The organism is Massilia timonae CCUG 45783, from assembly GCF_000315425.1.
GTDB lineage: Bacteria > Pseudomonadota > Gammaproteobacteria > Burkholderiales > Burkholderiaceae_D > Telluria > Telluria timonae.
In genome coordinates this window covers 1,003,610-1,060,679 of sequence record NZ_JH992923.1, presented here as the reverse complement: position 1 = coordinate 1,060,679, position 57,070 = coordinate 1,003,610, and the positions used below count along the sequence as shown (strand labels likewise).

The 57,070-nt window shown below is 67.8% G+C and carries 45 protein-coding genes and 2 riboswitches (2 of these 47 cut by a window edge); of the genes, 16 read left to right on the top strand and 29 right to left on the bottom strand.

The genetic code is table 11. The annotated features are described in order from the left end of the window. The 5 genes from uppS to rpsB all read right to left on the bottom strand — a co-directional run. A protein-coding gene (gene uppS, locus HMPREF9710_RS14605) for a polyprenyl diphosphate synthase (RefSeq protein WP_005667514.1) crosses the window boundary here: on the bottom strand, positions 1–462 show its 5' portion. It extends 288 nt beyond the left edge of the window; the window shows 462 of its 750 coding nt (coding positions 1–462); its start codon is at positions 460–462; its stop codon lies beyond the left edge, outside the window. Positions 463–601: 139 nt separating this feature from the next. Further along, a complete protein-coding gene (frr, locus tag HMPREF9710_RS14600; protein ID WP_005667513.1) occupies positions 602–1,162 on the bottom strand; it encodes a ribosome recycling factor in 561 nt (186 codons plus the stop codon). Positions 1,163–1,190: 28 nt separating this feature from the next. Then, positions 1,191–1,907, bottom strand: coding sequence for a UMP kinase (gene pyrH / locus HMPREF9710_RS14595; RefSeq protein WP_005667511.1), 717 nt, complete (start codon positions 1,905–1,907; stop codon positions 1,191–1,193). Between the two features lie 336 nt (positions 1,908–2,243). Further along, positions 2,244–3,152 carry a translation elongation factor Ts gene (tsf, locus tag HMPREF9710_RS14590; protein ID WP_005667510.1) on the bottom strand — a complete coding sequence of 303 codons (909 nt, stop codon included), beginning with the start codon at positions 3,150–3,152 and terminating at the stop codon, positions 2,244–2,246. A gap of 134 nt (positions 3,153–3,286) precedes the next feature. Further along, the gene (rpsB, locus tag HMPREF9710_RS14585) at positions 3,287–4,036 is read right to left on the bottom strand and encodes a 30S ribosomal protein S2 (RefSeq protein ID WP_005667508.1); all 750 of its coding nucleotides are present in this window, start codon (positions 4,034–4,036) and stop codon (positions 3,287–3,289) included. Positions 4,037–4,309: 273 nt separating this feature from the next. On the opposite strand from rpsB, the gene map reads away from it, so the two are divergent. Genes map through HMPREF9710_RS14570 form a run of 3 tightly spaced genes read left to right on the top strand, consistent with a single transcriptional unit; the run spans position 4,310 to position 8,526 of the window. Further along, entirely contained in the window at positions 4,310–5,155 is an 846-nt protein-coding gene (map, locus tag HMPREF9710_RS14580) for a type I methionyl aminopeptidase (RefSeq protein WP_005667507.1), read from the top strand. 11 nt (positions 5,156–5,166) lie between these two features. Then, positions 5,167–7,749: a [protein-PII] uridylyltransferase gene (locus HMPREF9710_RS14575; RefSeq protein ID WP_005667506.1), complete on the top strand. Its 2,583-nt coding sequence runs from the start codon at positions 5,167–5,169 to the stop codon at positions 7,747–7,749. Between the two features lie 30 nt (positions 7,750–7,779). Beyond that, the gene (locus tag HMPREF9710_RS14570) at positions 7,780–8,526 is read left to right on the top strand and encodes a pseudouridine synthase (protein ID WP_005667505.1); all 747 of its coding nucleotides are present in this window, start codon (positions 7,780–7,782) and stop codon (positions 8,524–8,526) included. On the opposite strand, the gene HMPREF9710_RS14565 is transcribed toward HMPREF9710_RS14570, so the two are convergent. The 8 genes from HMPREF9710_RS14565 to HMPREF9710_RS14530 all read right to left on the bottom strand — a co-directional run bounded on the left by HMPREF9710_RS14565 (position 8,523) and on the right by HMPREF9710_RS14530 (position 15,595). Next, complete coding sequence (locus HMPREF9710_RS14565; RefSeq protein WP_005667504.1) at positions 8,523–9,536, bottom strand: aldo/keto reductase; 1,014 nt, start codon at positions 9,534–9,536, stop codon at positions 8,523–8,525. The genes HMPREF9710_RS14570 and HMPREF9710_RS14565 overlap by 4 nt on opposite strands. An 88-nt stretch (positions 9,537–9,624) precedes the next feature. After that, positions 9,625–11,277, bottom strand: a complete 1,653-nt coding sequence (locus HMPREF9710_RS14560; protein WP_051205089.1) for a hybrid sensor histidine kinase/response regulator — start codon at positions 11,275–11,277, stop codon at positions 9,625–9,627. 187 nt (positions 11,278–11,464) lie between these two features. After that, positions 11,465–12,004 carry a hypothetical protein gene (locus HMPREF9710_RS26615; RefSeq protein ID WP_005667502.1) on the bottom strand — a complete coding sequence of 180 codons (540 nt, stop codon included), beginning with the start codon at positions 12,002–12,004 and terminating at the stop codon, positions 11,465–11,467. A 111-nt stretch (positions 12,005–12,115) separates the two neighbouring features. Continuing rightward, the gene (locus HMPREF9710_RS14550; RefSeq protein WP_005667500.1) at positions 12,116–12,532 is read right to left on the bottom strand and encodes a secondary thiamine-phosphate synthase enzyme YjbQ; all 417 of its coding nucleotides are present in this window, start codon (positions 12,530–12,532) and stop codon (positions 12,116–12,118) included. 86 nt (positions 12,533–12,618) lie between these two features. After that, on the bottom strand, positions 12,619–13,347 hold the full coding sequence (locus HMPREF9710_RS14545) for an amino acid ABC transporter ATP-binding protein (protein WP_005667499.1): 729 nt from the start codon (positions 13,345–13,347) through the stop codon (positions 12,619–12,621). Positions 13,348–13,360: 13 nt separating this feature from the next. Next, the gene (locus tag HMPREF9710_RS14540) at positions 13,361–14,053 is read right to left on the bottom strand and encodes an amino acid ABC transporter permease (protein WP_005667498.1); all 693 of its coding nucleotides are present in this window, start codon (positions 14,051–14,053) and stop codon (positions 13,361–13,363) included. Between the two features lie 10 nt (positions 14,054–14,063). Beyond that, positions 14,064–14,756: an amino acid ABC transporter permease gene (locus tag HMPREF9710_RS14535; RefSeq protein WP_005667497.1), complete on the bottom strand. Its 693-nt coding sequence runs from the start codon at positions 14,754–14,756 to the stop codon at positions 14,064–14,066. Between the two features lie 8 nt (positions 14,757–14,764). Continuing rightward, on the bottom strand, positions 14,765–15,595 hold the full coding sequence (locus HMPREF9710_RS14530) for an ABC transporter substrate-binding protein (RefSeq protein ID WP_005667495.1): 831 nt from the start codon (positions 15,593–15,595) through the stop codon (positions 14,765–14,767). A 178-nt stretch (positions 15,596–15,773) separates the two neighbouring features. On the opposite strand from HMPREF9710_RS14530, the gene xth reads away from it, so the two are divergent. From xth to HMPREF9710_RS14515, 3 genes are all read left to right on the top strand, one after another. Further along, a complete protein-coding gene (gene xth, locus HMPREF9710_RS14525) occupies positions 15,774–16,559 on the top strand; it encodes an exodeoxyribonuclease III (RefSeq protein ID WP_005667494.1) in 786 nt (261 codons plus the stop codon). A 76-nt stretch (positions 16,560–16,635) separates the two neighbouring features. Next, positions 16,636–17,211, top strand: a complete 576-nt coding sequence (locus HMPREF9710_RS14520; RefSeq protein WP_005667492.1) for an MliC family protein — start codon at positions 16,636–16,638, stop codon at positions 17,209–17,211. Between the two features lie 82 nt (positions 17,212–17,293). Continuing rightward, positions 17,294–17,920, top strand: a complete 627-nt coding sequence (locus HMPREF9710_RS14515) for a LysE family translocator (protein ID WP_005667491.1) — start codon at positions 17,294–17,296, stop codon at positions 17,918–17,920. Between the two features lie 35 nt (positions 17,921–17,955). Here HMPREF9710_RS14515 and HMPREF9710_RS14510 read toward each other — a convergent pair whose 3' ends face one another. From HMPREF9710_RS14510 to HMPREF9710_RS14500, 3 genes are all read right to left on the bottom strand, one after another. After that, positions 17,956–20,379 carry a glycoside hydrolase family 31 protein gene (locus HMPREF9710_RS14510; RefSeq protein ID WP_051205088.1) on the bottom strand — a complete coding sequence of 808 codons (2,424 nt, stop codon included), beginning with the start codon at positions 20,377–20,379 and terminating at the stop codon, positions 17,956–17,958. A 155-nt stretch (positions 20,380–20,534) separates the two neighbouring features. Then, positions 20,535–21,758: a beta propeller repeat protein gene (locus HMPREF9710_RS14505; protein ID WP_157225573.1), complete on the bottom strand. Its 1,224-nt coding sequence runs from the start codon at positions 21,756–21,758 to the stop codon at positions 20,535–20,537. A gap of 184 nt (positions 21,759–21,942) precedes the next feature. Further along, a complete protein-coding gene (locus HMPREF9710_RS14500) occupies positions 21,943–22,938 on the bottom strand; it encodes an amidohydrolase family protein (protein ID WP_005667487.1) in 996 nt (331 codons plus the stop codon). Positions 22,939–23,076: 138 nt separating this feature from the next. On the opposite strand from HMPREF9710_RS14500, the gene HMPREF9710_RS14495 reads away from it, so the two are divergent. Beyond that, a complete protein-coding gene (locus HMPREF9710_RS14495) occupies positions 23,077–24,609 on the top strand; it encodes a peptide MFS transporter (protein ID WP_005667485.1) in 1,533 nt (510 codons plus the stop codon). A gap of 48 nt (positions 24,610–24,657) precedes the next feature. After that, positions 24,658–25,851 (top strand): pyridoxal phosphate-dependent aminotransferase, encoded by a 1,194-nt coding sequence (locus tag HMPREF9710_RS14490; protein ID WP_005667483.1) that lies wholly within the window; start codon positions 24,658–24,660, stop codon positions 25,849–25,851. A gap of 22 nt (positions 25,852–25,873) precedes the next feature. Here the strand turns inward: HMPREF9710_RS14490 and HMPREF9710_RS14485 are convergent, their stop codons facing one another. Genes HMPREF9710_RS14485 through HMPREF9710_RS28565 form a run of 3 tightly spaced genes read right to left on the bottom strand, consistent with a single transcriptional unit; the run spans position 25,874 to position 29,043 of the window. After that, complete coding sequence (locus tag HMPREF9710_RS14485) at positions 25,874–27,184, bottom strand: hybrid sensor histidine kinase/response regulator (protein WP_229409798.1); 1,311 nt, start codon at positions 27,182–27,184, stop codon at positions 25,874–25,876. Between the two features lie 9 nt (positions 27,185–27,193). After that, entirely contained in the window at positions 27,194–28,660 is a 1,467-nt protein-coding gene (locus HMPREF9710_RS14480) for an ATPase domain-containing protein (protein ID WP_005667480.1), read from the bottom strand. Beyond that, positions 28,660–29,043 carry a hypothetical protein gene (locus tag HMPREF9710_RS28565; protein ID WP_005667478.1) on the bottom strand — a complete coding sequence of 128 codons (384 nt, stop codon included), beginning with the start codon at positions 29,041–29,043 and terminating at the stop codon, positions 28,660–28,662. Before HMPREF9710_RS28565 ends, HMPREF9710_RS14480 begins: the two co-directional genes overlap by 1 nt. A 267-nt stretch (positions 29,044–29,310) precedes the next feature. On the opposite strand from HMPREF9710_RS28565, the gene HMPREF9710_RS14470 reads away from it, so the two are divergent. Further along, entirely contained in the window at positions 29,311–31,104 is a 1,794-nt protein-coding gene (locus HMPREF9710_RS14470) for a DUF885 domain-containing protein (RefSeq protein ID WP_005667476.1), read from the top strand. A gap of 40 nt (positions 31,105–31,144) precedes the next feature. On the opposite strand, the gene HMPREF9710_RS14465 is transcribed toward HMPREF9710_RS14470, so the two are convergent. The 9 genes from HMPREF9710_RS14465 to HMPREF9710_RS14425 all read right to left on the bottom strand — a co-directional run bounded on the left by HMPREF9710_RS14465 (position 31,145) and on the right by HMPREF9710_RS14425 (position 45,368). Further along, positions 31,145–31,645: a hypothetical protein gene (locus HMPREF9710_RS14465; RefSeq protein ID WP_005667474.1), complete on the bottom strand. Its 501-nt coding sequence runs from the start codon at positions 31,643–31,645 to the stop codon at positions 31,145–31,147. Then, positions 31,642–32,178 carry a peptide deformylase gene (def, locus tag HMPREF9710_RS14460; protein ID WP_005667472.1) on the bottom strand — a complete coding sequence of 179 codons (537 nt, stop codon included), beginning with the start codon at positions 32,176–32,178 and terminating at the stop codon, positions 31,642–31,644. Before def ends, HMPREF9710_RS14465 begins: the two co-directional genes overlap by 4 nt. After that, complete coding sequence (galU, locus tag HMPREF9710_RS14455) at positions 32,175–33,068, bottom strand: UTP--glucose-1-phosphate uridylyltransferase GalU (protein ID WP_005667471.1); 894 nt, start codon at positions 33,066–33,068, stop codon at positions 32,175–32,177. Before galU ends, def begins: the two co-directional genes overlap by 4 nt. Positions 33,069–33,100: 32 nt before the next feature. Next, positions 33,101–35,419 (bottom strand): NAD-dependent DNA ligase LigA, encoded by a 2,319-nt coding sequence (gene ligA, locus HMPREF9710_RS14450; RefSeq protein ID WP_051205087.1) that lies wholly within the window; start codon positions 35,417–35,419, stop codon positions 33,101–33,103. Between the two features lie 57 nt (positions 35,420–35,476). Continuing rightward, positions 35,477–36,736, bottom strand: coding sequence for a cell division protein ZipA C-terminal FtsZ-binding domain-containing protein (locus tag HMPREF9710_RS14445; RefSeq protein WP_005667469.1), 1,260 nt, complete (start codon positions 36,734–36,736; stop codon positions 35,477–35,479). A gap of 190 nt (positions 36,737–36,926) precedes the next feature. Then, a complete protein-coding gene (locus HMPREF9710_RS26610; protein ID WP_169331328.1) occupies positions 36,927–38,783 on the bottom strand; it encodes a sensor histidine kinase in 1,857 nt (618 codons plus the stop codon). 79 nt (positions 38,784–38,862) lie between these two features. After that, a complete protein-coding gene (gene smc / locus HMPREF9710_RS14435; protein WP_005667465.1) occupies positions 38,863–42,372 on the bottom strand; it encodes a chromosome segregation protein SMC in 3,510 nt (1,169 codons plus the stop codon). A gap of 35 nt (positions 42,373–42,407) precedes the next feature. After that, the gene (locus HMPREF9710_RS14430; RefSeq protein WP_005667463.1) at positions 42,408–44,684 is read right to left on the bottom strand and encodes a DUF1631 family protein; all 2,277 of its coding nucleotides are present in this window, start codon (positions 44,682–44,684) and stop codon (positions 42,408–42,410) included. A gap of 123 nt (positions 44,685–44,807) precedes the next feature. Then, entirely contained in the window at positions 44,808–45,368 is a 561-nt protein-coding gene (locus HMPREF9710_RS14425) for an ATP-dependent Clp protease proteolytic subunit (RefSeq protein WP_005667461.1), read from the bottom strand. A 434-nt stretch (positions 45,369–45,802) separates the two neighbouring features. Further along, a riboswitch (glycine riboswitch) is annotated at positions 45,803–45,888 on the top strand. 17 nt (positions 45,889–45,905) lie between these two features. Continuing rightward, positions 45,906–46,000, top strand: a riboswitch (glycine riboswitch). A gap of 46 nt (positions 46,001–46,046) precedes the next feature. On the opposite strand from HMPREF9710_RS14425, the gene gcvT reads away from it, so the two are divergent. The 3 genes from gcvT to gcvP all read left to right on the top strand — a co-directional run bounded on the left by gcvT (position 46,047) and on the right by gcvP (position 50,587). Beyond that, a complete protein-coding gene (gcvT, locus tag HMPREF9710_RS14420; RefSeq protein WP_005667460.1) occupies positions 46,047–47,165 on the top strand; it encodes a glycine cleavage system aminomethyltransferase GcvT in 1,119 nt (372 codons plus the stop codon). A gap of 59 nt (positions 47,166–47,224) precedes the next feature. Beyond that, on the top strand, positions 47,225–47,605 hold the full coding sequence (gene gcvH / locus HMPREF9710_RS14415) for a glycine cleavage system protein GcvH (protein WP_005667458.1): 381 nt from the start codon (positions 47,225–47,227) through the stop codon (positions 47,603–47,605). A 99-nt stretch (positions 47,606–47,704) separates the two neighbouring features. Beyond that, positions 47,705–50,587: an aminomethyl-transferring glycine dehydrogenase gene (gcvP, locus tag HMPREF9710_RS14410; protein WP_005667457.1), complete on the top strand. Its 2,883-nt coding sequence runs from the start codon at positions 47,705–47,707 to the stop codon at positions 50,585–50,587. A gap of 25 nt (positions 50,588–50,612) precedes the next feature. On the opposite strand, the gene HMPREF9710_RS14405 is transcribed toward gcvP, so the two are convergent. Further along, positions 50,613–52,361: a methyl-accepting chemotaxis protein gene (locus HMPREF9710_RS14405; protein ID WP_005667455.1), complete on the bottom strand. Its 1,749-nt coding sequence runs from the start codon at positions 52,359–52,361 to the stop codon at positions 50,613–50,615. Between the two features lie 182 nt (positions 52,362–52,543). On the opposite strand from HMPREF9710_RS14405, the gene HMPREF9710_RS14400 reads away from it, so the two are divergent. The 4 genes in view from HMPREF9710_RS14400 to HMPREF9710_RS14385 are tightly spaced (at most 55 nt apart) and all read left to right on the top strand, a layout consistent with a single transcriptional unit that may run on beyond the window. Then, entirely contained in the window at positions 52,544–55,570 is a 3,027-nt protein-coding gene (locus HMPREF9710_RS14400; RefSeq protein WP_081589921.1) for a sensor histidine kinase, read from the top strand. Positions 55,571–55,625: 55 nt separating this feature from the next. Continuing rightward, positions 55,626–56,255 (top strand): outer membrane beta-barrel protein, encoded by a 630-nt coding sequence (locus HMPREF9710_RS14395; protein ID WP_005667452.1) that lies wholly within the window; start codon positions 55,626–55,628, stop codon positions 56,253–56,255. A gap of 11 nt (positions 56,256–56,266) precedes the next feature. After that, positions 56,267–56,911 (top strand): putative outer membrane beta-barrel protein, encoded by a 645-nt coding sequence (locus tag HMPREF9710_RS14390; RefSeq protein ID WP_005667450.1) that lies wholly within the window; start codon positions 56,267–56,269, stop codon positions 56,909–56,911. Positions 56,912–56,948: 37 nt separating this feature from the next. Continuing rightward, positions 56,949–57,070, top strand: partial view of a DUF3108 domain-containing protein gene (locus HMPREF9710_RS14385; protein ID WP_005667448.1) — the 5' portion only. 862 nt of this gene lie beyond the right edge of the window; the window shows 122 of its 984 coding nt (coding positions 1–122); the start codon lies at positions 56,949–56,951; its stop codon lies off the right edge, out of view.

The window sequence follows — 57,070 nt, the reverse complement described above, 5'->3', positions numbered from 1 at the left end:
CCCCGTTGCCTGCATGATATCCCAGCGGCCGCCATAGTTGGCGCACACGGTGACGGTGAGGCGGGTATTGCCGGCGGTGCGGCGCTCGGCATTGGCGATCATCTCTTGCAGCTTCGAATCGAAGCGGCTCAGGTCACCCACGACTTTCAGGCGAATATTATTGGCGTGCATCTTCGAGACTTCGCGCTCGAGCGCCGTCACGAACAGGCGCATCAGCAGCGAGACCTCGTCGGCCGGACGGCGCCAGTTCTCGGACGAGAAGGCGAACAGGGTCAGGTACTCGACCCCGCGCAGCACGCAGGCTTCGACGATGCCGCGCACGGCTTCCACGCCCTTGACGTGGCCGGCGACCCGCGGCAGCAGGCGTTTAGTGGCCCAGCGGCCATTGCCATCCATGATGATGGCGATGTGGCGCGGCACGGCGAGCGTGTCGGGAACGGCGGTGGTCGAACTTTTGAACATCTTGTATCCAGCAGGGCTGCGCCCGGGATGTATCCGCGGTGCGCAAATGGCCAATTTAGAATTGGACAATCATAAGGTAGGCGGACCGGCCGCGGCAAGCTGCCGGGGCCGGTCCGCAAGAAAGCCGTTGAGCTGGACCTTATACCGTCAGGATTTCCTTCTCTTTCTCGGCCAGCAGCTTGTCGATGTCGGCCACGGCCTTGTCGGTCAGCTTCTGGATCTCGTCCGAGGCGCGGCGCTCGTCGTCTTCCGACGCGGTCTTGTCCTTGACCATTTTCTTCAGCGCTTCGTTAGCGTCGCGACGGATATTGCGCACGGCAATTTTCGCGTCTTCGCCTTCCGATTTGGTCAGCTTGACCATTTCCTTGCGGCGCTCTTCGGTCAGCGGCGGGGTCGGCACGCGGATCATGTCGCCCTGGGCCGACGGGTTCAGGCCCAGGTCGGCGTCGCGGATGGCTTTTTCGATGGTCGCGGCCATTTTCTTTTCGAACGGCTGGACACCGATGGTGCGGGCGTCGACCAGGGTCAGGTTGGCGACCATCGGCAGCGCGGTCGGGGTGCCGTAGTACTCGACCATCACGTGGTCGAGGATGCCGGTGTGGGCGCGGCCGGTGCGGACCTTCGCCAGGTCGGCCTTCAGGGTCTCGATGGACTTGGCCATGCGCTCTTGCGCGTTCTTTTTGACGTCAGCCAGGGACATGCTGCTCTCCTTGTTGTTCAGTAATATTTTAAACGTGTACCAGTGTACCCTCGTCTTCGCCCATGATCACGCGGGTGAGCGCGCCGGGTTTGACGATGGAGAACACCTTGATCGGCAGTTTCTGGTCGCGGCACAGCGCGAAGGCGGTGGCGTCCATCACCTGCAGGTGCTTGGCGATGGCTTCGTCGAACGAGATGTTCTCGTAGCGGGTCGCGTGCGGGTCCTTCTTGGGGTCGGCGCTGTAGACGCCGTCGACCTTGGTGGCCTTCAGGACGATCTCGGCCGAGATCTCGGCGCCGCGCAGGGCGGCCGCGGTGTCGGTGGTGAAGAACGGGTTGCCGGTGCCGGCGGCGAACACGACGACCTTGCCTTCTTCCAGGTATTGCAGGGCTTTCGGGCGCACATAAGGCTCGACCACCTGCTCGATGCCGATCGCCGACATGACGCGGGCGGTGATGCCGACGTGGCGCATGGCGTCGGCCAGGGCCAGCGCGTTCATGACGGTGGCCAGCATGCCCATGTAGTCGGCGGTGGCGCGATCCATGCCCTGGGCGCCCGGGGCGACGCCGCGGAAGATGTTGCCGCCGCCGATCACGACCGCCACCTGCACGCCCAGTTTCGCCACTTCCGCCACGTCGGCAACCATGCGCTCGATGGTGGCGCGGTTGATGCCGAACGGGTCGTCGCCCATCAGCGCTTCGCCAGACAGTTTCAGGAGGACTCGTTGGTAGGCTGGTTTTGACATGATGAAGCGGCTCCTAATGTGATGTTTCGATGTTGCGAATTCGGGTCCGATCGACACCCCTAGGGTGCGATCTCATCTGCCTTGGAGGCGATGGCATTGTAAGGCGGGCGCTGCGCGCGGGGCGCTACGGTGTGCGCTGGACCTGGATTCCCGCCTGCGCGGGAACGACGTGCGAAGGGTGCGGACTGCGGAGCCTTCTTCGGCCCGCACCCCGTGAACGTCGCTCCCGCGCAGGCGGGAACCCCAGTTCGTCGTGCAGCCAGGAAATACACCATGGCCGCCGCACACAAACGATCCCACCTTAAAAAAACGGACCTTGCGGCCCGTTCTTTTTGATTACTGCTTGTTTGCAGCCATCTGGGCTGCAACTTCGGCTGCGAAGTCGTCGACCTTCTTCTCGATGCCCTCGCCCACCACGTACATGGTGAATGCCTTGACGGTGGTGTTCGATGCCTTCAGGTATTGCTCGATCGACTGCTTGTCGTTCTTCACAAATGCCTGGTTCAGCAGCGACACTTCTTTCAGGTACTTCTGCACCGAACCGTCGATACGCTTGGCGACGATCTCTTCCGATTGTGGCTGCTTGCCTTCGGCGACGGCTTTTTCAGCGTCTTCCTTGGCCTTCAGTTCGGCGACCGAGCGCTCTTTTTCGATCATTTCGGCTGGCACTTGCTCCGACGACAGAGCGACCGGCTTCATTGCAGCGATGTGCATGGCCAGGTCCTTGCCGACTTGCTCGTCCGCGCCTTCGAAGTCGACGATGACGCCGATGCGGGTGCCGTGCAGGTACGAAGCCAGCTTGCCGGTGGTTTCGAAACGCTGGAAGCGACGCACGGTCATGTTCTCGCCGATCTTGCCGATCAGGGCGGTACGCACGTCGTCGAAGGTCTTGCCGTCGTGCGGCAGTGCTGCCAGGGCAGCGACGTCAGCCGGGTTGTTCTCGGCGACCAGCTTGGCGGCCAGGTTGACCATGGCCAGGAATTCTTCGTTCTTGGCGACGAAGTCGGTTTCGCTGTTGACTTCGACGATCGCGCCGACGTTGCCGGAGATGTAGGTTGCCACCACGCCTTCGGCGGTGATGCGCGCCGATGCCTTCGATGCCTTGCCGCCCAGCTTGACGCGCAGGATCTCTTCAGCACGACCCATGTCGCCGTCGGCTTCGGTCAGTGCTTTTTTGCATTCCATCATTGGCGCGTCGGTCTTCGCGCGCAGTTCGCCTACCATCGCTGCAGTAATCGCTGCCATGTTGATTTCTCCTAAATGTTTTATCCGGTTGCAGGTCGTTATGACAACGCCCCGCAGGTATTCAGCTTAAAAAAAGGGGGGCTCGTGTGTGCGGCGCCCCCTTCGATGTGTCAGCGAGCGAAGCTCGCCGTCACTTATGCTTGCTCGGAAACTTCGACGAAGTCGTCGCCGCCAGCCTTGACCATTTCAACGACTTCGTTGGTGGCGTTGGCGCGGCCTTCCAGGATCGCATCGGCGACGCCGCGTGCGTACAGGGTGATCGCTTTCGACGAGTCGTCGTTGCCTGGGATGACGTGGGTCACGCCTTCTGGCGAGTGGTTGGTATCGACGATGCCGATGACCGGGATGCCCAGCTTGCCGGCTTCGGTGATGGTGCCCTTGTGGTAGCCGACGTCGACGACGAAGATCGCGTCAGGCACGCCGCCCAGGTCCTTGATGCCGCCGATCGACTTTTGCAGCTTTTCCATTTCGCGCGAGAACAGCAGCGCTTCTTTCTTCGACATCTTCTCGACCGAACCGTCTTCGACTTGCGCTTCCATGTCTTTCAGACGCTTGATCGAGGTCTTGATGGTCTTGAAGTTGGTCAGCATGCCGCCCAACCAGCGCTGGTCGACGTAAGGCACGCCAGCGCGCTGTGCTTCAGCGGCGATGATGTCGCGCGCCTGGCGCTTGGTGCCGACCATCAGGATGGTGCCGCGGTTGGCCGAGATCTGCTTGATGGTCTTCATCGCATCCTGGTACATCGCCATGGTCTTTTCCAGGTTGATGATGTGGATCTTGTTGCGATGACCGAAGATGAACGGCGCCATCTTTGGGTTCCAGAAACGGGTCTGGTGGCCGAAGTGGATACCGGCTTCCAGCATTTCACGCATAGTAACGGACATGTAATTCTCCAGGGTTGGGTCTTGAATGTGGCCAGTCACCAGTCAGGCACCCTTTTAGGGCCACATTCGCGATTTCAATAAAATAAAAGATGCTTTTTACAACATTGCTCGATGCGAATCCGAGCAACCCGAGATTCTAGCGGGATTTGCCGTTTTGTTCAAGCGTGACGTGGGAGTGGCGATGGGGTCCGCCCTGAGGAAGGAATGTTTCCTCTATAATGAACCCTTATTGCCCAGACTTATGGCATCGACTACTGCAGGATAAGAATCCCTATGGCATCCACTCCCAAAACTCCCGAAGAAATCGAAGGCATGCGCGTCGCCTGCCGCCTCGGCTCGGAAGTGCTCGACTATATCACCCCGTTCGTGAAGCCCGGCGTCACCACCGGCGAACTCGACCGCCTGGCGTATGAATACATGGTCAACGTCCAGGGCACGACCCCGGCGACCCTGAACTACGCCCCGCCCGGCTACCCGCCCTTCCCCGGCTCGATCTGCACCTCGCTCAACGACGTGATCTGCCACGGCATCCCGGGCGATCGCGTGCTGAAATCGGGCGATGCGCTCAACATCGACATCACGCCGATCACCAAGGACGGCTACCACGGCGACAACAGCCGCATGTTCCTGGTCGGCGAGCCGTCGATCATGGCGCGCCGCCTGTCCGAGATCACCTTCGAGTGCATGTGGCTGGGCATCGCCGCGGTCAAGCCGGGCAAGCGCCTGGGCGACATCGGCCATGCGATCCAGCAGCACGCCGAAAAGGCCGGCTACAGCGTGGTGCGCGAGTTCTGCGGCCACGGCGTGGGCCGCGTGTTCCACGAAGAGCCGCAGGTGCTGCACTACGGCCGTCCCGGCACCCTGGAAGAGCTCAAACCCGGCATGATCTTCACCATCGAGCCGATGATCAACGCCGGCCGCCGCGACATCAAGGAAATGCCGGACGGCTGGACCATCAAGACCAAGGATCGCAGCCTGTCGGCCCAGTGGGAACACACGGTGCTGGTCACCGAGACCGGGGTCGAGGTGCTGACCATGTCGGCCGGCAGCCCGCCGCCGCCGGCCATCGTGCTGCCGCTCCTGAACCCGGGCGCGGTGCCGACCCTGGCCGCGGCCTGAAGGAGCCGCCCATGGGACAGGCCGCCCTGCTCGACACCGCCCGCACCACCCTGCGCCAGCGCCTGAAGGCCGAACGCCAGCTGGCGTTCCAGGCCTTCCAGGAAGACGGCAAGCCCGAGAAGCTCCTGCGCGGCCTGCGCCAGGTGGTCGACGGCGTCCTGCTCGACGCCTGGCAGGCCGCCGGCCTGCCCGACGACACCGCGCTGGTGGGCGTGGGCGGCTACGGGCGCGGCGAACTGTTCCCCTATTCCGACGTCGACCTCCTGATCCTGCTGGGACAGCCGGCCGACGCCATCACCCAGGCGCGCCTGGAAGGCCTGGTCCAGCTGCTGTGGGACCTGGGCCTGGAAATCGGCCACAGCATCCGCACCGTGGACGAGTGCCTGAGCGAGTCCGCCGCCGACATCACCGTGCAAACGAGCCTGCTGGAAGCGCGCCTGGTCACCGGCAGCGCGCCGCTGTTCGAGGAACTGCAGCGGCGCTACCGCGACGCCCTCGATCCGCAGGCCTTCTTCCAGGCCAAGACCGCCGAGATGCGGCTGCGCCACGCCAAGTACGAATACACCGCCTTCGCGCTCGAACCGAACGTGAAAGAAAGCCCGGGCGCGCTGCGCGACCTGCAGGTGATCCTGTGGGTGGCCAAGGCCGCGGGCCTGGCCGACACCTTCGGCCAGCTCGCCACGCGCGGCCTGATCACGCGCATGGAGGCGCGCCAGCTGCTGGAAAAGGAAAGCGCCTTCAAGGACATCCGCATCCGGCTGCACCTGCATACGAAAAGGCGCGAAGACCGGCTGGTGTTCGACGTCCAGACCGCGATCGCCGGCACCCTGGGCCTCACCGCCAGCGGCGAAGGGCCGGACGCGCGCCGCGCCAGCGAATTCCTGATGCAGCGTTACTACTGGGCCGCCAAGACCGTGACCCAGTTGAATACGATTTTGCTGCAGAACATCGAAGCCCAGCTGTTCCCGCAGCCGGCGGTGGCCTTCCCGATCAGCGCCCACTTCACCCAGGTGGGCAGCCTGATCGACGTGGTGGCCGACGACACCTTCGAAAAGCACCCGTCCGCCATCCTCGAGCTGTTCGTGGCGATGACCGAGCGCCGCGAACTCAAGGGATTGAGCGCGCGCGCCACGCGCGCCCTGTGGCATGCGCGCACCTTGATCGACGAGGCATTCCGCGCCGACCCGGCGAACAAGGCGCTGTTCCTGCGTGTGCTGCAGGCGCCGCGCGGCCTGGTGCATGCGCTGCGCCGCATGAACGAATTCGGCATCCTGGGCCGCTACCTGCCGGCCTTCCGCAAGATCGTCGGCCAGATGCAGCATGACCTGTTCCACGTGTACACCGTGGACCAGCACATCATGATGGTGATCCGCAACCTGCGCCGCTTCACGATGCCGGAACACGCGCACGAATATCCGTTCTGCAGCCAGCTGATCGCCGACTTTCACGACCGCTGGCTGCTGTACGTGGCGGCCCTGTTCCACGACATCGCCAAGGGCCGCGGCGGCGACCACTCCAAGCTCGGCATGGATGACGCGCGCCAGTTCTGCCGCGACCACGGCATCAATGAAGAAGATACCGAACTGGTGGTGTTCCTGGTCGAGCAGCACCTGACCATGTCGACGGTGGCGCAGAAGCAGGACTTGTCCGACCCCGACGTGATCCAGGCCTTCGCCGCCGTGGTCAGGGACGAGCGCCATCTGACCGCGCTGTACCTCCTGACCGTGGCCGACATCCGCGGCACCAGCCCCAAGGTGTGGAACGCCTGGAAGGCCAAGCTGCTGGAAGACCTGTACAAGGTCACCCTGCGCGTGCTGGGCGGCGAGCCGCATTCGGCCGACCGCGAGCTGCGCACGCGCCAGAAGGAAGCGCTGGCCACCCTGCGCCTGTTCGGCCTGGACGCCAACGCCCACGAAGCGCTGTGGAAGCAGCTCGACGTGGCCTACTTCCTGCGCCACGACGCCTCCGACATCGCCTGGCAGACGCGCGCGCTGGTCGACAAGGTCGACAGTGACAAGCCGGTTGTCAAGGCGCGCCTGGCGCCGATCGGCGAAGGGCTGCAGGTGGCGGTCTACGTCAAGGACCAGCCCGACCTGTTCGCGCGCATCTGCAGCTACTTCGACCGCAAGAACTTCAGCATCCTGGACGCCAAGATCCACACCACGCGCCACGGCTATGCGCTGGACAGCTTCCTGGTGGCGGACGAGAACTTCGCCGGCAGCTACCGCGACATCATCAGCCTGATCGAGCACGAGCTATGCTCCCAGCTGCTGTCGCAGGAAGCCTTGCCGCCGCTGGTGCGCGGACGCCTGTCGCGGGTGGCGCGCACCTTCCCGATCACGCCGACGGTCGAACTGCGGCCGGACGAGCGCGGCCAGTTCCACGTGCTGTCGATCGCCGCCAACGACCGCATGGGCCTGTTGTACGCGATCGCCAGCGTGCTGGCGCGCTACCGGCTGAACCTGCACACGGCCAAGATCATGACCCTGGGCGAGCGCGTCGAGGACGTGTTCCTGATCGACGGCCCGGCCCTGAACAACCCGCGCACCCAGGTGCAGCTCGAGACCGACCTGCTCGACGCCCTCAAGATTTGATTCACCCCTTTTTACAGTAAAGCTTTCTCGATGACCGAACCGCTCCGCCTCTCCAAACGTATGTCCGAACTCGGCCTGTGCTCGCGCCGCGAAGCCGATGAATGGATCGCCCGCGGCTGGGTGCGGGTGGACGGCAAGGTCGTCTCGGAACTGGGCAGCAAGGTGTTGCCGAACCAGCGCATCACGGTCGAGCGCCAGGCCGCGGCCGAGCAATCGAAACGCGTGACCATCCTGATCAACAAGCCGGTCGGCTACGTCAGCGGCCAGGCCGAGGATGGCTACACGCCGGCCGTCGCCCTGATCAAGCCCGAGAACCGCTGGGCGGACGACCCGTCGAAGGAGCAGTTCCACCCGACCCAGCTGCGCAGCCTGGTGCCGTGCGGCCGGCTGGACATCGATTCGGTGGGCCTGCTCGTGCTGTCGCAGGACGGCCGCATCGCCAAGCACCTGATCGGCGAGACCACCAGCGTCGACAAGGAATACCTGGTGCGGGTGCAGTACACGAAGCCGGGCAAGCTGCCCGACAGCGACCTGAAAAAGCTCAACCACGGCCTGTGGATGGACGGCAAGCCGCTATTGCCGGCCAAGGTGCGCTGGCAGAACGAGGATCAGCTGAGCTTTACCCTGCGCGAGGGCAAGAAGCGCCAGATCCGGCGCATGTGCGATATGGTCGGGCTGAAGGTCGTGGGCCTCAAGCGCGTGCGCATCGGCAAGGTCAAGCTGGGCAACCTGCCCGAAGGCCAGTGGCGCTACCTGGCCCCGGACGAGCAGTTTTAAGCCGCGCCTTGCAGCGCCGGCTTGCCGTTCGGTAGCGGCGCCTCTGCCGCCAGCAAACCCTCGGCCTTCAATTCTTCCCAGAACGCCGGCGGGATGACGATGTCCATCAGCGCCGCGTTGCGCTGCAGGTGCGCCACGCTGCTGGCGCCGGGAATGGTCGCCGCCACCACCGGATGCGCCAGCCCGAACTGCAGCGCCGCCGCCGGCAGGTCGACGCCGTGGCGCGCGGCCACCTGGCGCAGCCGTTCGCGCCGGGCGATCTTGTCCTCGTCCGCCGGGCCGTAGTCGTAGTTCGGGCCGCCGGCCAGGAAACCGGAATTGAACGGCCCGCCCAGCACCACCTTCGCGCCGCGTTCCTCGCACAGCGGGAACAACTCTTCCAATGGCGTGGTTTCCATCAGCGTGTAGCGGCCGGCCAGCAGGAAGATGTCGGGATCGGAGTCGCGCAGCGCGCGCAGGCAGGGGTCGACCGTGTTCACGCCCAGGCCCCAGCCCTTGATCACGCCCTCCTCGCGCAGCCTGACCAGGCCTTCGAAGGCGCCGCCGCGGCCGGCCGCGATGGCGTAGTAGTGCTCGTACTCGGCCTGGCTGAAGCGGTCCGGCGACAGGTCGTGCACATACACGATGTCGATGTGCGACAGCGCCATGCGCTGCAGGCTGTCCTCGATCGAGCGGCGCGCGCCGTCGGCCGTGTAGTCGGTGACGCGCCGGAACGGCAAGCCGCCCACGAAGGGATCGGCGATCTCGGGCGTCTCGCTCGGCACCAGGATGCGGCCGACCTTGGACGACAGCGTGTATTCGTTGCGCGGACGGCGCCGCAGCGCCTGGCCGAAACGGTGCTCGGACAGGCCGGCGCCGTAGTGCGGCGCGGTGTCGACATAGCGGATGCCGGCGTCCCAGGCGGCGTCGACGGTGGCTTGCGCAGCCTCTTCGCTGGTCTTGTGGTACATATCGCCCAGGCCGGTGCCGCCCAGGCCCAGGCGTGTGATGGGTTGGTAACGCTGAGTCATCGTTCTGTCCTTTCTCGACTGATCGGACAGATTCTGCCTGCCCCGCGACCTTGCCGGCGCACGCCAGCGCTGCAGCGCAACATCGCCTTCACGCCGCGCGCCGGCTCTCGATCTGCATCAGGGCGGCGCCCAGGACGTCGAGGTCGACCGGCTTGGCGAACAGGTCGTGGAAGCCCGCCGCCAGCGCCTGCGCCCGGTCCTTCTGTTGCGCATAGCCGCTCACCGCGATCAGGATCGCCTGCGCCGCGCCTGGCTGCTTGCGCAGCGCGGCGGCCAGCTCGTAGCCGTTCATCTCGGGCAGGCCGATGTCGAGCAGGCACACATCCGGCCCGAAGGCCGGCAGCGCGGCCAGGGCCTCGCGCGCGGAGTGCGCGACCAGCACCGTGTGCCCCAGGGTTTCGAGCAGCAGCGACAGCGTGACCGCCGCGTCCTCGTTGTCGTCGACCACGCCGATGCGCAGCGCCGGCACGCTGGCGCGCGGCGGGCTGCGGTCGCGCGCGCGCCGCTCGACCTGGGCGCGCGTCGACAGCGGCAGGCTGACGTGGAAGGTGCTGCCCTGCCCCGGACCTTCGCTGCTGGCGCTGACCGCGCCGCCGTGCAGCTTGAGCAGGCTGCGCACCAGCGCCAGCCCGATGCCCAGGCCGCCCTGGCTGCGGTCCAGGCCCCGCGCCCCTTGCGCGAACAGGTCGAAGGCGCTGGCGATCAGGTCGGGCGACATGCCGATGCCGTCGTCGCGGATGTCGACCGCCAGCGCGCCGCCGTCCGTCGTCAGGCGCACCTCGATGTGACCGCCTTCGAGCGTGTACTTGGCGGCGTTGCTGAGCAGGTTGGTCATGACCTGCACCAGGCGCTTGCGGTCGCCCACCACGATGGCGCGCGCCGGCGGCAGGTCGACGGTCAGGCGGTGCCGGTGCTTCTCGATCAGCGGGCGCACCTGTTCGACGGCGTCGGCGATGACGTCCTTGAATTCCAGTTCGCGCAATTCGAGCTCCACCTTGCCGCGGGTGACGCGCGAGACGTCCAGCAGGTCGTCGATCAGCGACGTCATGTGGCCGGCCTGGCGCGCCACGATCTCGCTGGCGCGCTGCACCATCGCGGGGTCGAGGTTGAAATTGGACAGCATGGTGGCGGCCGAGACGATCGGCGCCAGCGGATTGCGCAGCTCGTGGGCCAGCATGGCGAGGAATTCATCCTTGCGCTGGTCGGCCTGGCGCAGCGCCGCGATCAGGGCCTCCTGCTCGGTCATCGCCTTGCGCAGCTCGATCTGGCTCATGACCTGGTGCGCCAGGGTGGCCAGCACGAACTGCTCCTGCTCGCTCAAGCCCTGCGGCCGCGGCTTGTTGTCCAGCACGCACAAGGTGCCGAGCGGGACGCCGTCGCGCGTCTTGAGCAGGGCCCCGGCGTAAAAGCGCAGCCCGGCGTCCTTCGTCACCAGCGGATTGCACCGGAAGCGCGGGTCCTCGCGCGTGTCGGGCACGATCAGCTGCTGCTCCTCGAGCAGCGCGAAGCGGCAGATCGAATCGTCCAGCGGCATCTCGCGCATGCCCAGGCCGATCTCGGACTTGAACCACTGGCGGCCGCGCGCGATCAGGTTGACCGCCACGATCGGCGCGGCCAGCAACTGGCTGACGAGGCGCACGACGTCGTCGAACGAACGCTCGGGCGGGGTGTCGAGGATGCCGTAGGAATCGAGGACGGCGAGGCGCGCTTCTTCGTCGAGGGTGGCGGTGCTGGACGTCATGGATAGTTGGAGGTGGCGGAAACGGGCCGAGAACATGCCGGCTGGCCACCAATTATAGGAACAAAGCGGCGCTTGCGGCCACACGGAACGTCCTGGAAAGCTTGCCGCGCGTCTCGCGAACGCAGCGCCGTGGCCATCACGCCGGCGCGGTCAGTCTTGTGCGAGATAGTAGCAGCCAGTGATTATCTCAGGCCACGCCCGGACGCAGCCGGCGCCACAACGCGCGCCCCGCCGCATGCACCAGCCATGAAAACAGCGCGATGACGGCCCCGAACATGGCCGGCAGGATCGGCCCAGCCACGAAATTCATGGCCAGCACGAAGCCCAGCAGGTATTCGGCATGCCACAGGCGCACCACGAGGGCCAGCGCCAGCAGGCCGAAGAAGACGTAGTCGACCAGGGGACTGCCGGCCGCGAACAGCGCCGCCAGCGTGGCGCCGTAGGCCAGCGCGCACAGGAAGGCGACGAGGGGAGCCGGCCTGCGCGAAAGCCCGCCAGTGGCGGCAAGCCGTGCGCGGCGCTCGACCCTGCCGACGGTCCACCAGGTCAGCAGCGGCACCAGCAGCAGGCCCCACCAGTTGGACACCGCAGGCAGCTCGGGATTGGCCAGCAGGTGATGCGACAGCACGCCGCCATGCAGATGCTCGCGGGCCAGTAGCACCAGTTCGGCGCACAGCGCCAGCAGAGTCAGGAGGATGCGGCGACGGCTGGCGGAAGCGGCATTCATGGAATTCCCGGCTGGAGGTGAAGAAGCTCAAGCGCCTCACACTACCAGAAGTCGCGGCACCGATCTACACCGGGAGCGGATTCCATGCCGCCGTCATAATATGCATACGTTTCAGTCGCCCAGCACCGTGACGACCACGCGGCGCCGGTGCGGGGCCGTACGGTGTTCCCACAGGTAGATGCCCTGCCAGGTGCCGAGCAGCATGCGCCCTGCCCCGACCGGGATCGTGAGCGCAGTGTCGGTGAGCATGGTGCGGCCGTGGGCCGACATATCGTCCGGCCCTTCGGCGTCGTGGCGGTAGGCCGGATCGCCGTCCGGCGCCAGGCGCGCGACGATGGTTTCCAGGTCGCGCCGCACGTCGCCGTCGGCATTCTCGGTCAGCAGCAGCGAGCAGCTGGTGTGCTGCACGAATACATGGGCCAGGCCGCATTGCACGCCGGATGCGGCGACCACGGCGGCGACGTCGCGCGTGATGTCGCGGGTGCCGCGGCCGCCCGTGGAAAACTCGAGGATGGATTGGTGCGCCATGCCGCTGTCCTGTGATCGAAGCCGTGGGGCTCCATCATACCAGCGGGGCGTCTCGCCTAGTCTCGCCTGGTCTCGCCTAGCCTCGCCTAATCCCGGCGGCGGTCGGCCAGGAACTGCTGCGCGCGCGGGTGTCGTGGATGGGCGAAGAATTCCTGCGGCGTGGCCTGTTCCAGGATCTTCCCTTCGGCCATGAACCAGACGCGGTCGGCCACGTCGCGCGCAAAGCCCATCTCGTGGGTCACGCACACCATCGTCATCCCCTCTCCCGCCAGCGACCGCATCACCTGCAGCACCTCGCCCACCATCTCGGGGTCGAGCGCGCTGGTCGGCTCGTCGAACAGCATGATCGGCGGACGCATGGCCAGCGCGCGCGCGATGGCCACGCGCTGCTGCTGGCCGCCCGACAGCGCGTTCGGATAGGCGTCGGCCTTGTGCGCCAGGCCGACCCGCTCGAGCAGCCCCATGGCGTGTTCGCGGGCCTCGGCCCTGGTCGCCCGTTTCAGCTTGACCGGCGCCAGCGTGCAATTCTCGAGCGCTGTCAGGTGCGGGAACAGATTGAAGCTCTGGAACACGAAACCGATGCCGGCGCGCAGCGCGTTGACATCCAGGCCCCTGGCGTGGATGTCGCGGCCGTCGATCTCGATGCGGCCGGAATCGATCTCTTCCAGCCGGTTGAGGGTGCGGATCAGGGTCGACTTGCCGGAGCCGGACGGCCCGCACACCACCAGCACCTCGTTGTTCCCGACGCGCTCGGTGATGTCCACCAGCGCGTGGTAGTCGCCGTAGTATTTGTTGACGTTATCGAGGACGATCATCGTTGGTGGACTTTCATGAAGCTTGCGCACTGTGGCGCTGCAGGCGCCGCTCGAGCAGGAAGGCCAGGCGGGACAGGCCGAAACACAGGATGAAATAGGTCAGCGCCAGGATCAGGTACACCTCCACCGCCCGGGTGAACACCAGGGTATTGATCTGGGTGGCGATGAACGACACTTCCGACAGACCGATGATGTAGCCGAGCGAGGTCGCCTTGATGGTCGAGACCAGCTGGTTGACGATCGACGGCAGGCCATGGCGCAGGGTCTGCGGCAGCACCACGTGGCGCAGCGCGGCGCCATAGCCCAGGCCCAGCGAACGGGCGCTCTCCAGCTGCCCCTTGGGCAACGCGCGCAGGCCGGCGGCCACGATCTCGGCCAGGTAGACGCTGTCGAACACCACCAGCACCATCAGCATCGTGGTCGCCTGCGAGGTCTTGACGCCGGTGACGGCGGGCAGGAAGAAATACACCCAGAACAGCACCAGCAGCAGCGGCACGGCGCGCACCACCTGCACCAGGCCGGCCACCGGCAGGCTGATCGCGCGATACGGGCTGACGCGGGCAATGCCGAGCAGCAGGCCGAGCGGCATCGCCAGCACCAGCGCGGCGCCCGACAGCAGGATGGTCAGCACCAGGCCGCCGAGCGGCCCTTCAGGATATTGGCCGACCAGGAAGTACAGCCAGTAGGTATCGATCAGTTCGAGCATCCGTCGTCTTTCAGGCCGTCCTCACCGGATAGCGGCGCTGGAACAGGTAAGCGAGCAGCGAGATCACGAGCGAGACCGTCAGGTAGGCCAGCGTGGCGAAGGTGAACGCCTCCAGGCTGCGAAAACTGGCCGTTTCCACGCGCGCGGCCTGGTACATCAACTCCGCGGCGCCGATGACGGTGGCCACGCTCGTGTCCTTCCACAGGTTGACGGTCTGCGACAGCAGCGGCGGCACCGAGGCGCGCAGCGCCTGCGGCAGCAGCACCAGGCGCACCGCGGCCACCCGCCCCAGGCCCAGCGAACGCGCGGCCTCGAGCTGGGTCGCGGGCACCGCGCGGATGCCGCTGCGGATGTCCTCGGCCATGTGCACGCCGGCGTACAGCGTCAATGCGATGACGGCGCAGACCACTTCGGGGTTGTTCGCGTACAGGACTTCGCGCGCGGACTCCGGCAGCAGTTCGGGGAACGCGAAGTACCAGAACAGCAGGTGCGCCAGCAGCGGCACGTTGCGGATCGCCTCGACCAGCGTCGCGCCGAGCGCGCGCAGCGGCGCGAAGGTCGAGGTGCGCATCAGCGCCACCAGCGCGCCGAAGGGCAGCGCGAAGGCGAAGCTGATGACGGTCAGCTGGATCGACAGGATGAAGCCCTGCACCAGCCAGTCGTGGTACTCGCCGGACTGCAGGATGGTCGGATCGAAGAGCAAGACCAGGCTCAGATCTGGTCGGTGTGAATCTTGAAGCTGCGCTTGGCGAGGTTGGTGCGGGTGCCGGGGCCATACCATTTATTGAACAGCTGCTGGGCGGCGCCGCTGCTTTCCAGATCGCGCAGGGTCTGGTCGACCACCGCCTTGAGGCCCTTCTCGCCCTTGCGCAGGCCGAGCGCGAGCGGCTCGTTGCCGATCGACGGCGCCAGGATCGTGAAGCCCTTGGCGGCCGGGCCCAGCTTGCCGTAGTCGGACAGCAGCGAGGATTCGTCGTTGACGTAGGCGACGCCTTTCCCCTGGCGCAGCGCCTGGAAGGCTTGCTGGGTGTTCTCGAACGTCACCACCTCGACGTTCGGCACCGCCTTGCGGATATTCGTTTCCTGGGTGCCGCCGCGCACGGTCAGCACCTTCTTGCCGGCCAGTTGCGGCAAGCCGGTGATGCCGCTGGCCGCGCGCACCATGACCTTGGAACCGGTCACGAAGTAGGTCAGCGCGAAATCGACCTGCGATTCGCGCTCCTTGTTGTGGGTGAGCGAAGCGGCCAGGATGTCGACGTGGCCCTGCTGCAGCTCGGGAATGCGGGCGGCGACGGAGATCTGCTTGAACACCGGTTTCACGCCCAGCTTCTTCGCCACCGCATTGGCGATGTCGATCTCGTAGCCGACCAGCTGGCGCGATGTCGGGTCGATGAAGCTGTTCGGTTCATCGGTGCCGAGCACGCCGAACACGATCTGCCCCTTTTTCTTGATGTCGGCCAGCTGGTCGGCGTGCGCCAGGCCGGCGGACAGCGAGACGCCCAGGGCGAAGGTGCTCAGGATAAGGTGACGGCGAGTGAACATTGATGCTCCGGCTAGGATGTCGATCTTGCGAGTATAGAACAAACGCTTATATCGAAAAACGACTAATTTGCCATAAGAAAATGTCGAAAAACTCATATAGCGTGGCGCCGGCGATGCTAGCCGTGCGCCGACCACAAGAAATTGTTGTCATAATTACCTCAACCCGATCGGAGAAGCCATGCTCGTCGTAACCTACAATGTCAACAGCATCAACAGCCGGCTGGACGCCCTCGTCCAGTACCTCGGCGAGCGCCAGCCCGACGTCGTCTGCCTGCAGGAACTCAAGGCGCCGCAAGACAAGTTCCCGCTCCAGGCGATCCAGGACGCCGGCTACCACGCGCTCTGGCACGGCCAGAAAAGCTGGAACGGCGTGGCGATCCTCACGCGCGAGCCGGCGCAAGAGGTGCAGCGCGGCCTGCCGGGCGACGAAACCGACGAGCAAAGCCGCTACATCGAGGCGGTCTACAAGGGCATCCTGATCGCCGGCCTCTACCTGCCGAACGGGAACCCGGCGCCGGGACCCAAGTTCGACTACAAGCTGGCCTGGATGGAGCGCCTGCGCCTGCGCGGCCTCGAACTGCTGGCGCAAGGCATACCGGCGGTGCTGGCCGGCGACTTCAACGTCATCCCGACCGAGCGCGACGTCTACAAGCCCGAGCGCTGGGTCGACGACGCCCTGTTCCGTCCCGAGACCCGCGCCGCCTTCGAGCGCCTGATCGACCAGGGCTGGCTCGACTCGCTGCGCGCCGTCCACCCGGACGAGACGATCTACACCTTCTGGGATTACTTCCGCAACGCCTTCGGGCGCGACGCCGGCATCCGCATCGATCACCTGCTGCTCAGCCCCAGGCTGCAGCCGGCGCTGAAGGACGCCGGGGTCGACAAGTTCGTGCGCGGCCGCGAAAAGCCGAGCGACCACGCGCCGACCTGGGTCGAACTGGATCCGGCGAAGATCGCACAGTAAGGACGTGAACTACCTGACCGGCGCTTGCGCATGACGCCGCATCGCCGCCCCACCCTCGCATAACAAGGAGCACACCATGAAACGACTACTCATCGCCGCCGCCGTCCTGGCCCTGCCGCTGGGCGCCCAGGCCGTATCGATGCCCGGCTTCTGCGCGCGCGGCATCGGCGCCGCCGAAGCCAAGATCTGCCAGGCGCCGGGTTCGGCCGAATCCGAAGGCATGGTCTACGCCCTGTACCGCGCCGCGCTCGAAAAACTCGACGCCGGCGCCGGCAAGGAACTGCAGGAACAGCACACCAAGTGGTGGGACGGCGTGAAGCAATGCGCCGAGTCCAAAGACATGAACGGCTGCCTCAACAACGCCTACGGCAGCCGCCTGCTGCAGCTGCAATCGACCTACAAGCTGGTCAAGACCACCGGTCCGGTCGCCTTCACCTGCGGCGACGGCAGCAAGATCAGCGCCACCTTCCTCGACACCACGCCGGCCTCGATGGTCGCGGTGCGCGACAAGGAACACGTGCTGCTGCGCGGCGAAAAGACCGCCAGCGGCATCGCCTACGGCAACCGCAGCGAGGAATTCAAGGAACACCAGGGCAAGGTCACCATCAAATGGGGCGCCAATGCCAAGGAGCTGAGCTGCAAGAAGTCGTAAGCCTGCAGGAGCCTGTCCCGGCTCTGTCACGACGGACGGACATGCGTTAAGCTGTTCGTCCGTTTCATTTTCAGACACCCGCATGCTCTCGCCCGAACAACTCTTCGGCTTTCTCGCCGCCGCCGTCCTGATTACCCTTTCCCCCGGCCCCGACAACCTGATGGTGCTCAGCACCGGCATCGCCAAGGGCCGCCTGCGCGGCATCGCCTTCGGGCTCGGATGCGCCTTCGGCTGCATCAGCCATACGGTGCTGGCCGTGATCGGCGTCAGCGCGCTGATCGCGGCCTCGCCGGCGGCCTTCACCGCGCTCAAGGTGGCGGGCGGCCTGTACCTGATCTGGATGGGATGGGGCGCGGTCAAGAGCCGCGGCGGCGCGCGCGTGACGACTGCCGGCGCATCCGACGAACCGGCCGGACGGCTGTTCGTCAAGGGGCTGGTGGCCGCGGCCATCAACCCCAAGGTGGTGCTGTTCTTCCTGTCGTTCCTGCCGCAGTTCGTGGTCGCCGCGCGCGGCGGCGCCAACCTGCAGATCGGCCTGCTGGGCATCGTGTTCACCCTGCAGGCAGCCGTCATCTTCGGCGCGCTCGGCTATTTTTCGGGGACGATCGGCCAGTGGCTCAACCGCACGCCCACGGCCGGCATGTGGCTGGACCGGATCGCGGGGGCGGTGTTCATCGGGTTGGGATTGCGCCTGATCGTGGCGCGCTAAAAAAAGCGCGGTTCGGTGAACCGCGCCGTTCGTCCTTACAGCTCGATGGCGACCTGCGCCGCCTGGCCCCTGCGCGCCGGGACCTGCACTTCGAGCAGGTGCTGCTGGGCGTTGAAGACAAAGCGCGCTGCGCGGCCATCGACCGTCACGCCACGCGGCTTCGCCCGCACATTTTGCACCTTGAGCGCGAAGGCCCGTTCCTTCGCCTGCATCGCCTTGCCGGTCTCGGTCTTGAAGCCGATCTCGAGCCGCTTGCCGGCGCTCATTTCCGTATACTTGCTGTCGAAGCGCACGATCTCGTACTTGCCCTGCTGATAAGCGCCCGCGGTCTCGCCGTCGTCGTCGTACAGCTTGCCGCTCGATGCGCTCACCGACGCATCGTGATAATAGTGCAGGTCGATCTCGCGCCCGGTGTAGTCGCGCGTGGTCTGCACCACCTTCGCCATCGGCACGAAGGCGCCGGCGCGCACGTAGACCGGGATGTTGGCTTCGACCGGCTTCACGGTCTCGAGGATGCCGCCCTGGTGCGCCTGGCCGGTATGGAAGTCGAACCATACGCTGCCGCTGTTCGGGAAGTAGACCTCGGCGCGGGTGGCGCCCGGCTGCACGATCGGCGTGACCAGGAAGTCCGGCCCCCACAGATAGGTGGTCGAACGCTCGGCCGGCTGGGCCGGGTCTGGCTCGACGAACATCAGGGGACGCATCAGCGGCATGCCGGTCTGCTCGTTGTCGAAGGCGATGGTGTAGTTATACGGCAGCATCGCATAGCGCAGCCACACCGCCTCGCGCGCCAGCACCTTGGTACGTTCGGAGCGGAACACCGGTTCGGACGCCACCGCCTCTTGCGCATGCGGACGGAAGATCGGCTGGAACACGCCGTACTGCAGCCAGCGCACATACAGCTCGTCGTCCAGCACGGCGCCGGCGAAGCCGCCCAGGTCGGAGTGCATATAGGCCAGGCCCTGCATGCCCATCTGCAGCGAGATCTCCATCTGCGACTGCAGGCCGCCCCAGCTGCGCGCGACGTCGCCCGACCACGGGATCATGCCGAAGCGCTGCGAACCCGAGTAGCCGGCGCGCATCAGGATGAAGGGGCGCTCGGCCGGGAATTCCTGCTTATAGCCCTCGGCAATCAGGCGCGCCCAGTCGTGGCCGTACACATTGTGCACCTGGTTGGCCGAACCGGCGGCATGCTGCAGATCGGATGGATGCACCTCGGGCTCGCCCAGGTCGCCCCACCAGCCGGTGACGCCGCCCTTCTTGAGGTCGCGGTAGATGCTCCACCACCAGTCGCGCCCCTCCTTCTTGTAGATGTCGATCAGGCCCGTGTTCCCGAAATAGAAATCGTAGGTGTAGGGCTTGCCCGCCTTGTCGGTGGCGAGGACCTTCTTGTCCACCGCCTCGTCCCAGCGCTTGGACGTGGTCAGCACGAACGGTTCGGTGACCACCACCGTCTTGACGCCCCTGGCCTTGAAGTCGGCCATCATTTTCTCGGCGTTGGGGAAGCTGTCGCGGTCCCAGGCCAGGTTGCCCATCGTGCCCTGCACCGTCTTGCCGAACCAGTAGAGGTCGAGGATGACGGCGTCGAGCGGGATCTTCTCTTGCGCGAACTTGTCGACCACGGCGCGCGTCTCGGCCTCGGTCTTGTAGCCGAAGCGGCTGGCGAAGTTGCCGAAGGCCCAGCGCGGCGGCAGCGGCTGGCGGCCGGTCAGGCCGGTGTAGCCGGCCATCAGGTGCTCCCAGCTGTCGCCGGCCACGACCTGGTAGGTCTTGCGTCCGCCGATCACTTCGTAGCGCAGCGTGCCGTCCTTGCGGCTGTCGAAATCGAGCCAGCCGGTCTGCGGATTGTCGAAGTGGATCGCATATTTTTTGGACGACAACGCCACCGGAATCGTGTAGTTGAGCAGCTCGGAGCGCTCGGCATAGCCGTAATGCGCCTTGTTGTAGAGCTGGAAGCGGTGGCCGCGGCGGTTCATGCCGACCGCGCGCGCGCCGGCGCCGTACAGGGCCTCGCCGTCTTCCAGCGCGAATTCGATCGCATCCATGCCGTCGGCGCGCCCGAAGCCACGCTTCTCGGCCACCAGCGGCTTGCCCTTGTAAGCATAGCTGATACGGAACGGCCGCTTGTCGACCGTGACGCTGATGCCGCCGTCGACGGCGTAGGTGAGGCGGCCGCCCTCGTCCCTGAGCGTGGCCTGCACCTGCACCGGCGCCAGGATCACCGCGTGCGAAGCCGGATCGAAGCGCTCGCCCTTGGGGATGAAGGTGGTCTCGACGATCGTGCTCGAATACGGCTTGATCAGGTAGCGGCCGTCGTTGGTCGCGATCTCGAGGGTATTCTGGTTGCGCGTCACGCCGGCCAGCTGGCGTTCGGCGTTCTGGGCGAACGCGAGCGGGCTGGCGGCGAGCGGGATGGCGGCAAGGCTGAGCGCCAGGCGGGACGTCAAGGCTTTGGTCATGTCTTCATTATCGTTGTGGTGAGATGAAGGCGAGAGCATGCCAGAATTCCGCCCTCACAGACAGTCTTGACGCAAACGAAACGCCCCACGCCGCCATGGGCAGGCGTGGGGCGCTGAAGCCAATCTGAAGCTGCGCTGCCCCTCGGCTCGTCCCCTCAGTCGGCGCCGAGCGTCAGCTGCATCAGGCGGCCCTGGCCGTCGGCGCGCTCGTTGGTCACCACGATGATGCGGCCGTCCGGATCCTGGACGAGCGCGGACACCGACGGCGTGCTGTACTCGTCGTCGGTCGCGCGCTCGTAGCCCGGCACCAGCGCCGAGATATCGGTCCACGAATTGCCGCTGTCCTGCGACCACGCCAGATAAGGCCGGCCATGCATCTTGTCGAAGCCGCCGACCACCAGGGTATCCGGCTTGCCCTTGAGCGGCAGGAAGGCGCCGATGTAGGGATAGCCCTTGCCGCCTGATAGCGGTTCGTGGATCACGAACTTGAAGCTGTTGCCGTTGTCGACGCTGCGCAGTAGGCCGCCCTCGACGCCGACGAACACCATCTGCGTGTCCGGAACCGATTCAATGAACTGGACGTTGCGGTTCTCCATCTCGGGCAGGGTGATCGGCAGCTTGTCCTCGCCGGCCAGCGCGCCGCCGTCGCCCGTCAGGCGGTAGGCCTCCACAAAGGCGAAGTCGAGCGGGCATTCGCCGCCGACCAGCACGCGGTCGCCCAGCACGTGGAACTTGGACGGATAGCACATCTGCGAATCCTTCGAGCCGCGGATCACCTGCCAGGTGTTGCCCTTGTCCTTCGAGGTCAGGAGGTTGTTGCCGGCGCCGGCATTGCTGTACAGGCGGTTGTTGGCGCCCTTGATGTCCTGCATCGACAGGGTCTCGCAGAAGTAGGGATTGCAGGTGCGCAGGTCGCCGTCGCGCGGCACGAAGCTGGCAGTGTTGGCCACCAGGGTGCAGGTCGAATGGCCGTTGCTGGCATCAGGCGTGTCGGCCCATGGCTGCATCAGCCACATGTCGCCGTCCACCATCTTGAGCTTCGGCGAACGCATGATGAAGTCGCCGACCGGGCCCATGGCGCAGGCGCCCAGGCCCACCGGGCTCCAGGTGGAGCTCGCCGACAGCGGCAGCTTCGCGCTCAGGACCGCCGAGCCCTCGGTCGCGCTGTTGGCCAGCGACAGGTAGGCGCTGCTCCCATGGAAGGCCACGCTGTCCATCGCGCGCGCGGTGCTCGAGAGCGGATCGAGCCTGGTCGCCACCGGCTCGACGGCGACGGGCGGTGGCGGCGGCGCCTGGTAGTCGTTGCCCGAGCCACCGCAGGCGGCCAGCAGCAGCGCGCAGGCCGCGCCCATGACGGTGGAGGTAAGGTGTCGGTGCATGCGAATCCCAATCAGGTGAATGGACCGACGGCCGCTTGCGGCCCTCGGTCAGGAGACTGGCATTCTAGGCAAGGCGCTTGCGGCGTTTGGGGGATTATTGTCGGCAGAATGTCATGATTCTGTAAGCGCGCCTCAGCCGCCCAGGTTCAGCCGCATCAGCTGGCCCTGGCCATCGCCAGGCCGGTCAACGCAGGTACGGCACCACGTTGCGCGCCACGCGCGCGGTTTCGGCGTCGTCCAGCGGCAGGCGCAGGAAGGCCTCCCAGCCGTCCGGCGACCCGGTGTCGCCGCGCGGGTCCGAACCGTACAGCACCCGGTCCAGGCCGAGCTGGCGCAGGCGCCGCACCAGGCGCCGCGCCGCGTCGGCCGGCAGGTCGGCCTGCGCCACCGTCGCCACGTCGAACCAGACCTGGCGCATGCGCGGATCGCGGCGCGCGGCCGCCTCGGCCAGCACGGCCAGCGCTTCGCGCGCCGCCGTGTCGCCGAAGCCGGGGCCGTTGCCGCCCAGGTGCGACACCTGCACCGGCACGTCGGGCGCATACGGCAGCACCTGCTCCAGCAGCACGCGCGCCTGCGCGGCGCCATACGGCCGCCCGAGGGCGCGCGAGGCGCGCATGTCCATCACGATCGCCATGCCGCGCGCATTGGCGGCGCGGAACACCTGGCGCAGGCGCTCGACGTGGCCGGGCTGGTCGAGCTGGACGTCGGAGGCGGCGAAATCGAGCTTGATGCCGCGCCCGAAGCCGGGACTGGTGGCGCAGCGCCCCAGTTCGAGCAGCGCATAGTCCTTGAGCGGATTGAAGCTGCACAGGGCCACCAGGCGCTCCGGATGGCGCGCGGCCTGGGCCGCCACCCAGTCGTTCTCGGCGCGCACGCGGGCGTATTCATGGTCGATGGTGCGCGCCGGCAGGCCATACGCATAGGCCGCCGACAGCACCGCCGCGCGCTTGACCCCGGCCGCGTCCAGCTGCGCCACCAGTTCGTCGGCGTCGACCGGCGCCAGCGCGATCGAGGACGACATCCAGGCCGCCGCCGCGGGGCTGAACAGGTGCTGGTGGTGGTCGGCCGCGGGCGCCAGGCGCGCCGGCGCGGCGTCCTCGCCGGCCCGGGCCGGACCGGATGCCGCCACCGCCATGGCGGCGCAGACCATGGCGCCGGTGGTGATCCTCAATCGCCTCATGCGAACCTCGCTGTCTGAAATCCGGACCATGTTAGCGCAATGTCACCACCCGCTGTCAAGGCTGCGGATTCGATGCGGATGGCATAAAATCATCGGATTTGCGCCGGCCTCGCCCGGCGCCGTTGTCAAAGGAATCATATGCAGCAGCCGCACCAGCCGAACTTCGGCGCCAGGCGTTTAGCCGACCCGCCCGTCACCCAGACCCGCTCCTTCCTGACCATCGCCCTGATCGAATTGTGGGAACGCTTCGGCTACTACGGCATGCAGGCGCTGATCGTCTACTTCATGGTGCAGCGCCTGGGCTTCGACGATACCCGCGCCACCCTGGTGTGGGGCGCCGCCGCGGCCCTGATCTACGTGGCCCCGGCCATCGGCGGCTGGATCGGCGACAAGGTGCTCGGCACCCGCCGCTGCATGATCATCGGCGCCATCATCCTGTCGCTGGGCTACGCCCTGATGGGGATCCCGGTCAGCGGCACCTGGCTCACCTTCGCGGCGCTGGGCGTGATCGTGGTCGGCAACGGCCTGTTCAAGCCCAACACCGCCAACCTGGTGCGCAAGATCTACGAGGGCGACGACGCCAAGATCGACAGCGCCTTCACCATCTACTACATGGCGGTCAACGTCGGTTCGACCGTCTCGATGCTGGCCACGCCGGCGATCAAGGACCATTTCAACGCCACCTCGGGCGGTGACCTGGGCTGGCACATGGCGTTCGCCGTGTGCAGCGTCGGCCTGTGGGTCGGCCTGCTGACGGTCGGCGTGCTGCGCCGCACCGTGAACCATATCGGCTCGCCGCCGGACGAATTACCGCTGAATTGGGGCAAGCTGGCGCTGGTACTGGGCGGCGGCGTGCTCACCGTCATCGCCTCGACCTTCATCCTCGAATACCAGTGGCTGGCGCGCCTGTTCGTCTACGTCGCCGGCCTGGTGGTGCTGGGCATCTTCATCCACCTGATCCGCACCAGCCAGGCCAGCGAGCGCGCCGGCCTGGCGGCGGCGCTGGTATTGACCCTGCAGACGGTGTTCTTCTTCATCTTCTACCAGCAGATGTCGACCTCGCTGTCGCTGTTCGCCCTGCGCAACGTCGACCTCGATTTCAGCCTGTTCGGCAGCCACCTGTTCACCTGGTCGCCGGCCCAGTTCCAGGCGCTCAACGCGATCTGGATCATGGTCCTCTCCCCGGTGCTGGCGTGGATCTACACGCGTTCCAGCGGCAGCCGCCTCGACCTGTCGATCGCCGCCAAGTTCGCGCTCGGCTTCGCGGTGGTGGCCGCCGGCTTCTTCACCTACGGTTTCGCCGGCGCCTTCGCCGTGAACGGCCTGACCTCGTCGTGGATCATGATCGCGGGCTACGGCCTGTATTCGCTGGGCGAGCTGCTGGTGAGCGGCCTGGGGCTGGCGATGATCGCGCGCTACGTGCCAGCGCGCATGGGCGGCTTCATGATGGGGGCCTACTTCGTCGCGGTCGGCATCTCGCAATACCTGGGCGGCCTGGTGGCCACCATGGCCAGCGTACCGGAAGGCATGCTTGATCCGCTGCAGACGCTGCCGATCTATACGAGCCTGTTCAACAAGCTGGGGCTGGCGGCGATCGCCTGCACCTTCATCGCGCTGGCCGCCCTGCCCTTGATGCGGCGCCTGACCGCCGCGCATCACGCTCACGCGTAAGCGCGGCTTCCAGTAAGATGGCAGGGTTTCTAATCCCTGCCATCCAGCATGTCTCTCATTACCCCCAACAGCCAGCTCCAGGTCGCCCAGCGCGTGCACGCGATCGAACCGTTTCGCGTCATGGAGATGGTCAAGGCCGCCGGCGAACTGAAACGCGCCGGCCACGACGTCATCAGCATGAGCGTCGGCGAGCCCGATTTCACCGCGCCCGACATCGTCGCCGGCGCCGCGATGGAAGCGATCCGCGGCGGCGTCACCCAGTACACCGAGTCGCTCGGCCTCCTCGAGCTGCGCCAGGCGATCTCGGGCCACTACGCCGCGACCCAGGGCCTGGACATCGACCCGCGCCGCATCGTGATCACCGCCGGCGCCTCGGCCGGCCTGCTGCTGGCCTGCGCCGCGCTGGTGTCCGAGGGCGACGAAGTCCTGATGCCCGACCCGTCCTACCCATGCAACCGCCATTTCGTGGCCAGCTTCGGGGGCCGGCCGGTGCTGGTGCCTTCCTCCCACGAGGACCGCTACCAGCTCGGCGCCCACCACGTGGCCGAGCGCTGGACCGGGCGCACGCGCGGCGTGCTGGTGGCCTCGCCGTCGAACCCGACCGGCACCTCGATGACGCCAAGCCAGCGGCGCGCCATGCTGGCGGCGGTGCGCGCGCGCGGCGGCTTCGCGATCGTCGACGAGATCTACCAGGGCCTGTCCTACGACCACCAGCCCCTGAGCGCGCTGGCGCTCGACCCGGACGTCATCACGGTGAACAGCTTCTCCAAGTATTTCAACATGACCGGCTGGCGCCTGGGCTGGCTGGTGGTGCCCGACAGCCTGGTGCCGACCTTCGAGAAGCTGGCCCAGAACCTGTTCATCTGCGCCCCGACCGTGGCCCAGCACGCGGCCCTGGCCTGCTTCCAGCCCGAGGCGCTGGCGATCTTCGAGGAGCGCCGGCGCGAATTCCAGCGCCGCCGCGACTACCTGGTGCCGGCGCTGCGCGAACTCGGCTTCGGGGTGCCCGTGATGCCGGACGGCGCCTTCTATGTGTACGCCGACCTCGACCGCGTGGCGCACCCGCTGCACGGCGACAGCGCGGCGTTCAGCATGGCGGTGCTGCAGGATGCCCATGTGGCGATCGTGCCGGGCGACGATTTCGGCGTGGCGGCGCCGCAGCGCCACGTGCGCTTTTCGTATGCGACGAAGTACGAGCGGATCGAGGAAGCGGTGGCGCGGCTGCGGCGCCTGTTCGTGTAAGGTCGGTGCGTAGCCGCCGACCTTAAGGCGCCACGCCCGCCAGCGCCTCGATCAGCACGCCGGGCGCCACCGGCTTGACCAGGTAGCGGTCGAAGCCGGCCGCCAGCGCGCGTTCGCGGTCTTGCGGCTGGCCATAGCCCGACAGGGCGATCGTCAGCGGCCGGTTGCTGTCCGTGCCCGCATCCGAGCCAGCGGCGCGCAGGCGCACCATCAGTTCCAGGCCGTCCAGGCCCGGCAGTCCGATGTCGCACACGATCGCGTCGAAGCGGCCTTCCAGCGCCAGCGCCAGGCCGGCATGGCCGTCGCCGGCGATTTCCACCTGGTGCCCTTCGACTTCGAGCAGCATGCGCAGCACGTCCGAGGCGTCGGCATTGTCTTCCACGATCAGGATCCGGCGCCTGATGCCGCCGCCAACCGGCGCGGCGCCATCGGCGACCCCGCTGGGCGCCGCGGCGCTCGACAGCGGCAGCGAGACCGTGAAGGTGCTGCCCCGCCCCAGCCCCGGGCTGGCGGCGCCGACGCTGCCGCCGTGCATGGTGACCAGATTGCGCACCACGTTCAGGCCAACCCCGAGCCCGCCCTCCGAGCGCGCCAGCGTGCGCGGTCCCTGCGTGAACAGGTCGAAGGCGCGGCCGATGGTCTCGCTGGACATGCCGGAACCGTTGTCGTCGATGGTGACCGTAACAAGGCCGGCGGCGCCGACCCGGGCCGCGACCGCGATGCGGCCGCCGTCCTGGGTGTATTTCGAGGCATTGTTGAGCAGGTTGGTGAACACCTGGGTCAGGCGCACCCGGTCACCTTCGACCACCAGGGTATCCGCCGCCTGCGCGATCGCCAGCTCCTGGCCACGCTCGCGCACGCGCGGCATCACGGTTTCCGCCGCGTGCTCGATCAATTCGGCCAGCCGCAGCGGCTCGACCGCCAGCGTGATCTTGCCGCTGCTCAGGCGGGCGGCGTCGAGCAGGTCGTCCAGCAGGTGCGCCATATGGCCCACCTGGCGCTGGATCACGCCGGTCAGGCGGGCCAATGCGGCGGTATTCACCGGCGAGCGCTCGAGCAGGCTGGCCGACACGCTGATCGGCACCAGGGGGTTGCGCAGCTCGTGCGCCAGCATGGCGAGGAATTCGTTCTGGCGGCGGTTGGTTTCCTCGGCGTCATCGCGCGAGGTCTGGGCGTCGACCGCGGCCAGCACCAGGTGCTCGTTCGCTTCGCGCAGGCTTGCGGCCAGCGCGAGGCTGGCCGCGAGATCGCCGCGCAGCTGCTCTGCCTCGAGTTCGAGCGCCGCCAGGCGGAGCGCCAGGGTGCCGTCGTCGTTGCCTGGTGTCGCCGCCATGAGATTCATTCAGGGTGTCCCGCGCGCGATGGGCAAGCCGTGCAGCACGCCCTCGTATTCGGTCGCCACCGGCTCGATATTGATCCCGTCGTCGCCGACGTGGAATTCGCGCAGGTCGGTGCTGTGGGCGCTGCCGCGCACCTTGACCACCGAGATGAAGCGGCGGAGCCGGCCGCCATTCTCGCCGAAGCGCATGATCACGATCGCATCGGTCAGGTAGGCGATGTCGGCCTGGCTGAGCTTGAGCTGCGTGAAGTCGTCGTCCACGCCCATCGTGACCAGCACGCTCACGCCGCGCTTGGCCAGCGAGGACAGCATCTGGAACACGGTCGAGCGCAGCTGGTTGCGGCCTTCCGGCGCCAGGTACAGCGCCAGCTCGGACAGCGAATCGACCACCACGCGGCGCGCGCCGGTGCGGTCGATCGCATCGTTCATCTCGTCGAGCAGCTCGTCGACCGTGAGGTCGATCTTGCGGCTTTCGACCATCTGCACGTCGCCGTTCGCGACCAGCGCCGCCAGCTCGGCGTTACGCAGGCGCGAGGCGCCCTTCTCGAACGAGACCGCCACGCCCTTCTCGCCCAGCCGGGCGCCCGCTTGCAGGAAGCGGGTGCCGAGGATGGTCTTGCCGCAGCCGCTCGGGCCCGATACCAGCAGCGAGTGGCCTTGCGGCAGGCCGCCGTGGAGCAGCCCGTCGAGATCGGGCGTGCCGGTGGGAATGCGCGCCGCATCGCGGTCGACCCGCGCCCCCTGGTGATGGTCGGCCGCCAGCGGCGGCAGGATGCGCGGATACACACGGATGCCATCGTCGGTGATGCGGAAGGTGTGCGAGCCGCCCAGGTGGGCCTGGCCGCGCATCTTGACCACCCGCATCTTGCGCACCACCGAGTTATCCTCGTGCACCGGGGTCAGCGAAATCATGCCGTCGGCGACCGTCATGATCGGGCTCGCCTCGGCGTCGCCGTGCAGGTATTCGCCGATCAGGAAGGTGGTGGCCTGCCAGCTCGTCATGCGGGTGCCGAGATCCTGGATGAAGTGCTGCAGGTCGGCCACGCCCTCGTTGCCGGCGCGCGCCGTCTGCGCCACCGAGCGGAAGGAGTCGACGAACACCAGGCTCGGCGAGAAATCCTCGACCTCCTTCATCAGGCGCGCCAGCACGCCGCTGAAATCGCCCGCGCGCAGGTCTTCGGCCAGGTTGACATAGCGCACGCAGGTGCCGACCATGTCCATGTCGAAGAAGCTGTACTGTTGCTGGTAACGCAGCATCTTGAGGGGCGGTTCGCCCAGCACCGTGAAGAACAGGGCGCGGCGCTCGTTGCTGGCCAGCGAAAACATGATCTGGTGGGCGAGCGTGGTCTTGCCCGACCCCGGCGGCCCGGCGATCAGGTTGAAGGAAAATTCGCTCAGCCCTCCCCCCAGGAGAACATCGAGCCCCTGCACGCCCGTGCTCAGCTTTCCAAGGGATACTTTATCGCTCATTACTTGTGCTCCTGTGCATTCTTCTCTTCCCCGTCCCGCGCGGCGGCATCGAGCAGGCGCCGTGCGAGCGCCTGGCCGATGAGGGACGCCAGCAACTCGGTAAACGTCTGGAGCAGCGCCGCATGCGCGGCTTTTGCGTGGTCGGGTGCCACGCTGGCGAGCAGCTCGTCCAGCGCGGTGATTTGGGAGTCGCGGGTCTTGCATGGCGGCGTCTCGGCCAGCCATTTGAATTCGGGACCGACCAGACGGCATGCCCGTCCATACAGCGCGCAAAAGCCGCTGTCACCGATGAGCGGACCCAACTGGTCGGCCAGGCGCCGCCAGGATTGGATGAGCTGGATATGCTCTTCAGAACGCCCGGGGCCGCCCTTACTCGTCATCATGTCTAGGTTGAATAGCAATTGCTGCCGTTATCTTCATGAAAGGTCCATGCACACTCTCGCGCGGAATCGTCGTGCTTGTCTGACGATAGATTGACGAACATTATATCTTGGCTTTCCTGCCATTCCCCGACGATCCGATGATTAAAGTTGCAGCGCACAATGCGGACGACGCGTATTGACGATACAAACATGCGGTAGGCATCCACCTGTTTCCCCGCTAAGATGTGTATCGCCGAGCAATAATGCTCTTTATCAAGCAGGGGATCAATGAAAATAAGCAAGCTGGGCGCCGCCGTCTCGACGGCCGCCGTCGTGATGGGTCTGGCATTCGCACCGGCGGCCGTGGCCGCAACGAGCGCAGCCGCGGTGAATACGACTGCGACCGCCGCCGACGCGCGGTTCAAGGACATCTACACCAAGGAGTGGAAGTGGCGCATCGCCGAGCGCCTGGCGCGCGACGAGAACGCGCCCAACGCGAACCCGGCTTATGCGCGGGTCGACGCCGCCGCCCAGGAAGCGCGCCGCGTCTACTGGGCCGCCATCCTGAAGGAACTCGACGCGATCCCGCCAGGCGCGCTCTCGCCCGCCGAACGCATCAACTTCGCGGTCTACCGCGCCCAGATCGCCGCCCTGCACGACGCCCAGCGCTTCCGCGAATACGAACAGCCGGTCAACGCCGACACCGCCTTCTGGTCCGACGTCGCGTATGCCGCGCGCCGTCCGCTCAAGACCGCCGACGAATACCGCAACTATCTGCGCCTGCTGGAGGGCCTGCCCGCCTACTTCGACCAGGAGCTGGACAATATGCGCGCCGGCCTGGCGCGCGGCTTCACCCCGCCGAAGGTCACGCTGGCCGGCCGCGAAGCCACCTTGAGCTCGGTGCTCGATGCGAAGACGCCGCAGGACGTGGTGTTCTACAACCCGTTCAAACAGATGCCGGCCGCGATGCCGGCCGCCGAGCAGGAGGCGCTGCGCGCGCAGGCGGTGGCCCTCATCCAGGGCAAGATACAACCCGCCTACGCCAAGGCCCTGGCCTATTTCCGCGACGAGTACGTGCCGAAGGCGCGCACCACGCTGGCGGCCCAGGACATGCCGGGCGGGAAGGAATACTACCAGTCGAAGATCGTGGAATTCACCACGACCGACATGACGGCCGACCAGATCCACGCGATCGGCCTGGCCGAGATGGCCAAGATCCGCGCCGAGATGCACGACATCATGAAGCAAGTCGGGTTCAAGGGCGACTTGCAGGCCTTCCTGCACTTCCTGCGCACCGATCCGCAGTTCTATGCCAAGACGCCGCAAGAGCTGCTCAAGAGCGCGGCCTGGACGTCCAAGAAGTTCGACGCCAAGGCCGACCAGTTCTTCGGCCACCTGCCGCGCCGCCGCTTCGCGATCGTGCCGGTGCCGGACGACCAGGCGCCGTTCTGGACCGCGGGCCGCGGCGGCCCCGGCACCTACTGGGTCAATACCTATAACCTGCCGGCCCGTCCGCTCTACAGCCTGCCGGCCCTGACCCTGCACGAGTCGGCGCCGGGACATGCCTTCCAGATCCCGCTGGCGCAGGAACAGCAAGGCGTGCCGCCGTTCCGCCGCGCCTACATCTCGGCCTATGGCGAGGGCTGGGCGCTGTACACCGAGCGCCTGGGCACCGAGATGGACATCTACGAGACCCCGTACGAGGTGTTCGGCATGCTGAGCTACCAGGCCTGGCGCGCCTCGCGCCTGGTGGTCGACACCGGCATCCACGCCAAGGGCTGGACCCGCGAGCAGGCCCAGAACTACCTGCTGCAGAACACCGCGCTGTCGAAGCACGAGGTCGAGACCGAGGTGGACCGCTACATCTCGTGGCCGGGCCAGGCGCTGTCGTACTACCTGGGCCAGATGGCGATCCAGGAAGCGCGCGCGCGCGCCGAGAAGGCGCTCGGGTCGAAGTTCGACATCCGCCACTTCCACGACACCGTGCTGCAGGTCGGTTCGGTGCCGCTGCCGGTGCTGCAGCAGCGCATCGACCAGTTCATCGCGGATGGCGGACCGAGTCCGTATCCGAAAGAAAGCTGATCGTTTCATGAAAAAAGGGCCGCATCGCGCGGCCCTTTTTTCATCGGTCGAACAGCTTGAACTTCAGCTGGAACGAGATGCCGCCATACAGCCGGTCCTTGTAGTTCGGGATGATCCCGACATTCACGCCGACCCGCTTGTATTCATAGGTCAGGGTCGGGATCGCGCCCGGGAACCAGCCGCCGTCGCGCGTCTTCGGATAGCCGTCGAAGGCGGCCAGCGCCAGGCCCACGCGCACCGGGCCGACCGCATACGGCTGCCAGATCACGCCCGCGTAGTTCGACCAGGCGCGGTCGCTGTTGTAGAAGCGCCCGGCGGTGGCCGTCATCGTGCCCTTGAAGCGGTACTCAAGCGCCAGGCCCTTGTTGTTGTCGTTCAGGTCCTTGTCGCCGTCAAAGTGCGCGGTATAGAAGCCGGTGTCGATCCACAGTTCGCTGGTCGGCGACGGGTCGATCTTCGTGAAGAAGTCGGCGGCGAGTGCCGCCGGAGCGGCAAGACAGGCGGCGCCCAGCAGCGCCAGGAAATATACGGCGCGGCTCAATCGTCGGCTCCGGGATCAAGGTGGGGGAACATGACTTCGGTGAAGCCGAAGCGGGAAAAGTCGCGGATCCGCATCGGATACAGGATGCCCAGCAGGTGATCCACTTCGTGCTGCACCACGCGCGCGTGGAAACCTTCCGCGTCACGCACGATGCGCTTGCCGAACTGGTCGAAGCCCTCGTAGCGCAGGCGCGTGTAGCGCGGCACGCTGCCGCGCAGGCCGGGCACCGACAGGCAGCCCTCGACGCCCTCTTCCATCTCGTCGGACAAGGGCGTGAGCACGGGATTGATCAGGACCGTCTCGGGCACCGGCGGCGCGTCGGGATAGCGCTGGTTGCTGCCAAAGCCGAAGATCACCAGCTGCAGGTCGACGCCGATCTGCGGCGCGGCCAGGCCGGCGCCGTTGGCGGCATGCATGGTCTCGAACATGTCGGCGATCAGGGCGTGCAGCCCGGGCGTATCGAATTCGGTGACCGGCTGCGCGACCCGCAGCAGGCGCGGGTCGCCCATCCTGAGGATCTCGCGCACCGTCATGCCGGGCCTCTTCCTTCCAGCAAACCGGCCAGCGAGGCACGGAAGCCCTCGGCCGTTTCCGGGTGCTTCAGGCCGATCGCGGCGGTGGCCTGCAGATACCCCAGCTTGGAGCCGCAATCGTAGCGCTGGCCGGCGTAGCGGTAGGCCAGCACGCGCTCGTCGCGCATCAGGGCCGCGATGCCGTCGGTGAGCTGGATCTCGCCGCCGGCGCCCTTGCCGATGTTTTCCAGGTAGTCGAAGATCGACGGCGACAGCACGTAGCGGCCGACCACGGCCAGGGTCGACGGCGCGTCCGCGGGCTGCGGCTTCTCGACGATGCCGGACACCAGTTCGAGGTCCTGGCGGTAGGCCGAGGCGCTGACGATGCCGTACTGGCGGGTGTGCTCGCGCGGCACGTCCTGCACCGCCAGGATGCTGCTGCGCTCATAGGCGTAGACGTCGGCCATCTGGGCCAGCACCGGTTTCTGGCCGTCGGCGGTGTCCATGAAGTCGTCCGCCAGCAGCACGGCGAAGGGTTCAATACCCACCACCGGCCGCGCGCACAGCACCGCATGGCCCAGGCCCAGGGGCGACGACTGGCGGATGTAGATGCAGTTGACGTTCTTCGGGATCACCCCGCGCACGGTCTCGAGCAGGGCCTGCTTGCCGGCCGCCTCGAGCTCGGATTCGAGTTCGTAGGCCTTGTCGAAATGGTCTTCGATGGCGCGCTTGTTGCGGCCCGTGATGAAGATCAGTTCGGTGACGCCGGCGGCCACCGCCTCTTCGACCGCGTACTGGATCAGCGGCTTGTCGACGATCGGCAGCATCTCTTTCGGCTGCGCCTTGGTCGCCGGCAGGAAGCGGCTGCCCAGGCCGGCGACGGGGAATACGGCTTTGCGGATCAGGTTCATGTGTTCCAGTATGGAGGGTTGTTATTGCATTGTTATGACTGCGCCAGCAGCGCCAGCAGCGCCGCCTCGTCCAGGATCGTGACGCCGAGCTCCTCGGCCTTGGCCAGCTTGCTGCCCGCTTCGGCGCCGGCCACCACGTAGGATGTCTTCTTCGACACCGAGCCCGACACCTTGCCGCCGGCCTCCTCGATCAGCGCGCCGGCCGCGTCGCGGCTCAGGGTCGGCAAGGTGCCAGTCAGGACGAAGGTCTTGCCGGCCAGCGGTCCCTCGGGCGCGGCGGCGGCCGAGGCTTCGGGCAGGGATTCCAGCAGCGAGCGGCGCAGGGCCGCCAGCGACTGCACTAGTTCGCGGTTCGCGCGCACCGCCATCCATTCCTCGAGCGCGGCGGCGACCGTTGCCGGCAGGCCGAAGATGCCGAAGTCGGTGCGCACGCCGATGTCTTCCAGCGTCTGGCCGGCGCCCACCACCTGGCGCGCGCGCGGCTCGGTCAGTTTCGGGATGTCGAGCGCGGCCAGCAGCTTGATCTCGTCGAGCTTTTCGCGCAGCTGCGCCTTCGGCGCATGCTCGCCCTTCGGCGCCACGCCGGCGTCCAGCAAGGCGTTCAGGGCGATCTGGTTCTTTTCTTCGGCGAAGAATTCGGCGATCGACTCGGCCACCGTGCCGCCGATGTCGGGCAGCACGCGCAGCAGCGCGGCCGGCGCGCGCCGCACCAGGGCCAGGCTGCCGAGCCAGTCGGCCAGCGTCTTGGCGGTCGACTCGCCCACGTGGCGGATGCCGAGCGCGAACAGCAGGCGCTCCAGCGGCGGCTGCCTGCTGGCGGCGATCGCGGCCAGCAGGTTGTCGGCCCACTTGGTCGCGACCTTGCCCTGCTTGACGGTCTCCGGGGTCGTGCCGTCGCGCTCGTCGGCCAGGCGCTTCATCTTGAGCAGGTCGTCGAGCGTGAGCTTGTAGAGATCCGCCACACCCTTGACCAGGTTCGCCTCCACCAGGCTGTCGATGTAGCGGTCGCCCAAGCCTTCGATGTCCATCATGCGGCGGCCGGCGAAGTGGCGGATCGCTTCCTTGCGCTGGGCCGCGCAGGTCAGGCCGCCGGAGCAGCGCGCGACCGCTTCGTCGGCCTCGCGCACCACGTGCGAACCGCACACCGGGCACTGCTTCGGCAGTTCATAGACCGCCGGCTCCGGGCTCGGGCGGCGCTCCAGCACCACCGCCAGCACCTCGGGGATCACGTCGCCGGCGCGGCGCACGATCACGGTGTCGCCCACGCGCACGTCCTTGCGCCGCACTTCGTCCTCGTTGTGCAGGGTGGCGTTGGTGACGGTGACGCCGCCGACCGAGACCGGCACCAGGCGCGCCACCGGCGTGATGGCGCCGGTGCGGCCGACCTGCACCTCGATCGCCTGGACCGTGGTCAGCGCTTCCTCGGCCGGGAATTTATGGGCCAGCGCGAAACGCGGCGCGCGCGAGACGAAGCCCAGCGCGCGCTGGTCCTCGATGCGGTCGACCTTGTACACCACGCCGTCGATTTCGTAAGGGAGCGACTTGCGGCGTTCGCCGACGTCGCGGTAGAAGTCGAGCAGGCCGTCGCGGCCCGCGACCACCTTGCGTTCCTTCGCCACCGGCAGCCCGAGCGCCTCGAACCAGTCGAGCAATCCGGAATGGGTGTCGGGCAAGTCGGCGCCTTCCACCTGGCCCACGCCATAGGCGAAGAAGCGCAGCCTGCGCTCATTGGTGATGCGCGCGTCCAGCTGGCGCAGGCTGCCGGCGGCGGCATTGCGCGGGTTGGCGAATTCCTTCTGGCCGCTGGCGCGCTGGCGCTCGTTCAGGGCCTCGAAGTCGCGCTTGAACATCAGCACTTCGCCGCGCACCTCGAGCACGGCCGGCACGTCGCCGCCATGCAGCCGCATCGGGATCACGCGCACGGTGCGGATGTTGGCGGTGACGTCCTCGCCCGTGTAGCCGTCGCCGCGGGTCGCCGCCTGCACCAGGCGTCCATCCTCGTAGCGCAGGCTGATGGCCAGGCCGTCGAACTTCAGTTCGGCGTTGTAGACGACCTGGCGCACTTCCAGCCCCTCGCGCGCCTTACGGTCGAAATTGTCGATGTCGTCGTCGTTGAAGCCGTTGTTCAGCGACAGCATCGGCACCGCATGGGTGACCTGGCCGAACTCGGGAATAGGCGCGTCGCCCACGCGCCGGGTCGGCGAGTCGGGGTCGACGGCGTCCGGGTGGCTGGTCTCCAGCGCCAGCAACTCGTGGTACAGCTTGTCGTACTCGGCGTCGGGAATCGTCGGCGCGTCCAGCACATGGTAGTTGTAGCTGGCGCGGTTCAGTTCCGCGACCAGCCAACGCATTCGTTCAATGCGCCGCTGGCGGTCATTCTGTTGCTCTTGCTCGGTCACCGGGAATCCTCAGCTGAACAGGCGCAGCGCGCGGGTCGAGCCGGCCGGGATGTCGGCCGCGTCCATCTCCTGGTAGAACTCGCCCACCTGGCTCTTGATCTCATCGAGGGCCTCGTCCACCAGCGGCTGGTCGAAATCGTCGACGATGGTCGCGTCCAGGCGCTGGGTCAGGCCGCGCGCGGTCTCGACCATGCGGCCGAAGCCGTCGCGCGCGGGGGCGACGCACGGCACGTCCAGCAGCAGGGTCAGGCGCGAGGTGGTGTCGGCGCCCAGGGTGACGTTGGTCGACAGCGTAAACAGCACGCCGCCGCCCGCGCTTTCCTTGTCCGGCATCGCGAAGCGGCCGTCCGGACGCACGTCGAAGCCGGCGTTCTCGAGGGCGCCGATCAGCGTCGACATCGCCCATGGCGCGCCATTCGCGGCCAGGTTGACGCCCAGCTGGGCGTCGTGGCCGGCCACGAAGCGGTGCAGGATGCGCGCCTCGGCCATCACCTCGATCATGTCCGGCACTTCCGGCTCGGCCCCGATCTCGTCGGCCACCGCGCGCAGGCGGGTGACCAGCTCGGAGTATTCGAGTTCGTTCAGCGCCGTGGTGCGGGTCGCCATCTGCACGCCCGCCTGCAGCTTGGTGTACACGCCGCCATGCACGATCGGCTCCCACTCGCCGCTGACGGCGAAGCCGATGTAGTGGATCGGCTTGTTGCCGACGCGGCGCAGCGTTTGCAGGGCCGGCAAGATCTTGTCGCCGCGCACAGGCGTTTCGAGCGAGAGGGGGATCAGGCAGTCGATCAGCGGATCGACCAGGCATTCGGCCAGTTCGGCGGCCGGCATGCCGGGACGGGTGCCGGGCAGCGAGGCGGCCACCGCATCCTGGGCGGCGCTGGCGCCGGCGGCGCGGTAGCTGGTGGCGGGCGGCGTGACCGGCGCTGCAGGGGCTGGGGCCGGGGCTGGCGCGGCGGCCGGCGTCGGCGCCGGCGTGTCCAGCTGCGGCTCGGGCTTGACGTCGGCCGGCGCGAAGGCGTCGGCGTCGAGCACCGGCTCCTTGGCGAGCACCGGGGCCTTGTCGTCGAGGCCGGCCTCGAGCACCGGCTCGTGACGGTCCACGGCCGGCACCTGCTCGCCATCGCGCATCAGGACGTCGTCGTGGTCGGAGGCGAAGGCGCGTTCGACGCTCTTCCTGGCCTTGTATTCCTGCCACTTGTTGTAGGTGATGACGCCGACGACGAAGACGCCGCCGGCTGCGATCAGGCTCATTTGGAAATCAGTCATGCTGCTTGTGCCTCAATAGCGAAATTCGCGCCGGATCCGCCTGCCTTGCGGGCCACGCGGTCCTTTGTTCTGCGAAATGGTTAATTCGATCGAAATGCATCCGTGCGGGCGCTCTCCCCACGGAAATTCGTGCAATCATACCAACTCCCCCGCGCGGACGCCATGGATAGCCGGTGCGCCACCGCGATCATCATGCGGGCGCCGGCGCGTCCGGCGCACGGCAGGCCGGCAGGGCGACCACGACTTCGCTGCCCAGCCCCTCCCCCGGGCTCGACGCGCCGACCCGGCCGCCATGCAGGTGCACCAGCCGCTTGACCAGGGCCAGCCCGATGCCCAGGCCGCCCTGCGAGCGGTCTGGGGTGCGCTGCCCCTGGCGGAACAGTTCGAACACGCCGTCGACCAGCTCGGGCGCCATGCCGATGCCGTTGTCGCTGACCGCGATCTCGACCATGCCGTCCACCCGCGCCAACGCGACGACGATGCGCCCGCCCGGCGGCGTGTACTTGGCCGCGTTCGACAACAGGTTCGCCAGCACCTGGACCAGGCGCTTGCGGTCGCCATGGATGCAGGCCCCGCCGGCATGGTCGGCCACCGACAGCGCGTGCGCGCGCGCCTCGATGAGCGGGCGCGCCTGCTCGACGGCCTCGTCGACCAGCAGGCGCGCCGCCACGTCTTCCTGGACCAGCGCGATCAGTCCGCGCGTCACGCGCGACACGTCCAGCAGGTCGTCGATCAGGCCGGTCATGTGGGTAACCTGGCGCGCGATCACCTGGCCGATGTGCTCGACCTTGGCCGCATCGGCCTTGGCCAAGGGCAGCAGCGCCGCCGCGCTGCGGATTGGCGCCAGCGGATTGCGCAGCTCGTGGCCGAGCATGGCGAGGAACTCGTCCTTGCGCTGGTCGGCTTCGCGCAGCGCATCCTCGGTCAGCTTGTGTTCGTGGATGTCGGTGCAGGTGCCCATCCAGCGCCCGATGACCCCTTGCGCGTCGCGCACCGGCAAGGCGCGGCCCAGCACCCAGCGGTAGGCGCCGCTGTGGTGACGCAGCCGGTATTCGATCTCGTAGGGTTCGCCGGTGGCCAGCGAATGGCGCCACCTGGCCCAGGCGGCGTCCTGGTCGTCCGGATGGAACATGCCGTTCCAGGCCTCGCCGTCGGTCGAGCCGGGCGGTACGCCGGTGAAGGCGTACCACTGGTCGTTGTAGTAATCGTGGAAGCCGTCGGGAAGGGTCGACCACACCATCTGCGGCATCGCGTTCGTGATCGCGCGAAAGCGCGCCTCGCTCTCGGCCAGCGCGCGTTCGGCGGCGCGGGTCGCCGAGATGTCGATCACCACGCCGAAGCCCTGGCGGCCATCGGCCAGCAGGTTGCCGGCGCCGACCAGCACCGGAATGCGGCGGCCGTCGCGGTGCAGGAATTCCTTCTCGATCAGCGGCATCACCCCGTGCGCCTGCAGGCGCGCAAGGCCGGCGTCGTCGACCTCGCGCCACTCGGGCGGCGTCAGCGCGCGCCAGGACAGGCCGCGGCGGCGGTCCTCCTGGCTCAGTCCCAGCATGGAGAGAAACGCGTCGTTGCAGTCGAGGATCTCGCCGTCGACGGTGTAGCGCACCACGCCGACCGGACTGAGTTCGACCAGCCGCCCCAGTTCGCGCGCGGCCTGGTCGACTTGCGGCGGCAGCGCCGCGGCCACGCCCAGCACGCCCACGATGGCGCCATCGGCTTCGCACACCGGCGACAGCGCGAGCTTGACCCGCGTGGGCAGTTCCAGCTCGGCGCCGGCCTGGGCCAGGCTGCCGTCGAGGATGCGCGCAACCGGGTCGATGGCGCCCGGCAGCAGCGTTGCGAGCGGCGTCCAGGCATCGGGAGATGCGGTCCGAGCGCCTTCCAGCAGCGCCGTGAAGGCCGGATTGGCTGCGGCCATGACGCCGCCAATCCGGCTTTCGCCGCGCACGATGAACATTGGCGCCGGCGACGCGCCGATCAGCCGCACGCCCTGCTCCAGTGCTGAAGGGATGGGGGCGGGCTGCGGTGATCTGGAGTGGTCGGTCATTGCAAGCATTCGTACAGTGGCATGTGCCCCGGCAGAGGCGGGCCAGTGTAGCACGGCGGCCCGGGAAGGCCGCGCCCGTTCAGGCGGCGGCCAGGTCGGTGGCCGACTCCATGTCCACCGCCACGATGCGCGAGACGCCCTGCTCCTGCATCGTCACCCCGATCAGCTGACTGGCCATCTCCATCGCGATCTTGTTGTGCGAGATGAACAGGAACTGGGTGTGGTCCGACATGCGCTTGACCATGCGGCAGAAGCGCTCGGTGTTGGCGTCGTCCAGCGGCGCGTCGACCTCGTCCAGCAGGCAGAATGGCGCCGGGTTCAGGCGAAACATCGAGAACACCAGCGCGGTCGCGGTCAGCGCCTTCTCGCCGCCCGACAGCAGGTGGATGGTGGCGTTCTTCTTGCCCGGCGGCTGGGCCATGACCTGCACGCCGGCGTCCAGGATCTCGTCGCCGGTCATGACCAGCCTGGCGTTGCCGCCGCCGAACAGGATCGGGAACAGTTCGGAGAAGTGGCCGTTGACGCGGTCGAAGGTGTCCTGCAGCAGGTCGCGCGTCTCGCGGTCGATGCGGCCGATCGCGTCTTCGAGCGTGGTGATGGCCTCGTTCAGGTCGGCGTTCTGCGAATCCAGGAAGCGCTTGCGCTCGGTGGCCTGGGCCAGCTCGTCGACCGCCGCGAGGTTGACCGCGCCCAGGCCGTTGATGGCGTTCGTCAGTCGGGTGACCTCGCCCTGCAGGTACTGGGGCTTCAGGTCCGGGTCGAGCTTTTCGGACAGCGCCGCCTCGTCGGCGCCGGTGGCGGCCAGCGCTTCGGCGAACTGTTCCTGGTTCAGGCGCGCGGCCTGCTCCTTCAACTGCATCTCGGTGATACGGTCGCGCTGCGGCTGCAGGCTGCGCTCGGACTGCATGCGCGACTCTTCCGCCGCGCGCAGCTGCTGGGCGACCTGGTCCAGCTCGTGGCGGGCGTCGGACAGCGCTACCTCTTGCTTCGTGCGGCGGTCCAGCAGCTCTTGCAAGCCCTCGTGGGCGGTGCCGCTTTCGAGGGCTTCCAGCTCCAGGCGTGCCTGGGCCAGGCTGGCGCCGACCTGTTCGGCCTGGGTGGCGGCGGTCGCCATCGTGCGCCGCAATTCGTCGATGCGGCTGCGCTGGGCGCGTTCGGCGAACTGCGCCTCTTGCGCGCTGCGTTCCAGTTCGCGCAGGTGCTCGCGCGCGCGGCCAAGCGCCTGCTCCTGCTCGAGGAAGGCGGTCTGGCCGTTTTCGTGCGCCTCCTGCAGCTCGGCCAGTTCCAGGTCGAGCTGCTCGAATTCCTGTTCGCTTTCCGCCTGGGCCTGGCGCTGCTCGGCCTCCTGGGCCGCGATCTCGGACAGGTCGGCCGCGATCTGGCTGCTCCGCTGGTTGAAGCGGGCCTCGATCTCGCTCTGCTTGAGCACCTCGATCTGCAGCGCGTGCACCTCGCGCTGCAAGGTGGCCACGCGGCCGCGCGCATCCTGCAGCCGGCGCGCCAGGTCGGTCACGGCGGCATCGGCGCGCACGGCGCGCGCACGCGCCTCGTCGGCCAGCAAGGCCTGGGCCTTGAGCTGTTTACCGATGTTCTCGATCTCGTGCTGGCGCGCCAGCATGCCGTCCTGCTCGGCGTCCGGCGCGTGGAAGCGCACGCTGGAGCGGGTCACCATGTGGCCCTCGCGCGTGACGAAGGCAGCGCCCTGCGGCAGGCGCGCGCGCTCGGCGAAGGCCTGGGCCGCGTCACCGGCCACGTAGACGCCGTGCAGCCAGTCCTCGAGCACGCCGCGCACGCCGGCGTCGTTCACGCGCAGCAGGCTGGAGAACGGCTTCAAGCCGTCGGGCGGCGCCGCGTGGCCGCCCGCCTGCGGCGCGTACAGCGCCAGGCGGGCCGGCGGCGCGTCAAGCACGAACGCCTTGGCCCAGTCGATGTTCGACACCTCCAGCGCGCCGGAACGCTCGCGCAGCACGGCTTCGAGCGCGGCCTCCCAGCCCGCTTCGACCTCCAGCTTTTGCCACAGGCGCGGCAAGCCGGCCAGCTCGTGCTTCTCGAGCCAGGGCTGGACCTTGCCCTGGGTCTGCACGCGCTCCTGCATCTGGCGCAGCGCGTTCAGGCGCGCCTCCAACTGGGCGTTGGCGGCGCTCTCGACCTGCACCTGCGCATGCGCTTCCTTGCGCTCGAGTTCGACCGCCTCTTGCCGTCCGGTCGCTTCTTCCAGCAGCATGGTCTGTTCTTCCAGCGACTGCTGCTGTTCTTCGAGCTGCAGGCGCAGGTTGTCGAGGGTCGCGCTGTCGGGCAGGTTGAGGCCATTCCTCTCCTGCTGCAGGCGTTCGCGCCGCGCCGCCAGGTTGCCCAGGATGCCGGCGGCGTTGCGGCCGTGGGCCGATGCCAGCTCGATGCGCTGCTGGACCTGCATGGTGCGCGCGCGCGAGCCGGCCTGGCGTTCCTGGCCGGCGCGCCAGGCCGCTTCCAGCTCGGGCAGGCGCTCATGGTGGACCTCGACCGCGATCTGGGCGCCTTCGGCGCGCGCGGCCAGTTCCTCCAGCTGCATCTCGGCTTCTTCCTGGCCCTCGCGGTGTTCCTGCTCCTGCGCCAGCCATTGATCTCGCTGCGCGGTGAGCGTGACGATCTGGTTCTGCAGGCGGGTACGCGACTCGACCACGAACTTGATCTGCGCCTCCAGGCTGCCGATCTCGGAATTGATCTGGTACAGGGCGCCCTGGGCCGTGTGCAGGCGGTCGCCGGCGGCGAAATGGGCCTGGCGCAGGTGTTCGAGGTCGACCTCGACGTTGCGCAGCCTGGCGGTCTGCGCTTCCAGGCTGGTCTGCGCTTCTTCCATCTCGCGGAAGAACTTCACCTGTTCGGCCTTGGCCTCGTTCTTGCGCATCAGCCAGAGCAGCTTCTGCTTTTCTTCCTGGTCGGCCTGCAGCTGGCGGAAGCGGTTGGCGACCGCCGCCTGGGCTTCGAGTTTTTCGAGGTTGGCGTTAAGTTCACGCAGGATGTCCTCGACCCGCAGCAGGTTCTCGCGCGTGTCCGACAGCCGGTTCTCGGTCTCGCGGCGCCGTTCCTTGTATTTCGAGACGCCGGCCGCTTCTTCGAGGAAGACCCGCAGTTCTTCCGGGCGCGATTCGATGATGCGCGCGATCATGCCCTGGCCGATGATGGCGTAGGCGCGCGGACCGAGTCCGGTGCCGAGGAAGATGTCCTGGATGTCGCGCCGGCGCACCGGCTGGCCGTTGATGTAATAGGTGGACGTGCCGTCGCGCGTGAGCGTGCGCTTGACCGCGATCTCGGCGTACTGGCCCCACTGGCCGGCGGCCTTGCCGGCGCTGTTGTCGAACACCAGTTCGACCGAGGCGCGCCCGGCGCTCTTGCGGTGGGTGGAGCCGTTGAAGATCACGTCCTGCATCGACTCGCCGCGCAGTTCGGAGGCTTTCGACTCGCCCAGCACCCAGCGCACCGCGTCGATGATGTTGGATTTGCCGCAGCCGTTGGGGCCGACGACGCCGACCAGCTGACCCGGCACCTGGAAATTGGTGGGATCGACGAACGACTTAAATCCCGACAATTTGATGGAAGAGAGGCGCACGTGGATCGGCTATTGCTGTAGAGGTAAAGCGCGCATCATACCATTGCGGGCATGGGCTTGACCGCCGCGCTCAGGATGCGGCCGACCACGCCTTCGGCCGCCACCACCCGCATCGCGCCTTCGCGCAGCAGATCGATCAGGCGCGCGGCCGGCAGCGAAAACGCTTCCTGGCGTCCGGCGCCCGAGAAGATGTACAGCGTGCGCAGCGGGCTGACCCAGGCCAGGCGCACCCGGCGCACGATGTGCGCCTCGTGCAGTTCGAGCCGCATGCCGCGCTCCAGGCCGGCCAGGATGGCGGCCGCCGGATCGCTTGCCGCGGCCTGCGCTTCCTCGGCCTGGATGCGGGCCTGCTCCCGCTCCTCTTCCTGCTCCTGCGCCTGCTCGTATGCAACTCGGCGCAGCGCATCCTGCTGGGCCGCCTCGAGCGCCAGCTCGAGCTGGCGCTCCGGCAGCAGCTCGATCGGCGCACGCACGATCGAGGCGTGGCATTCGGCCAGCTCGGCGAAGAACTGCAGGCGCTCGGCGTCCTGCCAGCGGGTGGCGTCGAGCCAGTTGTTCAGGCTTGCAAGCAGCGCCGGCAGGCGCGCGATCAGGGCCTTCCTCTGCTCCTGGGTCGCCTTCGGCTTGACGCTCCAGATCAGGTCTTCCATCGTGCGCGTGGCATTGTCGATGGCGCCCGGACGGCTGTCCTCGATCGTGTAGGCCAGCGCCAGCGCGGCGCTCCAGCGGCCTTCGAGAAAACCGGTGACGGCCGGGGTCAAGCGTTCCCCGGCCAGGCGCAGCGCCACCGCGCGCCGGGCCGAACGTTCGGCGGCGGCGCGCTTCTCATTGCGCATGGCCTGGGCGATGGGCGCCGCCATGGCCGCCTCTTCCACCCTGTCGCGGGCGGCCAGGCCGGCTTCGATGTCGGCCACGGCCGCGGCGAACTCGGGGTCGACCTGGTCGCGCACGCGCTCGACGCTGCGGCGCATGGCGCGGTAGACCGGGTCGTCCGGGTCCAGGGGACGCTCCCAGCCGGCCTGCGACAGCAGGTCGAGCAGGCGCCGCGCCGGATGGGCCTCCTGAAAGAAGAAGCTGCGGTCGCGCAGCGCGGTGCGCAAGACCGGCAGCTGCAGGTGGCCGATCAATTCGCGCGTCTCGGGGGCGACGCCGTCGTCCTGCAGCACGCTGCCGAACACGCGCGACAGCAGGTCGAGCGTCGTTTCGTCGCCGCGCGACAGGGCGCCCTGCGGCAGGCTGGCGCGCAGGCCTGGCAGGACCAGCACGCCGGGCGCGGCGTCCGGGCCGGCGGCGCCGGCGCGCGCCAGCAGGTCGATCAAGGGTTGAACGGACGCCACTGGCGCTGCGGCGCTGCCGGCGCCACCCGACGCGTGGATGGGGCCCGGATGGGCGCCAGAACCCGCGGCGGCGCTGGACGGGACCGCGCCCGCCGCAGGCATGGGCGGCGCCAGCGGCGCCACCCCGAAGCCGGACGCCGCGCTCGGACGCCAGCCGCCGCTGCCTTGCGGCAGGTCCGGGATCTCAGGGACGGCCAGGGCCGGGTCGAACAGCTGGCGCAGCTGCTGGGCCAGCGCGGCGTCGCGCCGTGCGCGTTCGGACTGGCGCGACGCGCGGTCGTCGGTCTTGCTGAAGCGGGTGTCGGCGTCGCCGCCCTTGCGCGACTTGAGCTTGGCGACCAGGGCTTCGTACAGCGGCCCCAGGTCGAACATCAGGCCGGGACGCAGCAGCGGCGCCACCAGGCCGTGGGCGTCGGGATCGGGCTCGAACTGGCGCCAGGCGGCATCCACGGCGGCCAGGAAGACGTCGGGCCGGAAAGGGTTGTGGGCGGCGCGCACCAGGTCGCGCCCGAGCAGCAGGCCGAGGCGCACGCCCAGCGTGGCCAGGCCCTCGGAATGCTGCAGGTCGAAGGGCCGGCTGACGGCGCCGAGCGCCATTTGCTGGTCGATCTGTTCCAGCGGGACCAGGCTCAGTTCGACCGGGGCGGGCGCGGCTTCGGCCGGGGCGCCAGCGGCGTGCGGGAGCAGGCGCGCGACTTCCCGGCGCAGGGCCGCCTCGATCTCGCTCGTCGCCAGGTGGGTGAAGGCGTAACCGTTGTCCTTGAGAAGATTGCCCGATTTGACGCGCCGCATGACGGTGGCGGGGTCGAGCCCGGCCGCGGTCAGGTCGAGCAGCGCCGACACCATGCGCCGCGCCATGTCCGCCAGGCCGGACTCGGCATGGCTGCGCGCAATGTCGACCAGCTCGGCCAGCGCCGCCTGCTGGGCGGTTGCGGCCTTGCGCGCGGCAAAGGTCTGGGCGGGTGGGGTGGCCATGACGGTTCGGCGAAGTGAGGCAAGGCCCTATTCTGCCATATTCTTACCTCTCAGCAATGACCAAACACATCCCGGCCGGGGCGCCATCGGCCGCCAGCGCGACCGCCGGCGGACCGTCCCGGTTCAGATATTGCGCAGGATGGCGCCTTTCGGCGGCGCGAAGTCCAGCACCTCGTGGATCATCTTCGCCTTCTTGGCGTCGCGCGCGGTCAGGTGCAGGTCGCCGTACTGGTGCACGCTCCACTGCTCGGGCGAGAGTTCGATTTCCTTGCGCAGGATGGCCTCGGTGCGCGCATCGTCGGCGCGCAGGCCTTCGACGATGATGTTGAGCGCATCCGGCCGCGAGCCGGGCGAGGCGGTCGCATGCGACTTGTGGATCATGAAGCGCGCGGTCTCGCTGGCGTAGCGGCGCGAGCCGGCCAGGTAGAGCACCACCGCGATCGAGGCCACCGCCCCGGCGTTATACATCACGAACCTGATCGGCGAGCTGGCCATGAAGTTATACAGGCACAAGCCGTCGCTGACGTAGCCGCCATTCGACTGCAGCAGCACGTGGGCGGTATCGATTCCGTCCTCGGTCATCGCCGCCACCGCATCGAACATCCGGTGCACCATATCGCTGTTGACGTCGCCCGACAGCGTGTACCAACCCTCTTTCTCCTGCAAAGTTTTTTCTTCGTTCATAGTCTGTTCCCGCCTACAAAGTAAGTGGAACAAGTGTAGCAAATCACGACAAACACCCCGAATGCCCTGCACCAATAGTGCGCAGCAATACTTTTTAGCAATCTCGCAGTGAAACGCTACAATGAGGGTCAGAGTAGATTTATTGGGCAATTCCTCAAAGTTGTCAAACAATTCGACTCCGACCCTATTTAATTTTGGGCCGTTTAGCGCTATCAAAATCCGTATTTGATTCTCAGCGTTAAATAGTTTTCCGGATGAATGCTTTTTGTTTCCCCGGCGGTCATAAATTAAATAGGGTCGGAGTAGCATTAACGAGCAACTTCGAAAGTGGTCAAAGAAGTCGACGCTGACCCTCATTGTTGGGTAAGGGGTTGGGGGCAATAAATGGAGGGGCTTGTGTGGTTGACAGGGTTGGCGGGCTGGCATATCCTCCGCAGTCTTGATCGGGAGAGCGCAGCGACGCTGCCGCCGAAGGGGCACTCACCCATAAACTCTCAGGCAAAAGGACCGGTCAAGGGACGGCGGCGCACGGCGCGGCCGGTCAACTCTGGAGAGCGGCCGCGATGCGGCCCACCGAAGGGGCAAGCGGCGCCAGCCGCTATCTCTCAGGTACCAAGGACAGAGGGGTCGATAGCGCACGACGATCGTGCCGACACCCTATTCATGCCCGAGGATTCCATGACGCTCAAAGCGACCCCGCTCAATTCCGCTCACCGCGCCCTTGGCGCCAAGATGGTCGATTTCGGCGGCTGGGACATGCCGGTCAACTACGGCTCCCAGATCGAAGAGCACAACGCGGTGCGCAGCGACGCCGGCATGTTCGACGTGTCCCATATGTGCGTCGTGGACGTGAAGGGCGACAACACCCGCGCCTTCCTGCGCGGCCTTTTGGCCAATAACGTCGACAAGCTGCAAACGCCGGGCAAGGCCCTGTATTCGTGCATGCTCAATCCGGAAGGCGGCGTCATCGACGACCTGATCGTCTATTTTCTGTCCGAAGACTGGTTCCGCATCGTCGTCAACGCCGGCACCGCCGACAAGGACGTGGCCTGGATGAACGGGCAGAACGCCGCCACCAGCAGCGGCGTGAGCATCACCCAGCGCCGCGACGGCAACGACCCGATCGCCCTGGTCGCGGTCCAGGGCCCGAACGCCCGCGCCAAGGTGTGGCAGGTGCTGCCGACCACCCAGGCGGCGACCGAAAACCTCAAGCCCTTCAACGCCGCCATCGTCGGCGACACCGCCTTCGGCGAAGCCATGGTCGCCCGCACCGGCTACACCGGCGAAGACGGCTTCGAGATCGGCGTGCCGGCAAGCCAGGCCGAAGCGCTGTGGAACGCCCTGCTCGCCGCCGGCGTCAAGCCGGCCGGCCTCGGCGCGCGCGACACCCTGCGCCTGGAAGCCGGCATGAACCTGTACGGCCAGGACATGGACGAAACCACCAACCCGCTCGACGCCGGCCTGGCCTGGACCATCGACCTGGTCTCCGAGCGCGACTTCATCGGCAAGGCCGCGCTGCAGGCCAAGGGCCAGCAGGCGCAGTTCGTCGGCCTGATCCTGCGCGAAAAAGGCGGCATCCTGCGCGCCCACCAGCGCGTGATCGCCGCCTCCGGCAATGTCGGCGAGATCACCAGCGGCACCTTCAGCCCCAGCATGCAGCAGGCGATCGCCCTGGCGCGCGTGCCGATGGACGTCGCCGTCGGCGACACCGTGCAGGTCGCGATCCGCGACAAGCACCTGGCCGCCAGCGTGGTCAAGCTGCCGTTCGTGCGCAACGGCAAAGTGCTGGCCGCCTGAATCGCCGGACCGGATAACAAACACCTATACTAATAACCCCACCATCCTCAGGAGTTTCCATGAACATCCCTACCGACCTGAAATACACCGAATCCCATGAATGGGTGCGCCGCGAAGAAGACGGCAGCCTGACCGTGGGCATCACCGAATACGCGCAGGACGCGCTGGGCGACATCGTGTTCGTCGAACTGCCGCAGGTCGGCAAGGCATTCACCGCGGGCGACGACGCCGCCGTGGTCGAATCGGTCAAGGCCGCCAGCGACATCTACGCGCCGGTCTCGGGCACCGTCACCGCCGTCAACCAGCCGGTCGCCGACGCGCCCGACTCGATCAACCAGGATGCCTACGGCGCCTGGCTGTTCAAGCTGGCCCCGAGCGACGCTGGCGCCTACGACAAGCTGCTCGACGCCGACGCCTACGGCAAGACCACCGACCACTGATGGTCCAAGGTGCGCCCTTCCCCGGGCGCACCGCCCTGCGCATCCCCTTCTTGATCCAGCCAGCATCGGCGCCAGACCCTTCCGGACTCTTTTCTTATCATGACCCGCTCCAGCCTCACCCAACTTGAAGCACGCGATTCGTTCATCCCGCGCCACATCGGCCCGTCCGAATCCGAACAGGCAGCCATGCTGTCGACCCTCGGCTACGCCACCCGCGCCGCCCTGATCGACGCCGTGGTCCCGGCCAACATCCGCCGCAAGGACAAGCTGGACCTGGGCCAGTTCGCCGAACCGCGCACCGAAGAAGAAGCGCTGGCGCTGCTCAAGGGCCTGGCGTCGAAGAACAAGGTGCTGAAGTCGCTGATCGGCCAGGGCTACTACGGCACCCACACGCCGAAGGTCATCCTGCGCAACATCTTCGAAAACCCGGCCTGGTACACCGCCTACACCCCTTACCAGCCCGAAATCTCGCAGGGCCGCCTGGAAGCCATCCTGAACTTCCAGCAGGCGATCACCGACCTGACCGGCATGGGCATCGCCAACTCGTCGATGCTGGACGAAGGCACCGCCGCCGCCGAAGCCATGACCCTGATCCAGCGCGTCGGCAAGTCGGCCTCGAAGGTGTTCTACGTGGCCGACGACGTGCTGCCGCAAACCCGCGAGATCATCCAGACCCGCGCCGAACCGATCGGCGTCGAAGTGCGCACCATCGCGCCGGCCGACATCGAAAAACTCGAAGAAACCTGCTTCGGCGTGCTGCTGCAATACCCGGGCGTCGACGGCGAAGTGCGCGACTACCGCGCTGCTTGTGAGCACCTGCATGCCGCGGGCGCGATGGTGATCGTGGCCGCCGACCTGCTGGCGCTCACGGTCCTGACCCCGCCGGGCGAATGGGGCGCGGACGTCGTGGTCGGCAACAGCCAGCGCTTCGGCGTGCCGCTCGGTTTCGGCGGCCCGCACGCCGGCTACCTCGCCACCCGCGACGAATTCAAGCGCAGCATGTCGGGCCGCCTGGTCGGCGTCACCGTCGACGCCCAGGGCAACCCGGCCTACCGCCTGGCGCTGCAGACCCGCGAACAGCACATCCGCCGCGAAAAGGCGACCTCGAACATCTGCACCGCGCAGGTGCTGCTGGCCGTGATGGCCGGCATGTACGCGGTCTACCACGGCCCGCAAGGCCTGGCCCGCATCGCGCGCCGCGTGCACCGCCAGACCACCATCCTGGCCGCCGGCCTGCAGCAGCTGGGCTTCGAGCTGGCCAACAAGACCTTCTTCGACACCCTCACGGTGCGCGTGCAGGACGCCGGCGCGATCCACCAGCAGGCCACCGCGCGCGGCCTGAACCTGCGCCAGATCGACGCCACCAGCGTCGGCGTCTCGCTCGACGAAACGGTCACCCGCGACGACCTGGCCAACCTGTTCGCGGTGTTCGGCAATGGCAAGACGGTTGACCTGGACCAGCTGGACGCCGGCGTCGCCGACGCCTTCCCGGCCGCCCTCGCCCGCACCAGCGCCTACCTGACCCACCCGACCTTCAACCGCTACCACGCCGAGCACGAGATGCTGCGCTACCTGCGCGCGCTGGCCGACAAGGACCTGGCGCTGGACCGCACCATGATCCCGCTCGGCTCGTGCACCATGAAGCTCAACGCCACCGCCGAGATGGTGCCGGTCACCTGGCCCGAGTTCTCGAACGTCCACCCGCTGGCGCCGAACGAGCAGACCATCGGCTACCGCGAGATGATCGCCCAGCTGGAAGCCATGCTGTGCGCCGCCACCGGCTACGCCGCCATCTCGCTGCAGCCGAACGCCGGCTCGCAGGGCGAGTACGCGGGCCTCCTGGTGATCCAGAAGTACCATGAATCGCGCGGCGAAGGCCACCGCAACGTGTGCCTGATCCCGTCCTCGGCCCACGGCACCAACCCGGCCTCGGCCAGCATGGTCGGCATGAAGGTCGTGGTCACCGCCTGCGACGACAACGGCAACGTCGATCTCAGCGACCTGAAGGCCAAGGCCGAGCAATACAGCAAGGACCTGGCCTGCGTGATGGTCACCTACCCGTCGACCCACGGCGTGTTCGAGGAAGGCATCAAGGAACTGTGCGAGATCGTGCACGCGCACGGCGGCCAGGTCTACGTCGACGGCGCCAACATGAACGCGCTGGTCGGCCTGGCCGCGCCGGGCGCCTTCGGCGGCGACGTCAGCCACCTGAACCTGCACAAGACCTTCTGCATCCCGCACGGCGGCGGCGGCCCCGGCGTCGGCCCGATCGGCGTCGGCGCCCACCTGGCGAAGTTCCTGCCGAACCAGCTGTCGACCGGCTATGTGCGGGACGAGAACGGCATCGGCGCCGTCAGCGCCGCCGCCTTCGGCTCGGCCTCGATCCTGCCGATCTCGTGGATGTACATCGCGATGATGGGCGCCGCAGGCCTCACTTCGGCCACCGAAGTGGCGATCCTCAACGCCAACTACATCGCGCGCCGCCTGGCCCCGCACTACCCGGTGCTGTACGCCGGCCACGACGGCCTGGTCGCGCACGAGTGCATCATCGACCTGCGTCCACTGCAGGACAAGACCGGCATCAGCAACGAAGACGTGGCCAAGCGCCTGATGGACTTCGGCTTCCACGCCCCGACCATGAGCTTCCCGGTGCCGGGCACCCTGATGATCGAGCCGACCGAGTCGGAATCGAAGGCCGAGATCGACCGCTTCATCGAGGCGATGATCACCATCCACGCCGAGATCGTGAAGGTCGAGCGCGGCGAGTACGACCGCATGGACAACCCGCTCAAGGGCGCGCCGCACACCGCCGAAGTCGTGACTTCCGACGATTGGCAGCACGGCTACACCCGTGAAGTGGCGGCCTTCCCGGTCGCCGGCCTGCGCAAGAAGAAGTACTGGCCGCCGGTCGGCCGCGCCGACAATGTGTACGGCGACCGCAACCTGTTCTGCGGCTGCGCGCCGATCAGCGATTACGAGTGATCGGTTGACGCACTGACCGGGATCGTCACTTGCGGCTCGAGGCGAGCCGCAAGTGCGACGCCTGGTGACGGCGGCGTTCCCTGGTGCCCCCCCGGCGTTCGCGCGCCGGATCGAAGGGCTTCGACCAGGAAGCGCCGCCGTCGTCCTTGCGGCCGGCGTCCTGCGCCTGCGGGGCCGTTTCCCGCGCCCCCTCTTCTTCCAGCCTGAACCCCGCCACCGTGCGCGACAGCGCCAGCGCCTGCATCTGCAGGGTGCGCGCCGCGCTCGCCGCTTCTTCCACCAGCGTGCAGTTCTGGCGCGTCACCTGGTCCATCTGCACGATCGCCTGGCCCACGTCGGCCAGTTGCGTGGCCTGGCCTTCGCCGGCCGCGCCGATGCGCCCGGCCAGGTCTTCCACCTCGCGCACCGTGCCGGCGATCCGCTCCATGCTGCTGCCGGCGTGCAGGGCCCAGGCCGCGCCGCCATCGATCTCGGCCAGCGACTGCGCCGCCACGGTCCGGATCTCGCGGCTGGCGGCGGCCACCCGGCGCGCCAGCGCCCGCACCTCGCCGGCCACCGCGGCCATCGCCGGCGACTGCGCGCCGGCGTCCATGTCGGCGTCCAGGTGCGTGCGCGCCGCGTCCAGCGCCGCGTTCAGCGCCAGCGTGCCGGTCTCGCTCGCCGCCAGGTCGAGCCCGTCGACGATCTCGACCACCCGCTGCGCACCGCGGCGGCTGCCCTCGAGCGTCGCCACCAGCCGTTCGACCAGGTCGCCGCCTTCGTGCGCCGCCTCGCCCGCGCCGGCGGCCAGGCGGTGGGCGATGCGCGCCTGGTCGGCGCCCAGCTTGACGTCGGCCGCCAGCTCGCGCAGCGCGCCTTCGGTATGGGCCAGCGCGCTGGCGCGGAACACGGCGCGGCTGCCCAGGCTCAGGCTGCCGAGCTTGATGTCGCGCGAGGCGGCGCCGATCAGGCGCGCCGAGTCCAGGATCGAACGCAGGGTGCCGTTCAGGTTGCGGATGCTGGCGTCCAGCTGGCGCGACGTGTCGGCGATCTCGTCGCCGCCGTACTCGTGGTCGAGATGCGGGCGCGCCGTCAGGTCGCCGCTGGCCAGGCCGCTGGCGGCCAGCCCGATGCCGCGGATCTCGTCCAGCAGGATGCGGCGCACGGCGAAGGTGATCGCCAGCGACAGCCCGATCGCCAGCAGCACCACGGCCGGCATCAGCACCGAGATCATGCGAAAGTCGGCCTTCGCGCTGCCGGAGGCTTCGCGCGCCAGCGCTTCTTCGAGCGCGCCCAGGTCGGCCAGGCGCTGCGCCACCAGCGCGAAGGCGCTTTCGGCCTTCTGCATGGCATTCGCGCTGATCGAGCCGTCCAGCGGCGCCAGCTCGATCACCTCGCGCACCGCCTCGGCGTAGCGCAGCTGCGCCGCCGCGGCCTGCTGCACGTGGCGGTCTTCGGCCTCGGTCAGGGTCGCCTTGCCAAGGGTCTCCAGGCCGGTCGCGATGCGCCGGTGCTGGGCCAGGATGTCCTGGCGCAGCGGCTCGGTGCGCGCCAGCGGGAAGCTGCCGCCCATCCAGCTCAGCAGGCGGTAGATGTCGGCATGCGCCTTCTGCGTCTGCGCCGCCAGGCTGCTGGCGGCGCGCATGCTGGCCGCGCGCTGGCCCACGATCGATTCGAGCGAGTCGTTCTGGCGCACCATCGCGTAATAGGCGACCCAGGACAGCAGGAGCAGCAGGAGCAGGACGGCGCCGGGAGCGAGCAGGAGCTTGGGACCAATACGCAGGCGGGCCAGCATGATCATCCTTTCGGTCAGCGCCGTCTTCTCGGCGCACTCGACAATGTACCTTGCCGGAAAGATGGACACTTGTGACGGCGCAAGAATGCGAGACGCCCGCCATCCTTGCTTTTTGTTGACCGTTGGCTATGATTGTGCGCTGAGCCGCACCGCCAACCCGCATTCACCAACGAAACCGCTCTATGACGTCGTCCCGCGCACGCATGATGCTGGCCTGCGCCCTCGCTGGCCTGCTCGTCCAGGCCAACGCCGCAGCCGCCACGCCCGCCACTGCCCAACAGTCCTGCGCGCAGCCGACGCGTTGGGACGCCGACCTCCAGCACACCGGCTGGACCCGCAAGGACGGCGCGCCGGCCGGGCTGTACTCGATGGCCCAGGACGCCGACGGACTGCTGTGGTTCGCCGCCCGCGACGGCCTGTACAGCTTCGACGGCGCCCGGTTCGTGCGCAATGACAGGGTGCATGGCCACGAGCTGCACTCGCCGGTGACCATGGCGGTGGCCTCCTACGGCGACGCGATCTGGGTCGGCTACCAGTTCGGCGGCATCAGCCGGTTCGAACGCGCAGGCGCGCGGCACTACGTGAGTGGCGACGGCGCGCCGCGCGGTTCCGTGCACCGGTTCGCCCGCACCGGCGACGGCGTAATGTGGGCCGCCACCAGCGCGGGCCTGTACCGGCTCGACGGGCACGCCTGGCGCCCGGTCGGATCCGGGGCCGGCCTGCCCGAGGGCGGCCTGCTGCAGCTGACGGTGCTGAAGGACGGCAGCATGCTGGCGTACTTCCCCGACGGCGTCTATCGCAGCACGCAGGCCCCGGGAACCGGGCGCCACCGGTTCCAGAAAGTCCTCGACCGGCCTGGCGTCGAGGGCGGCGAGCTGCAGCCGGACGGACGGGTCCTGGTCAACAGCCGTGCGCACGGCATGCAGATGTTCGATCCGGACAGCGGCGCAACGACGCCGTTCGCGCTGCATAACGGCGGCCTGCCCAACCTCGGTTACTACAGCGACGCGCACGGCGGCCTGTGGGTCGGCACCGGCGAATCCGTCCAGCTGCTCGACTGCCACGGCAAGGTGGTGCGGCAATTCGTGACCGCGGGAGGCTTTACCGCATCGACGTTCAGCGCCAACCTGACCGATCGCGAGGGCAACGTGTGGTTCGTCACGCCGGAGGGCGTCGACCGTGTGCGGCCCGCCCGCCTCGCGATGGTCGCGCTGCCGGACGGCTTCACCGGCGCCATGGGCGTGACGCCGGGCGACGAGGGCGCGGTCTGGATCGGGACGTCGGACCAGCTGGAAGCCTTCAATATGCGCAGCATCGTGCTGGGAGCGGACGGCGTCCAGCGCCGCAGCGACATCGCCGGCGTGACCGCCAGCCATCGCCAGCCGGACGGCGCCCTCTGGTTCGCCACCGGCACCCATCTGTGGCAGGTGCGCGCCGGCTCGGCGCGCCGCTGGCCGCTGCCCACCGAATTCGCCGGCCGCGACGTCCAGGCCATGACCAGCGACGCGGCCGGCACGCTGTGGCTGTCGGTGGTCGGAATGGGCGTCCATACCTTCCGTGACGGCGCCTGGCTTGCCGGCGGCGGGCACCAGGAACTGGCGCAGGACACCGCCGTCACCCTTGCCCGCGACCACGAGGGACGGATCTGGTTCGGCTATACGGGCGATCGCATCGCGGTACTGGACAGGGATGAGGTACGGCGCTACGGGCACGCGCACGGACTCGCCGTCGGAAACACCCTGGCGATCCTCCACGGACGGCAGCGCACATGGATCGGCGGCGACCGTGGGCTTGGCTGGTTCGACGGCGCGCGCTTCCGCTCGCTCGGGGAACGTGGGCGGGGTTCCTTCAGCGGCGTGTCGGGCATCGTGGAGCGCGAAGACGGCGAATTGTGGCTGCACGATACCAGCGGGCTGGCGCGCATCGACGCGGCGAAGCTGAGCGGCGCCCTGCCGGCGCTGGTCGACGCCGAGCGGTTCGACCACCTCGACGGTTACCGCGGCATGCCGGCCCAGATCCGGCCGCTGCCGACGCTGGTGCAGGCGAGCGACGGCCGCTTGTGGTTCGCGACCTCGAGCGGCATCGGTCACATCGATCCGGCGGCGATCCCGCGCAATCCGCGCGCGCCGACGGTGATGGTGAGCGCCCTGCGCACCGATCGCCAGGCGTTCGCGCCGGATGGCGCCACAATCCTGCCTGCGCGCACGGCGCGCGTCGAGATCGATTTCACCGCCACCGCCCTGACGATGCCCGAGCGGGTGCGCTTTCGCTACCGTCTCGTCGGCCAGGATCCAGGGTGGCGCGAGACGGCCGGCCTGCGCCAGGCGGTCTACACCAACCTGGCCCCGGGCGCCTACACCTTCGAGGTGAGCGCCGCCAACGAGGACGGGGTCTGGAGCCCGCAGCCGGCGCGCGCATCGTTTCGCATCGAACCGGCCTTCACCCAGACCGCGTGGTTCATGCCGGCCTGCGTCCTGGCCGCGCTGGCGGCGGCCTGGCTGCTGCACCGCTGGCGCCTGGCGCGGCTCGCGTCGCGCCTGCATGCGAATCTCGACCTGCGCCTGCGCGAGCGCATGCTCGAGCGCGAGCGCATCGCGCGCACCCTGCACGACACCTTCCTGCAAAGCGTCCAGGCCCTCGTGCTGCGCATGCACGTCCTGCTGGGAAGGCTGCCGGGCGACAGCGGGCTGCGCGCCGAAGTCGAGGACGTGCTGGCGCGCGCCGAGGACGTGATCGACGAGGGCCGCGAGCGGCTGCGCCAGTTGCGCGTGCCAGGCCTGCGCCACGGTTGCCTGGCGCAGGCCTTGTCCGACGTTGGCCGCGAGCTGGCGGCGGCGACCGGCGTCGCGTTCGTGACGCGCCATAATGGCAAGATCCACGGGCTCGAGCCCGAGATCGAGGACGAACTGTTCACGATCGGGCGCGAAGCCCTGTCGAATGCGTTTCACCATGCGCGCGCAGGCAGGATCACGCTGGCGCTCGACTGCGGCGCCGATCGCCTGCGCCTGGCCGTCATGGACGACGGCTGCGGCATCGGCCCGGATATCCTGGCCAGCGGCGCGCGCGCGGGCCACTGGGGCTTGCCCGGCATGCGCGAGCGGGCCCGGCTGGCTAGTGGGGTGCTGGAGATCGACAGCAGCCCGGCAGGGACCACGGTGAGCGTATGCATACCGGTAACAACTGCTTACCAAGGCATGCGCCGTGCATGAGCATAGCGCCCGCAAACGCGCTATGCTTGCCAAATCCCCCGCTCGAGGAGCTCCGATGAAAGCACGCGCCTTCGTATTGACGCTCGGATGGCTGGCGGCCTGCACTGTCCAGGCCCAGCTGCTGCCCGACCCGTCCCCGCGCCAGCCGGCGCAGCTCGAGCGGAACGCAGCCGCCAGGCCCGACCCGTTCGCCGGCAGCCACCAGCCCTATCCGCGCGTGTATGGCGGCGACGTGGCGGCCCAGCCGAACGACCACGTGTTCACCGGCATGCGGCGCGATCCGCGCCTGATCGCCGGCGTCGAGGTGACGCCCAACGTCGCCATCGAGGGCGGTTACCTCAATCTGCCGGACAAAGACTTGCACAAGGTCGAGCCGGGCAAGCCCGCCGACGCCTCGATCCCGCTGGGCGAAAAAGGTTCCAGCAACCATCTGGCCGCCAAATATTCGCTGCCGGCCGGCGACCGCCTGTCGGCCTACGGCAAGGCCGGCATCGCCTATACCGAAAAAAAGAAGGAACAAGGCGTGGCCGGGTCCGATACCGGTCTGTACACCGGCGCCGGCGCCAGCTACAAGGTCGACAAACGCACCACGGTAAGCGGCGACTTCGTGCGCCACGGCGACGCGGCGAAGAAGTTCGACCGCGTGCGCGACGGCGTCAAGGGCAACCTGAAGATGGGCTTCTGAAAGGACGCGACATGAAACAACCGGCCTTGATCCTGGCGGCGGCCGTTGCGGCCGTTGCCGGCGCTCCGGCGCGGGCGCAACTGGTGGAACAGGCGGCCGCGCCGGTGGCGCTGGCCGACACCCGCCCGCGCAGCGTGTTCTCGGCCCCGCGCGATCCCCGTTCCCAGACCTTTCCCCGGGTCTATGGCGGGAACCTGAACGTCAACCCCAACGACCGCCTGTTCGCCGGCCTGTTCAAGACCGACCCCAGGCTGCTGATGGGCGTCGCGACGACGCCGGGGCTGGCTTTCGAGGCCGGCTACGTCAACCTGCTCGACCAGGGTTTTCGCCCGCTGAACGAGCGCGATCCCGAAGACACGACCGGCGCGATCGGCCTGCGCGGCTTCAACCTGCACGCGGCCGTCAAGGTCACGCAACCGCTCGGCGAACGCCTGTCGGCCTACGGCAAGCTGGGCGTGGCGCACAGCCAGAACCGCCGCGGCGTGCGCAGGGGCGTCGATACCGGCCTGTACACCGGCGTTGGCGCACAGTACAAGGTGAACGAACGGGTCACGCTCGACGGCTCCTTCGAGAATCACGGCCACGCGGCCGAGCGTTTCGAGAATGCGACCAACTCCAGCAGCAGGGTCAGGGCCAACCTGAACGTCGGCTTCTGATCTCCCGTTCGCGGACGGGCGCGCTACACTAGCGCCCATGAGATTTCCCGCTTTCCTGGCGCGCCACCGGCGTCTGCTCGGCGTCGGCCTGGCATCGCTGTTGCTGCACCTGGCCGCCCTTGCCTGGCTCGAATTCCCCGCCCAGCGCGCGCCGGGCGT

Bases quoted from the DNA above. Each gene is read 5' to 3' on its own strand.
- HMPREF9710_RS14550 (WP_005667500.1), bottom strand. From the start codon at position 12,532: ATGGCGCACCAATCCATCCTCGAGTTTTCCACGGGCGGCCGCGGCACC.
- HMPREF9710_RS14445 (WP_005667469.1), bottom strand. From the start codon at position 36,736: ATGACTGATTTCCAAATGAGCCTGATCGCAGCCGGCGGCGTCTTCGTC.
- gcvP (WP_005667457.1), top strand. From the start codon at position 47,705: ATGACCCGCTCCAGCCTCACCCAACTTGAAGCACGCGATTCGTTCATC.
- HMPREF9710_RS14505 (WP_157225573.1), bottom strand. From the start codon at position 21,758: ATGCACCGACACCTTACCTCCACCGTCATGGGCGCGGCCTGCGCGCTG.
- frr (WP_005667513.1), bottom strand. From the start codon at position 1,162: ATGTCCCTGGCTGACGTCAAAAAGAACGCGCAAGAGCGCATGGCCAAG.
- HMPREF9710_RS14510 (WP_051205088.1), bottom strand. From the start codon at position 20,379: ATGACCAAAGCCTTGACGTCCCGCCTGGCGCTCAGCCTTGCCGCCATC.
- HMPREF9710_RS14485 (WP_229409798.1), bottom strand. From the start codon at position 27,184: ATGGCGGCGACACCAGGCAACGACGACGGCACCCTGGCGCTCCGCCTG.
- gcvH (WP_005667458.1), top strand. From the start codon at position 47,225: ATGAACATCCCTACCGACCTGAAATACACCGAATCCCATGAATGGGTG.
- gcvT (WP_005667460.1), top strand. From the start codon at position 46,047: ATGACGCTCAAAGCGACCCCGCTCAATTCCGCTCACCGCGCCCTTGGC.
- HMPREF9710_RS14575 (WP_005667506.1), top strand. From the start codon at position 5,167: ATGGGACAGGCCGCCCTGCTCGACACCGCCCGCACCACCCTGCGCCAG.
- HMPREF9710_RS28565 (WP_005667478.1), bottom strand. From the start codon at position 29,043: ATGATGACGAGTAAGGGCGGCCCCGGGCGTTCTGAAGAGCATATCCAG.
- xth (WP_005667494.1), top strand. From the start codon at position 15,774: ATGCTCGTCGTAACCTACAATGTCAACAGCATCAACAGCCGGCTGGAC.
- def (WP_005667472.1), bottom strand. From the start codon at position 32,178: ATGACGGTGCGCGAGATCCTCAGGATGGGCGACCCGCGCCTGCTGCGG.
- HMPREF9710_RS14560 (WP_051205089.1), bottom strand. From the start codon at position 11,277: ATGACGTCCAGCACCGCCACCCTCGACGAAGAAGCGCGCCTCGCCGTC.
- HMPREF9710_RS14570 (WP_005667505.1), top strand. From the start codon at position 7,780: ATGACCGAACCGCTCCGCCTCTCCAAACGTATGTCCGAACTCGGCCTG.
- HMPREF9710_RS14390 (WP_005667450.1), top strand. From the start codon at position 56,267: ATGAAACAACCGGCCTTGATCCTGGCGGCGGCCGTTGCGGCCGTTGCC.
- HMPREF9710_RS14515 (WP_005667491.1), top strand. From the start codon at position 17,294: ATGCTCTCGCCCGAACAACTCTTCGGCTTTCTCGCCGCCGCCGTCCTG.
- HMPREF9710_RS14500 (WP_005667487.1), bottom strand. From the start codon at position 22,938: ATGAGGCGATTGAGGATCACCACCGGCGCCATGGTCTGCGCCGCCATG.
- HMPREF9710_RS14495 (WP_005667485.1), top strand. From the start codon at position 23,077: ATGCAGCAGCCGCACCAGCCGAACTTCGGCGCCAGGCGTTTAGCCGAC.
- HMPREF9710_RS14430 (WP_005667463.1), bottom strand. From the start codon at position 44,684: ATGGCCACCCCACCCGCCCAGACCTTTGCCGCGCGCAAGGCCGCAACC.
- pyrH (WP_005667511.1), bottom strand. From the start codon at position 1,907: ATGTCAAAACCAGCCTACCAACGAGTCCTCCTGAAACTGTCTGGCGAA.
- HMPREF9710_RS14480 (WP_005667480.1), bottom strand. From the start codon at position 28,660: ATGAGCGATAAAGTATCCCTTGGAAAGCTGAGCACGGGCGTGCAGGGG.
- HMPREF9710_RS14545 (WP_005667499.1), bottom strand. From the start codon at position 13,347: ATGATCGTCCTCGATAACGTCAACAAATACTACGGCGACTACCACGCG.
- galU (WP_005667471.1), bottom strand. From the start codon at position 33,068: ATGAACCTGATCCGCAAAGCCGTATTCCCCGTCGCCGGCCTGGGCAGC.
- ligA (WP_051205087.1), bottom strand. From the start codon at position 35,419: ATGCGTTGGCTGGTCGCGGAACTGAACCGCGCCAGCTACAACTACCAT.
- HMPREF9710_RS14530 (WP_005667495.1), bottom strand. From the start codon at position 15,595: ATGTTCACTCGCCGTCACCTTATCCTGAGCACCTTCGCCCTGGGCGTC.
- map (WP_005667507.1), top strand. From the start codon at position 4,310: ATGGCATCCACTCCCAAAACTCCCGAAGAAATCGAAGGCATGCGCGTC.
- HMPREF9710_RS26615 (WP_005667502.1), bottom strand. From the start codon at position 12,004: ATGAATGCCGCTTCCGCCAGCCGTCGCCGCATCCTCCTGACTCTGCTG.
- HMPREF9710_RS14400 (WP_081589921.1), top strand. From the start codon at position 52,544: ATGACGTCGTCCCGCGCACGCATGATGCTGGCCTGCGCCCTCGCTGGC.
- rpsB (WP_005667508.1), bottom strand. From the start codon at position 4,036: ATGTCCGTTACTATGCGTGAAATGCTGGAAGCCGGTATCCACTTCGGC.
- HMPREF9710_RS14395 (WP_005667452.1), top strand. From the start codon at position 55,626: ATGAAAGCACGCGCCTTCGTATTGACGCTCGGATGGCTGGCGGCCTGC.
- HMPREF9710_RS14520 (WP_005667492.1), top strand. From the start codon at position 16,636: ATGAAACGACTACTCATCGCCGCCGCCGTCCTGGCCCTGCCGCTGGGC.
- tsf (WP_005667510.1), bottom strand. From the start codon at position 3,152: ATGGCAGCGATTACTGCAGCGATGGTAGGCGAACTGCGCGCGAAGACC.
- HMPREF9710_RS14540 (WP_005667498.1), bottom strand. From the start codon at position 14,053: ATGCTCGAACTGATCGATACCTACTGGCTGTACTTCCTGGTCGGCCAA.
- HMPREF9710_RS14425 (WP_005667461.1), bottom strand. From the start codon at position 45,368: ATGAACGAAGAAAAAACTTTGCAGGAGAAAGAGGGTTGGTACACGCTG.
- HMPREF9710_RS14470 (WP_005667476.1), top strand. From the start codon at position 29,311: ATGAAAATAAGCAAGCTGGGCGCCGCCGTCTCGACGGCCGCCGTCGTG.
- HMPREF9710_RS14490 (WP_005667483.1), top strand. From the start codon at position 24,658: ATGTCTCTCATTACCCCCAACAGCCAGCTCCAGGTCGCCCAGCGCGTG.
- HMPREF9710_RS14565 (WP_005667504.1), bottom strand. From the start codon at position 9,536: ATGACTCAGCGTTACCAACCCATCACACGCCTGGGCCTGGGCGGCACC.
- HMPREF9710_RS26610 (WP_169331328.1), bottom strand. From the start codon at position 38,783: ATGACCGACCACTCCAGATCACCGCAGCCCGCCCCCATCCCTTCAGCA.
- HMPREF9710_RS14405 (WP_005667455.1), bottom strand. From the start codon at position 52,361: ATGCTGGCCCGCCTGCGTATTGGTCCCAAGCTCCTGCTCGCTCCCGGC.